Here is a 57671-nt window from a genome sequence, read left to right as displayed (position 1 = left end):
GCGCAAACGCAGGTGACCCTCGTTGCGAGCCCGGCGTTCTTTCCGCGCGGCCTGCCGGATACGCCGGGGAATCTTGAGGGCGTCGACGGCATCCAGCTCGCACGACGGGACGCAGCGAGCGCCTGGCTGCTGCATGCCTCCGACGGGGGCACGGCAACCGTTCCGTTTCACGCTCGAATGCGCTGCAACGACGCGCCGCTCGCGCGCCGTGCCGCGCTTGCCGGCCTGGGCGTGGCAGCCCTGCCTTCCCCCATCTGCCGCGCGGATATCGCAGCGGGCCGGCTCGCGCGCGTGCTTCCCCGGTGGCACATACCGCGCGGCACGTTGAGCCTCGTCTTCGCTTCGCATCGCGGCATGTCGCAAGCGATGCGCGCCACCGTCGACTTTCTCGTCGAATCGCTCCCGGAATATCTGAACGACTGAAGCGTCGTGCGCACCAACGGGTCCGCTCCAAACGCGCGGAGGCGTTCGCACGCCTATTCGTCATCGTTTCCACGCAGAAACAGTTTTCCGCCCGAGGCCTACTTTTTCGTGCGCTCGATGCTGCCTACGCTGTCGCTTCCTGAGAAGCAAGCCGACCCATGTCGAACGCCGGGCGTCGACATGCCAACCCGTGAATTTGGACTTCAACGCATGAAATCTCGCCTTACCTTTTTATTGCTCACTCTGCCGATCGTGGCGGGGCTGGCCGTGCCTTTATACAACCGTGTGACACCCACGCTCGGCGGCTGGCCGTTTTTTTACGGGTGGCAAACCGCGTGCGTCCTCGCGGTCGTGCTTGCGTGGTCGGTGCTTTCCGTTCGATTCCGCGCAGGGGAGGTGCAACGTGACCTTCCGCTCTGAAGCCGATGCCGAAAGGCTCGCAGGACTCGATGCGAGCGCGTTGCTTGCGCAGTTGGGCTGTCCCGCCGGCGAGATCGGCGTTGCGGTCGGCGATCTGATGGAACGCGTCAACGCGGCGCTGATCGGCGCCTCATATAGCAAGCTCGGCCTCGAAGCCGGCGAGCACATCCTGGAAGCGGGGCTGGGCAACGGCGGCCATATTGCGTCGGTGCTGGCACGGGCGTCGCGTCTCACGTTCACCGGCATCGACATCTCGCCGACGATGATCGCCGCCGCGCGCTCGCGCAACTCGGCTTTCGCCGAGCGCGGCCAGGTCACGCTGGAGATCGCGAGCGTCGCTTCATTACCGTTTCCCGATGCCGCATTCGACAAGGCCATCGCAGTCAACGCCGTGTATTTCTGGCCGGAATTGACAGCCGGACTGCGCGAGATGCGGCGCGTGCTGCGTGAAAGCGGGGTGCTCGTCATCGCTGCGATGACGCCCGAAGCGTCGCTCACGATGCCTTTTACCGAGCACGGCTTCAAGGTCTATGGCCCGACGAGCCTTCGCGAAGCGTGCTTTGAAGCCGGATTCGATCGCGTTCAGATCGAGCGATACGCCGACGCCCCGTCCGCTCCGGCAACGCCCCGCCGCGAATTCTTTCTTGTTCGAGCCTCGCGCATGTCGCGGGGTATGTCAGAGGAGTGTCGTTGATGTTTCCGCACGTCGAGTCCTTTTACGATCCTTCGACCGGCACGGTCAGTCACATCGTCTACGCCGGGTACGGCGCGCAGTGCGCCGTCATCGATCCGGTTCTCGATTTCGATGCTGCGTCCGGGCGCACGTCGACGCATTCGCTCGAGCGCCTCATCGCTTTCGTCGAAGAAAGGCGCCTTGAGGTTCAGTGGATACTCGAAACGCACGCGCATGCTGATCATCTTTCGGGAGCGTCGGCGCTGAAGCGGCGCGTCGGCGGCAAAATCGGGATCGGCCGCAGCATTGTCGACGTACGGTCAATGTTTTCGGCCACCTTCGATTTGACAGGCGAGCACGGCTTCGATCATCTCTTCGCCCCGGATGAGGTCTTCGCCATCGGCACGTTGCAGGCCCAGGTGCTTGCGACGCCGGGACATACGCCGGCCGATGTCGCGTTCATGATCGAGGACGCCCTCTTTGTCGGCGATACGCTGTTCATGCCGGATGTGGGCACGGCCCGTTGCGATTTCCCGGGCGGCAACGCTCGCTTGCTCTATGCATCGATCCGCCGGCTGCTTGCGCTGCCGAAGGCGATGCGCGTGTTCGTCTGCCACGACTATCCGCCGCACGGCCGCGAGGCCAGGTTTTGGACCACGGTCGGCGAGCAGCGCAAGTTCAACGTTCACGTGCGCGACGGAATCTGTGAGAGCGATTTCGTCGAGAGGCGTATGGCCCGCGACAGCACGCTCAAGATGCCGGTGCTGCTGTTTCCGGCAATGCAGGTCAATCTGCGCGGCGGCCGGCTGCCGGCCCCGGATGCGAATGGGCTGCGTTATTTGAAGACGCCCATCGACGACATGCGCTTTGCGCAGAAATTGCCGTGATCGTGAAGCCGTGCGGGCTGCGCAACCGATACGGAACGCAGCCTTTTCGATGAATCGAAGCGCGCTTAGCGGGCGTCGGCGGCTTCAAGCGACTCGCAGCGCAAGGATCAGGAGCAGGCTCATCGCGGCAAGCGCGACGATGGACAGCACGACTGCGGCGGTCACGCGCGGCCCAGCTTTCGCGACGGTCCGGATGTCGACGCCGAGACCTAGCGCCGCCATCGAAACGATCGTGAACAGGCTGCCGATCTGATTGGCAGGCGCCAATAACGCGGCCGGAAAGAGACCTGCTGAGCGCACGCCGCTAAGCACCAGAAAACCGATGATGAACCAGGGCACCAGCTTTTTCGATGCGTTGCTTTTGGGGGCTGTCGTGCGATTGCCGCCAGCCGGCGAGCAGGACTCGGCTTTGTGCCGGCGAGTGACGACGGAAAGCAGCAGAATCACCGGTCCGAGCATGAGAACGCGTACGAGTTTGACCAGCGTGCCGATGTGGGCGCTGAGCGCGGAAACGGGAACCGTGGCGGCGAGGACTTGCGGCACCGCATAGACGGTCAGCCCTGCAAGCGCGCCATATTGAACCGAATTCAAATGCAGGGAAAGGGACAAGAGCGGAAGACCCAGCACCACCAACACGCCGAGCACGGCGGTAAACGCGATCGATGCGGCGACGTCGTCGCGGTTCGCGCCTATCACAGGGGCGACGGCGGCGATCGCCGAATTTCCGCAAATGGAGTTGCCGCACGCGACGAGCAGCGCCATGCGCCAGCTCAATTTGAGCACGCGCCCGATGGCATAGCTCACGCCAATTGCGACGATGACGATCGCGACAATGCCTAGCAGCAATCCGATGCCGGTCGCTTCCAATGCAGCGGCGCTAAACGAAGCGCCGAGCAACATGACGGCAACTTCGAGCAATGTTTTCGCGCTATACGAAATGCCGGACAGCCATCGATCGCCGGGTGACCAGAGGCTTCTGACCAATGTGCCGAGCAGGATGGCAAGCACGAGCGATTCGAGCCATGCGCGCCCGAAGAGGTGCGCTTCGGCAATCTGGAGACACCACGCGCCGAACGTCACCGCCAAACAAAGAGCGATGCCGGGAGCCACTCTGATGACAAATCTTAAGGATGACGAGGTTTTGATGCGGGAGAAAGTGTCCTTTGGGGAGAGAGAGATCGACATAGCCAAGCGAGTCCGTAGTAGGGAGCTGCAAGCCTAGGTTGCGATCGACTTCATGAAAAATACAAAATAGGCACCCCAGAACTGCCTTTTGCTTATGTCGTCCTAAGCAGTGCATTGAAGCGGGAAGCGAGCGCGATCGTTTTCCTCAGGAAACGGACTTTCGCCTGTGGGCGGCTTTAATGCATGAGGAATGGCGCCTACGATTGCGGCACGTTCACTATTGCCCGCTGCAGTCGTAAAAGCGGCAGCGCGAAAGCGCGACACCGCTTAAGGAAGTGCTGCCAGGCATCGCCCATGAACTTCACGCATTTGTTAGCCTTTTATGAAGTGGCCCGCGCGGGCAGCCTTAGCGGCGGCGCTCATCGTTTGCGGGTGAGCCAGCCGGCAGTCAGCCGGGAAATCCGCGAACTCGAAGATCGTCTCGGCTTGTTGCTGTTCGACCGGCTCCCGCGCGGCATTTCGCTGACGCTCGCGGGAAAGCTGCTGTTCGGCTATGCGGAGCGGATCTTTACGCTCGCGGATGCGGCGCGGGCGGAGTTGAAAGAGGTGGCGGGCCTTGGCTCCGGGCAGCTGAAAATCGGCGCAAGCGCGACAGTGGGCGTCTATCTGGTGCCGGACATGATCGCGAAATTCAACGCGCTCTTTCCAAAGGTCAGCATCGATCTGACGGTGACGAATACGCAACAGGTCGAAGACGGCTTGTGCAACGGCGAGTTTTCGCTCGGCTTCATCGAAGGGCCTTACGACGAAACGCGTCTTCAGGCGCGGTTCATCGGGTCCGACGAGATCGTCCTCACGGCCGCGGCGGGCTATCGTGAAGCGGCGCATGGACTTTTTGCCCGCGAACTGGCTACGGAGGCGGTCATCCTTCGCGAACCGGGCTCCGGAACGCGCGCGGTAGTCGAGAGTGCCTATGCGCGTGCCGGCCTCAAGATGATCCCGTCGATGTCGGTCAGCGACACCGAGGCGATCAAGCGGATGCTGCTTGCGCGGCGCGCGGTTGCCTACGTCTCGACGCTAAGCGTCGAGGATGAAGTGCGGCGCGGCGAACTCAAGGTGCTGAACGTGGCCGATTTGCGGATCGAACGGGCATTGCACATGGTCTGGCTGAGAGGCCGCTCGCTGTCGCCGAGTTCGCAGGCGTTCTTCGAACTTGCGGTTCAGCACACCGCACAAGCAGGGCGCTCAAGTCTGATTCGGCCGGCTGCCGATGTCGAAACAGAAAACGTCGCATCGGTCGAATGAACGCGCGCCTGTAGACGGTTTACCGCATCGTCAGCACGGCGGCCCCGACGAGCGCGCCGTTGCGCAGATCGTTCAAAGCGCGGTTGGCGTCGGCAAGCGGATAGGCAGACGCTTTGATTTGCAAAGGCGTGTCTTCTGCGAGCGTCATGAACGCTTGACCGTCCGCACGCGTGAGATTGGCGACCGAGACGATGCGGCGTTCCTCCCACAGCAGCGCGTACGGAAACGACGGGATGTCGGTCATGTGAATCCCGCCGCACACGACGATGCCGCCCTTGGCGACCGCCCGCAGCGCGGCAGGTACGAGCGAGCCGGCGGGCGCGAAGATCAGTGCGGCATCGAGCCTGTCGGGCGGGCTTTCGTCGCTGCCGCCGGCCCAGCGCGCGCCTAGCCGCCGCGCAAACTGCTGCGGGGCGGTTGCGCCGGGACGAGTGAACGCGTAGACGTCGCGGCCCTGATGATGCGCGACTTGCGCGACGATGTGCGCGGCGGCGCCGAATCCATAGATGCCGATACGTTGCGCGTCGCCGGCCATCGCGAGCGTGCGATAGCCGATCAATCCCGCGCACAGCAGCGGCGCCGCCTCCACATCGGAATAGCGGGCGGGCAGATGAAAGCAATAGCGGCTGTCGGCCACGGTGCGTTCCGCGTAGCCGCCGTCGAGCGTGTAGCCGGTGAAGGCGGGCGCATCGCACAGGTTTTCGCGGCCGCTTCGACAGTAGCGGCAATGTCCGCAGGTATGGCCGGTCCACGGCACGCCGACCCGGTCGCCGATCGCAAACCCGGTGACGTTCGTCCCCAGCGCGGCCACGGTTCCGACGATTTCGTGACCGGGTATCAACGGGCGCTTTGGATGCGCAAGTTCGCCGTCGATCACATGCAGGTCGGTGCGGCAGACGCCGCAAGCGTGGACGTCGATCAGCAGTTGACCGGCGCCCGGTTGCGGATCGGCTACCTGCATGTCTTGCAAAACTGGCGAGTTTCCGTCGAATACCATGGCCCGCATGGGCTTGCCCTCCCGGCGCTGTCTAGCGAAGCCGCACGGCCCTTTGGAACGCGCGATCAAGCCGGCAACGCAAAACTCGAGATCGCTTCGCGCAATGAACCCACCTGGTCCTTCAACGAATGCGCCGCCGCCGCCGCTTCCTCGACCAGCGCGGCATTCTGCTGCGTGACCTGATCCATCTCGCCGACTGCGCGATTCACTTGCTCGATGCCCGCGCTCTGTTCGCGCGATGCGTGACTGATTTCCTCGAGGATCTCGTTGACGCGCCGCACCGACTGCACGATCTCGCCCATCGTCGAGCCCGCGTTCGCAACGAGCGCCGCGCCTTGATCGACGGTATGGGTCGACGATTCGATCAGCACCTTGATTTCCTTCGCCGCGGTGGCGGAACGTTGCGCGAGGCTGCGCACTTCCGATGCGACGACCGCGAAGCCGCGCCCTTGTTCGCCGGCACGCGCGGCTTCGACGGCCGCGTTCAGCGCGAGGATGTTGGTCTGAAACGCAATGCCGTCGATCACGCCGATGATGTCGCCGATCTTCTGCGAGCTCGACGTGATCTCGCTCATCGTGCGCACTACGTCGTCGACGACGCTGCTGCCGCGCATCGCGACGTCCGCGGCCTGCTCGGCAAGCCGTGCGGCCTGCGTGGCGCTTTCGGCGCTTTGCTTCACATTGGCCGTCATCTGATCCATGCTCGACGCCGTTTGCACGAGCGCGGCGGCTTGCTGCTCGGTGCGCTGCGACAGATCGGTGTTGCCCGCCGCGATTTCGTTGGCGCCGACGTTGATGTTCTCGGTGCCGGTCCGCACGCGCGTGACGGCGTCTACGAGCCCTTCCTGCATCGCTGCGAGCGCATGCATCAGGCTCGAATCGTCGTCGCGGTGCACGGGCACGCGCAGGGTCAAGTCGCCCTGCGCGATGCGCCGCGCGGAATCGACCGCCAGCTCGATCTCGCCACCGAGGCTGCGGCGCACGCTCTTCAGCACGAGCACCATGACAATCGTGGCGGCCGCGCCGAGCACGACGATGATGCCGAACCAGCGCAGCGCGCTCGCCGTCACCGCTTCCTGCACGTCGTCCATGTACACGCCGGTGACGACACACCAGTCCCACGGTGCGAAGCGCTTCGCGAAGCCGGTCTTCGCGACCGGCTGAGCGGCGCCGGGCTTCGGCCACTTGTAGCTGACGAAGCCGCCGCCGTCCTGATTCGCGGCTTTCACGATGTCGTTGAAGAGATTGTTGCCGTCCGGGTCCTTGAAGCCCGACATGTTCTTGCCGACCATCTCCGGCTTGAACGGATGCATCAGCATCACGGACTGCGAATCGTTCACCGAAAAGTAGCCGTCCTTGCCGTAACGCAGCTTGGAGATCGTTTCGAGCGCTTTCTTCTTGGCGTCGTCTTCGCTGATCGTGTGCTGCTGCGACGCTGTGTAGTAGAAGTTGACGATGCTCATCGCTTCGTCGACGAGCGAGGTCAGTTGCTCGCGCCTGTCGGCGATCGTCGACGCGCGGTTTTGCCACGCGCCCATGACGCCGATCAGGACGAGGCCGATCCACAGGACGGCGATCATCGAGCCTAGCTTCTGGTTCAAGGTCAGTTTATGCATTGAGTTGGTCTGGAGTGGTCGGTCAGTCAACGGCCTTTCGCGTTCGCGAGAAAAGCCGAGCCCATCCGAGTTGACGGCAATGCACCTGATGCAGCGCAGATCGGGGAAACCCCTAGGTTTTTAGCGGTTTTGTATGAATGAACGAGGCGGTGAACGGCTGCAGCCTGCCTCTCAGACGGGATCCTTGTCTGGCGGGCCTTCGGGACGTTGAGGTTCGTCGTTGTGATGGCCGGGCGATGGCGGCACGTAGGGATCGCCTTCGGGGTCGCGCGTCGGATCGGCGGGCCGTTCGGGAATCGGTGTGGTGTGCATGCAGTAGCTCATGAACTCACCTGCGAAGAGAAGGGCCGGGCAGAGCGCCCTCGTTATTTGTTATACGCCATTCAGCGTGCGCGTCGCTGCGAAATTTTATTAGTGTTGGCTTGCGATGTGGCCCGCGCGCGTCAGCGCGGCGACGAGCGTCGCGACGATCTCTTCGCGCAGCTTCGCATCGCGCGTGCGCAGCGCATAGGCCGGATGATAGGTCGGCACGATCAGCCAGCCGTCATGCGCGATGGTCTGTCCGAGGTACTCCGACAAACTGAGCGGCTGCCGCGTCAGCGCTCTCAACGCGGTTGCGCCGAGCGCCACGACGGCGCGCGGCTGCACGCGCTTGAGTTCTTCATCGAGCCAATAGCCGCAGGCTTCGACTTCGTTGGGAGCGGGCGTCTTGTGCACGTGCAGCGTGCTCTGTCCCTGCGCGGTCTGGCGCGGCGTTTCCAGCGTTTCCCACTTCGAATGCTTGACCGCGTTCGTCACATAGAGCGACGCACGCTCGAGCCCCGCGCGGCGCAGCACGTCGTCGAGCAGCTCGCCCGCCGCGCCGCGAAACGGCTCGCCGCTCAACGCGTCCTGCTCGCCGGGCTGTTCGCCGACCAGCATGATTGCCGCGGGGACCGGCCCGGTGCCCGCGATCGGCTTCGCCTTGCTGCGCCACAGCCCGCACAGCTTGCAGGCCGCGAGCGAGACAGGCGGCGGGCGCGAAGCCGGTGCATCGCCTGCGGACTTGGGCGCGGGCGGCGGCACGCTGACCGCGGATTCCGCTTGCGCCGTCTGCGGCGCGCCGGCGAGCGGCTTCACGGCGAACGGCGGCGCCGGCTTGCCGTCCGCCGGCGGCTTCCAGTAACGCACGGGCAGATCCGAAGGCAACGCGGCCTCGTAGGGGTAGGACGGATTGAACGTGCTTTCGTAATACGCGAGCCACAGGGCTTCGGCGGCGTCGCCGGTGGCCGCCTCGCCGGTCGAACTGAGCGACGTCAGCGCTTCTTCCGGTTCGGTCGTGCGATCGACGCGCAACAGCGCGCCGTCCCAGAAGGCTGCGCCATAGGGCGTGGCGATGACCCAGCTCGAGCGGCCCATGCGCTTCGCGAAATGAGCGGCGGCGCGTTCGAGCACGTCGTGACGCGGATCGAACCAGCCGACGAATTCGGGCGGACCCAGCGACGGATCGCGACGCCGAAAGCGCAGCAGCGCCTGCATCTGCTTCAGCTCCTTGTCGACCTCCTCGATACGCTTGGCGAGGCGCGCGCCGTCGGTGTCATGGGCGGAGACGACCGAGCGCTGGCCCTGCGTCCAGCGCCACAGCACGCGGTAGAGGAATGCCCAGCGATCGGGCGCGCGAAAGCATGCGGCGGTTTCGAGCTTGGCGAGCAGCGTGCGGGATATGGTGGGCGCGGAGGGGGCCACGGGTGCGGATGCGGGCTCGGCGTTGGTGCTGGCCTCGGCCTCGATCTCGACGTTGGCGTTGGCGCCGAGGCCGGCGTTAGCGGCGGCGGACGCGCCCGCTTCGGCCTCGATCTCGGCGAACGCGGGTGCGCCGTCGGCGGTCAGGAGCGCGGCGCTTTCGCCGGCTTCGATCCATTCGACTTCATGCGGGGCAACCGCCTCTTGAAGCAGCGCCCGCGCGATATGCCGCCACGCAGCGAATGAGGGTTCGATTCGGATACTTTTCATCGGACTTGTCCAGCGCGGCGACACGCGCTGTATGGCTGTCGACAAAGACGTTTTTGCATCGTTGGGGATACGGTGGGGGCGTACACCAAACACTGTATATTTATACAGTGTTTGGTGTACGCAATGCAATATCGCGGATGCGGTGAAGTGGAAAAACGCGGCCGAGAAACGGCAAAGGAGAGGGGAGGACTTACCGCCGCAAATCTTCAGGCGTATCGACGTCGCCCAGAATCCCCGCGTCGTCGACTTCGATTTTCGTGAGTTTGTGCGAGGCCAGGAGGCTGCGCGCCCCGACATCGCCGTCGAGCGCGGCAAGCGCCTCGCCATGCTCGGCGTGGAAACCGACCGGGTGTCCGCGCTGCCCGCGATACATCGGCACCACGATCGATGCGCCGTCGTCGAGCGTGCGCGCAACCGCAGCGATCGTGGCCGTCGCGATCCACGGCATGTCGGCGAGCGCGACGATCCAGCCTTCGGCCTCGCAGCTCGCTCGCACGCCGGCAGCGAGACTCGCGCCCATGCCGCGCTCGGCTTCGCGCGCGAACACGACATCGCAGCCTGCGTCGTTCAGCACGTGGGCGAGCGCCTCGGCGCCGGGGCGCACGACGGCGATCACCTGCGGCACGGTGAGCAGCAGCCGGTGCGCGGCAGCGCGCGCGACTGGCATGCCGTCGGGAAGAGGCGCAAGCAGCTTGTTTTGCAAACCGAGCGGATCGAAGCGCGAGCCGAGGCCGGCGGCGAGCAGCAGTCCGGTAGCGGACGAGGCGTAAGTCATCGTGCGGGGCCGCGGGGAAGATGGCTCCGATTGTGCAACGCGAGGTGCAGCGCAGCAAGCGCAATGATGGCGGGCCAAACCCGCACAGCCCCCGTCACCTTATCCACCGTAATCGGCAAATCCCGCATCCTCACGCCTGCGCCCACCGCCGCAGCAGGTTGTGATAAACCCCCGTCAAGCTGACCACCACCGGATCGTTCGATCCCTTCTCCGCCGCCAACCGCTGCACATCGCCGTCGAGTTGAAAGAGCAGGGCACGCGCGCTGTCGTCGCGCACCATGCTCTGAATCCAGAAGAACGAGGCGACGCGCACGCCGCGCGTGACAGGCGCCACGCGATGCAGGCTCGACGCCGGGTAGAGCACCATGTCGCCCGCTGGCAATTTGGTTCGATGCACGCCGAACGTATCCTCGACGCAAAGCTCGCCGCCGTCGTAGGCCTCGGGCGCTTCGAGAAAGAGCGTCGCCGACAGGTCGCTGCGAATGCGGAAATCGGTGCCGCGCAATTGGCGGATCGCGTTGTCGACGTGCGTGCCGAACGCATCGCCGCCTGCGTAGCGGTTAAAGAGCGGCGGAAACACTTTCAGCGGCAGCGCCGCCGAAAAGAACAAGGGATGGCGTCCGAGCGCGTCTTGAATCGCGTCGCCGGCCGCGCGCGCTGCGGGCGACCCTTCCGGAAGCTGCTGGTTGCGCTTGGCGTGCGCGGACTGCTGGCCCGAGGTGACGTTGCCGTCGATCCATTGCGCCGCATCGAGCACTTGGCGGCATTGCGCGACTTGCGCCTTCGTCAGCACGCCGGAGATGTGAAGCATCATGCAGAAAATTCCTGGTGCGGGGCCGGCCGGCCCTGGGTCATCGCGCGAAACGCCGCGATCGGCGATGCCGACAAATACGCATGCATCTTCGCGAGGAATGCCGGCGTGGCAGTGCGGGGCACGCGCGCGAGCCACCGCAGCGCTTCGTCGATATGCCCGCGTTCGCCGAGCAGCCGCGCGTAGTTGAACTGGCCGCGGAAGTCGCCGCCCAGCGCCGCGCGCCGGTAGCAGCCGAGCGCGACGAGCGAGTCGGCGTGGACTTCCCAGCCGTCCTCGTAGAAGCTGCCGACGAAATTGATCGATTTCGCGTGACCGAGATCGGCCGCGCGCCGGAACCAAGCGAGGGCCTGGGCGCGGTCGCGTTCGATGCCGAAACCGCGCGCGAGCGCGGACGCATAGTTGTACATGCCCCAGTCGAGCCCGGCGCGCGCCGCGAGCCGGTACCAGTAGACGGCGACCGGCGCACAGGCGGCGACGCCTCGGCCGTGCTCGTAGCAGCGTCCGAGCATGTTCATCGCCATCGGGTGGTCGCTCGCCGCGGCATGCTTGAACCACGTGACCGCGGCGGCTTCATCGCGCTCGACGCCATGTCCGTCGAGCAGACATTGGCCGTAGACAGCCTGCGCTTCGACGATCCCGTGCCCGGCCGCCGCCGCGATCCATGGCGCGGCGCGCTCGGGCGGCCCGGCGAGGATCGACGCGATCGCGTCCGGCGACACCTTCGCCAGTTGCTTGAGTGTGATGGACTGCATCGGGTAGGCAACGCGCCGTATTCAATATCGTGCAGTCAGCGTGGCAAACGCCGAACGCCCCGGTGCGATCGACGCGTAGTGCGCCGGATACGCCTGATCGAAATACGTGCGGTTGAACAGGTTCTGCACGTTGAGCTGCACATCGAGCTTCTTGTTGATGCGGTAGAGCGCCATCGCGTCGAAGCGCCAGTACGAGGGCACCGCGCGCAGGTTTGCCGTGTCGCCATACACCTGCGACATGTAGAACGCGCCGCCGCCTACGGTGAACTGCGGCGTCACGTCGTAGTTGCTCCACAGGCTGATGCTGTTCTTCGGCGTATTCGGGAACAGGTGGCCGTTATCCGCGGTGTTCTTGCCGTTGTCGCGCAATTCGCTCTTCATGTACGTGTAGCCGCCGAACACCTGCCACGCGTTCGTGATCTGTCCGGAGAGGCCGAACTCGAAGCCGTCGACGCGCTTGTCGCCGACCATCGCGTACTGGTTGTTGGGCAGCGTGACGCGCGCGTTGGTCGTCTCGATGCGGAAGATCGCGCCGGTCAGCGAGAGCCGGTTGGCGAGCACGTTCCATTTGGTGCCGAGTTCGTACGTCTTGTTCTTCTCCGGCGCGAGCTGGTCGGCGTTCGTGCCGACGCCGCCGCGGCCCGGCGTGAGCGACTGCGTTTCGCTGCCTTCACCGAGCAGCATGCCGGCCGGCGTCGACGACGTCGCGTACGACGCATACACGCTGCCGTTCTCGGCCGGCTTGAAGACCAGGCCGAGCTGCCAGTTCACGAGCGTGTCGTCGCGCGAGTACGGCTTCGAGCCGTTGGCGCGCGTGTCGGTGAAGCGCGTCGAATAGTCGTCGACGCGCACGCCGACGTTCGTCTGCCAGCGCTTCGTCAGTTCGATCGTGTCGAAACCGTAGATCGACTTCGTCGTCGTGCGCGCGTAGGACAGGTTGTTCGCACGACTAACGGATCCGGCCCACGGGTCGTTCGGATTCGGCGACCACAGGCTCGTGCAGTTGTAGCCGGAGGCCGCGCCGATGCCCAATTTGCAGCTCGCGCCGTTGCCCGCGGCGACGTTGTAGGTGTCGCGCTCGCCGTGCTCGTTGGACAACTCGATGCCGGTCGTGAAGCTGTGCTTGAGCGGCCCTGTTTTGAACTCGCCGAACAGCTCGGTCTGGTTCGCGATGCTCCAGATGTCGCTCGCGCGCGTGTTGGCGCGGCGCCAGACCTTGCCGTTCACGACGTTGCCCTGGCTGTCGTCGGGCTGGGTCCAGATGTAGTCCTGGCTCGATTTCGTGTAGCGCGTCGTGTTGCGGAGGGTCAGGTCGCCCGTGATGTCGTGCTCGACGCGCAAGGTACTGATGTCCGACGAGGTCTTGCGGAAGTCGCGGTCGAGCAGGCCATAGAAGTTGTGCCGGTCGACCGGCGCGGGGTAGATCGTGTCGACATTCGAGGGCTTGTTGCCGGCCGTATAGAAGTACGGGATGCCGCCATCGGGCAAGTCGTTCGTCTTCAAGTGGTAGTAGCTCGCCGTCACGCGCGTGGGCGTGCCGAGGCCGAACGATACCGAAGGCGCGACGCCCCAGCGCGAGTTGTTGACGGCGTCGCGGCCGGCGACGTCGTTGTTGTGGCTCATCAGGTTCAGGCGAAACGCGGCGTGGTCTGCGAACTGCCAGTTGCCGTCGGCAGTGAAGCGGCGGTAGCGGCCGGTGCCGAGCCCGGCGCTGCCCTCGGCGCTCGTGCCGGGATGCGGCGCCTTGCTCACGAGATTGATGCTGCCGCCCGCGCCGCCGCGGCCGCCGTAGGCGCCGTCGGAGCCTTTGACGACTTCGATGCGATCGAGATTGAACACTTCGCGGGTTGTCGCGCCGATGTCGCGCAAGCCGTCGACAAAGGTGCTGCCCTGCGCGTCGTAGCCGCGGATGAACGGCCTGTCGCCGAGCGGATTGCCGCCTTCGCCCGCGCCGAACGTGATGCCCGGCACGGTGCGCAGCGCTTCGGTGAGCGTCGCCGCACCGCTCGACTGGATCAGCGCCTGCGGAATGACGGTGACGGACTTCGGCGTGTCGACGAGCGGCGCGGTGAATTTGACCGACGAGGCATGATCGGTCTTGAAGCCGTCCTGGTGCTGGCCCTTGACCTCGATCGGCGCGAGAGGGTATTCCGAGCCGGCGAGCTTGTCCGCTGTCGATTGCGCAAGGGCCGGCCCAGCAGCGAGCATCCCGACGAGGGTGGTGCCGAGTTTGCCGAGCTTCGAGTCTTCGTGCCGCGACGTCATTAGATTAGTAATCCTATTCAAGCTTGTTGCTGGTTCAACGACCGCCGCGTGCGTCTCCGGTTCGCGACGTGGCGTGCGAACCGGAGACGCACGCGGCTCCTTTTGAAATATTACAAAGTTGTTTCGGCCGCCATTCTAATTGATAACAATACAATTGAGAAGTGTTCTCATTTGCAAGGGCGGCATGGCAACCGGGGAAGTCGAGTTGTCTCGGCGGATGGGGCTTACGACAGGATCCCCATTCGGCAGGCCCGCTATGGGAAGCTGCCAGCCGTAGATCACGGCCGCCATGCGCAGCACAAAGCAAGGATCGATTCGGTATGAGCGCGGCAATGGCTGCGTCGCCGAAAGCCTGTCCGGCCCGCTGCCAAGCGCGGCGCCGGCGCCCGGCATCCGCCTGGGCGGTGACAATCTCATGCGGTCCGCTGCCGCCCGCTTCCGATGCCAGCGGCGCTCGCCGCGCCGCTGCCGTTTGGCGCCTAAGAAAATGCTTTGTGGTTCGACCGATTCTACTTCACCGCGTTAGCGCGACAGAACCCGAGGCGCGGGTGATGGCGGGAGGCGTCGTCACCAACGCAGGCAATGCGGCGCGACGGCCGCACCGATGGCGGTGGTAATCGCGATCGCGAGCACGTACCAGATGCCCCAGAACGGCACGGCCATCTCCGCGCAATACAGCGAGTAGACGAGCACTCCCAGCGCGCCGGCCAGCAGCCCCGCGCCCGCGCCGGCCAGCGCGAGGCGGGTCGGCGCAAGCTGCTTCATGGCGTGCATCATGGCGGTGAGCGACGGAAAAGACAGCACCACGACGCTCGCCGTCGTGGTGCGCCATGTCGTGCCGAGCATCAGCTGAAGCCGGTAGCCCGGCGGCGTTGCCATCAGAATACTTCCGGCGGCGAGCAGCATCGTGACGATAGGCAGCGCGACCGCCAACCAGGCGAACTTGAGCGGCGCGCCGGGGCGTCCGAGCCGCTGCGCGAGCTTCATGGCCGCAGCGATAATCGCGAGCGGGAAAACAAGGCGCACCCAGAACATCGTCGTGAGGATCAGCTCCGGCATGTCGCTTCGGACACCGTACAGCGCGACCAGCAGGACCGTGTTGCCGGCGAGGCCCAGCATCAGCGCGCGATTGAGCAGCTTGGGGACGGCGTTGCGCTCGACCGGCGAGATGTCCCTGGTTAGCCGGGCGACCAGATCTCGTGTTTTCATGACCTGTTCGCACGGGCTCCAAGGAGATAGTCGATTGAAATCAGGCCCGGTCCCCAAGCGGCGATGCCAAGCGCCATGGCTGCCCAGGTGATGTGAATCGGCCAGCCGTCCGGCACTGTCAATTCGATGATGCAAGTCATCAGTAGCAGACCCGCGGCGGCGAACCGCGTGCCGAGGCCGAGCACGAGCAGCACCGGAAACGTGACCTCTCCGCAAGCGGAAAGAAAGGCGAAGACGGCGGGAGCCGGAAACGGATACGGGCCGCCCGGCAGATGCAGCCGGAATTCATCGGTGAAGAGGTCGATGGCCGTATCGTTGAGTTGCAGGAAACCGTGCCATTTGAGGATGCCCGATTTCCAGAACGGAACGGCCAGCGCAATGCGCAGCACAAGTTGCACGAACCACGGTTGCGCGAGTCGTTCGACGAGGCGTTGCGCACGCACAATTGCATTCGCGACGATACCCGGGAAGGACAGTCTGGTCTCTTGTCGAGTCGACATCTTGATTACGCTCCCTGTTGGATGCCGGCAAACACGCCGGCTGAAATCATCGCTGCCAGATTGGCCGGCAGGTCGACGGAATCGGTCTCGTCGAAGGCCGCTTCGGCCGCGGCCCCAAGCGACTCGCCCTTGATGAGCGGGATGAGGAAGGCCGCGCCGCCGGCCGGCAGGCGCGAAACGATCACGTCCTGGTCCGGCCGTGTGACGAGCGCGTCTTCGGCATCGCTCGAACACAGCGGGGAAACGGGGCCGTCCGTGCGGTTCATCGCGAAGATCGCGACGGCGGGATAGCGCGACCGAACGATTCGCGCGGCGGGGTGGGGGACGAATCGCACCTGCGGCAACGATGACGGATCGACGCTCGCCAAAGTCTCAGCCTTGAGCGTCGCGGCGTCCGCCGCGTGATACGCGTCCAGCCAGGCGCGTTCGATGCGCGCCGTATCCGCGAGCCAGGGCATGTCGCGCGCATACTCGTACGACTCGATGAACGAGGGGAAATCCCGCCCGTACTCGAACAACAACGGCGAAACCGGGGGCGTGGCGCGGACGTGAGAGCGCGCCATCGCGCGGAAGAACTCGACGCCCGTGATGCGCTGGACGGCGGGATAGATGGCGGCCAGCGCGTCGATGAGGCCGACCGTGACGTTGTTGCGATAAACGTTGTATCGCTTGACCACGCCTTTTCCGCGCGCGGCCACGGCGTCTTCGGGCGCGGCCGTCTCCGGATTCGTCAAACCCGGCGCGAACGCCGTCGCATATTCGAGAGGACCATACTCAGGCTTCATGGCCGGCGTTCCCCACGAGTAGCGTTTCGTGCTCCGAGACGATCCGTCGAGCCATCAGCGCCAGCGCACGCAACTCGGGCCACTCGGGGAGATGGCTGTCCCACTCGATCAGCGTCGGTATTGGCCCGGTGCGCGCCACGACATACCGGTAAAGATCCCAGACCGGATCAGCGATGGCCCGGTCGTGACTGTCGATGAGCAGCAGTGCGTTCTCGTCGTCATGCTGCGCGCTGTGGCCGGCCAGATGAATTTCGCCTACGTATTGAAGCGGAAATTCCGCGAGATACGCGCGGGCCGAATAACCGTGATTGACCGCCGAGACGAAAACGTTGTTGACGTCCAGCAGCAGACCGCAACCCGTCCGTTGCGCGACTGCACGGATGAAATCCGGCTCGCTCATTGTTGACGACGCGAAGGCGACATACGTTGACGGGTTTTCGAGCAGCATCGGACGCCTGATGATTTCCTGAACCTGGTCGATGTGCTCACACACCTTGTCGAGCGCGGCTTTCGTGTACGGCAGGGGCAGGAGGTCGTTGAAGAACATCCCGCCGTGCGAGGACCAGGCGAGATGTTCAGAAACGAGCGCAGGTTCGTAGCGCTCCACCAGTTCGCGAAAGCGCGCGAGGTGACGGACGTCGAGCGTATCCGGGCCGCCGATCGACATGCATACGCCGTGAAGCGAGATTGGGTAGCGCTCGCGGATCGCGGCAAGCGCCCGATGCGGCGGTCCGCCCGCGCCCATGTAGTTCTCGGCATGGACTTCGAAGAATCCGTCTTGCAGGCCGTCTTCGAGAATCGCGGCGAAGTGTTTGTGTTTGAAGCTGGTGCCGGCAAGCCCGGTTGCGCCGGGCGCCGAACGACGGGGACGGCCAAGCGAGTTCGCCGCCGCTGATCTCTTAGAATCGCTCATGGTCGTCCCGTCCCTCTTGTCGTTTGTGCGATCAGGTCGGCGTGAGCGAACCGTGACCGCCGCCCGGCACCTGAATGCTCGTGCACGTGCCACCCTGAACGAACTTCCACGAGTTGCCCTGGAAATCGACCGCCGACGTACCCTGGCAGGTCGTGCCCGGGCCGGCCGCGCAATCGTTTTGCCCCTTCAGCGCGACGCCATAGCACTTTTCCTTGTGAGCCGCGAGAGCGGCAGTTTCTTCTGCCTTGGTGAGCGGCGCGGCATGCGCCGCCGATGCGAGAAGGCTCGCAACTGCGCCGGCGAGCAGGGCAGCACTGACATTGATCTTTGCGGACATGAAAACTCTCCAATAGTAGGAATCGAAGGTATCCGTGGTGGATACGCCAGTAAATTCGCCGGATATCAATGACTGGTTACAGCGAACCCAATTTTTTGATTCGTGAGGTTGCAGTGCAGGTGTCGAGGTGAAGGAGAATTGCTGGCGCCAGGCACTCAACTACTTAAGCCACCCCGCGCAGCCTGGCCGCGAGTGCCTTGAGGCCACGATGCACGCCGACCTTGACGGCTGATTCCGAGAGCCCTGTCAGCTGCGCGGTCTCGGCGACCGACAGACCCTCGAGCTTCACATGCACAATCGGCAAGCGCTGCTTGTCGGGCAACTGATCGAGCAGCTTGCCGATGTCGCGGCGTGCCGCCAATGGTTCGTCGTCCGGCGCGCAGAAGATGTCGAGGTGATCGTCGATGGAATCGTGCAGCGATTCGCGGCGCGCCCGTGCCCTGAAGAAATCCATCAGCTTGTAGCGCGCGATCGCGTGAACCCACGCCGTCAGCGGCTCCTCGGGCCGGTAGGTGTGCCGTCCGTTGTGGACGGCAAGCAGGATGTCCTGGACGAGATCCTCGACGTCGTCCGTGAGCTGAGGAATGCGTTTGCGCAGGTAGCCGCGCAAATGGCGCGTCAGCTCGCTTAGGAAAGTGTGATAAGCGACGGCGTCGCCGCTCATGCTGCTGATGAGCAGGGCTCTCAGTCGCGTCTCTGTCGAGTGCACGGTCGGTCGGCCTTCTACCATCGCAAGCATCGCGGCCCGAGAAGCGCGCCCGCCACGGCGGGAAGCGCCATGCCGATGACGTACCAGACTGCCCAGAACGGCACCCCCATTTCCGGACAATGGAGGCAATAGGCGACGGTCGCGGTAGCGCCTGCGAGCGCGCCGGCTGCGGCGCCCGCGAGCCGCAGCCGCGTCGGCGCGAGCCCGCGCACGGCCCAAAGCGCCGCAGCGAAGCCGGGTACCGAAAGGACGGCGATGTTCAACGGGCAAGTGCGCCACGTATGGCCAAAGAGCAGCTCGGCGCGCTGCGCGGAAGGCGCGAGCCAAATCACGACCAGGCCCGCAAGCCAGACGACGCCGACGGGGACGGCAATCCCTGCCCATGCCGCGCCTACGGCAGCGCCGGGCCGCGAAAGACGCGCGGTGACGAGAAGCGAGCCTGCGGCGACCGCGACCGGGAACGCCAGCTTGGCCCAGAAGAGCGGCGTGACGAGCATCTCGCGCAGATCGGGCCGAGGACCGTAGAAGATCAACATGAGCAGCGTTGCGCCGATCGCGCCGACGAGCAGAGCGCAGCTGAAACGCCGTGCACCCGCATGCGGATCGACGGGCGTGACGTCGGCGGCCAGCAGCGAGACCAGACGGTCGGTTTCCATATCGTTCTACCTGCAATGATTAAAACTAGTTCGGTTGGCAGCCGCGTTCGGTTACAGCTGACCGACAATTTTTGCATGGGCACGCCGCGCAACCGGTGCTCCCGCACCGCTCGCAGGCAGGCAGTCAATTATTCAATCTATTTGCGGGATGTTGTAGTAGTTGACAAGTCGCGCGGTGAACGTCAGCCGTCGGCTGAAGCACAAAAGATTTCAGACGTGCTGTAACCCGTTCTTGAACTTCACCGAATTACCTTCCGGATTGCAAGTGCATCAGACCCGATCCAGGCGCATTCCAGTAGTCACAGATTTTAGGAGGTCGTCATGAAGTCCAAGCTCATTGCCACGCTGTTGCTAGCCGCTACCGCTTCGCTTGCTGCTCCCGCTTTCGCAAGCAACTATGGTCCCGCCCCGTTTTATCGCCCTGAGGTCGGCGCGCCGTCGTCGCAAAGCGGGCCGAGCGTCCGCACGCTCGCCGAGGAGCACGACACGGCTGCCGCGGCGTATAGCGCTGTCGGCGGTGTGGCCGACTCCTCGATTTCGCGCTCGGGCAGCCGGCGTGCGTTCAAGGGACAGGACGAAGGTCCTCGAGGGCTCTACCGTGGTCGTTGATGCGGCTGAGGAGAGCCGTTAGATCGGCTTTCCGATCCCGATCCGGTCATTGCAGTCCAACGGTGCCGCCTCGCATCCCGATGCGACGCAGGCTCACGCCGAAAACCGGCCGTGGGGCCTCGCGCCGTTGATACCTGCACATGGGTGCCCAATCACTAACTGAGTTCTCGGATCACCATGATTCGAGACATTTTCAAACGTGTAGTGGTTTCCTCGACGGATAACCCTTGTAACTTGTCGTGCACGATCGGCAAACGCTGACGGTCTGGTAGCTGGTCGAGCAGCTTGTGCACATCGCGTCGTGCGTCCTCCGGTTCGGTGTCCGATGCGGCGAATCAGCGCGATTTCTGCGTAACTCATGTCTTCAAGACCGGCCATCGGCGGCGCAACCACGGTCGCCCACCAGCGTGCATGCATAGCGGCGAAGACCAGGTACATGCTCCGCAATGTCGTCCTGAATCGCTATCGCCCGTCTCTATTTCGGCCGGTCTCGGCTAAGCCAGCCATCGACGGAGAGCGGCCCGGATCCACCAAACATCAGCGCAGCAAGACACGCGAGATAAAGCAGATCCGTCTCGTAGCCCGGCGGACCGAACTGCGGGCCGGCTGACGTGACGGCCATCAGCTTGATCGACAAGAACCCATACTGAAGATGCACGGTCAGCGTCGCAACCATCAGCACCGCGATCATTGGCAGGCTGACGAGGGGTACGAACGCGCCGGCGATAACCGCGAGACCGCCGACCAGTTCGATGACGATGGTCGCCCACGCCATGAAGTGCGGTGCCGGCACACCGAGCGCGTGCAAAATCCCGGCAAATGCATCCGGATGCTTCACAATTTTTGAGTAGCCGTGCGCCATGAACCCGTAACCGACGATAAGGCGCAATGGCAGAGGTGTCCATCGCGCGAGGCCCAGGCGGTCCGTCAGCCAGGCGAGATCGGTAAGACGAAGCGGGTGACGGACAGTATCCATGCGCAAGGGCCTCCTGATGAACGTTAGCAAAGAACGGCGGGCGATGCAGACGGGGGGCTCACCCTCTCTTTGAAGTTCGTCGGGGATGGATGCGCGGTTACAGCGAGGCTAAATATTTTTTCCTTAGCGTGCGCCTGCGCCCGCTGTTGCCGGCCGCCTGCCGGTAACAGCCGCCTTGGAAAGGGCATACCAGTCCTCGTTGTTGCATCGACCGGTTGAATCCGCCCGTGTTGAGTTGGCCGTCGCAGGAATGGGGATAGTGCAGACCTTGAGTTTTATCGCAGCGCCAGCACTTCAAGACAAGAAGCTTGAGCGGATACTTTCGCGTTGGGAGACATCAGCGCCGGAGGTTTCCATTCTGTATCCGAGAGACCCAGGTAATGTGCGGAGGTATGTGCAAGAAGGCTGAAGGCGTAAAGGCCTGAGGGCTGGGGTGGCCATGGTGTAGGTTGATGAATGTCGAGTCCGTCAACTTGCCCGTGGGAGGCAAACACCATGGCCACAAGCAAGCGTAATACGAGTCTGCCGTCGGCGGAAGCACTGGTCGCCAGCGACCGGGATTTGATGAAGGCGTTAATGAAGGATGCGCTGCAGGAAGTGCTCGAAGCCGAGATGACCGAGCTGCTGGGCGCGGCGCCGAACGAGCGCACTGAGGCGCGCAGCGGCTATCGGGCCGGCTACTACGGGCGTGGGCTGGTGACGCGCATCGGCAAGCTCGAGTTGCGCGTGCCGCGAGCGCCACGGCGAGTTTTCGACGGCGCTGTTCGAGCGCTATGCACGCAGCGAGAAGGCGCTGGTGGCGGCGCTCGCGGAGATGTACGTGCAGGGCGTCTCCACGCGCAAGGTCAAGGCGATTACCGAGGATCTGTGCGGCCACAGCTTTTCGGCCTCGGCGATTTCGGCAATCAACAAGAGCCTGGATGCGACCCTGGCGAAGTTCGCGCATCGGCCGCTGGAAGAGGCGTACCCGTATCTGATCGTCGATGCGCGCTACGAGAAGGTGCGCGAGGCGGGGGTGATCCGCTCGCAGGCGGCGCTGATCGCCATTGGCATCAATTGGGAGGGGCACCGGCAGGTGCTGGCGGTGGAGTTGGCCAACCGCGAGAGCCAGTCGAGCTGGAGGGACTTTCTGCTCGGGTTGAAGAAGCGCGGGCTGTCGGGCGTCGAGTTTGTCGCCTCGGACGACCATGCCGGGCTGAAGAAGGCGATCGGCGAGGTGCTGCCGGAGGCGGCCTGGCAGCGCTGCTACGTGCATTTTCTGCGTAATGCGCTCGATTACCTGCCACGCAAGGCCGACGACGATTGTCTGCAGGAATTGCGCTGGATGTATGACCGTCGTGACCTGCAGGAGGCGCAACGCGACCTGAGCGCATGGATCGGCAAGTGGCAGGGCAAATACCCGAAGCTGGTGGACTGGGTCGAGACCACTATCGGCGAGACGCTGACGTTCTACCGCTTACCGCGGGCGCACCACAAGCATTTGAAGTCGACCAACATGCTCGAGCGGCTGAACGAGGAGATCAAGCGGCGCACGCGGATCGTGCGGATCTTCCCCAATGAGGCTGCCTGCTTGCGGCTCGTGCGCGCCCTGTGCAGCGAAACCCACGAGACCTGGCTGGAGGACAACCGCTATCTGAACATGGCGCTGCTCGCCGAGCAGAAGAAGGAGTTGCTACGTATGGCGGCGTAAGCCGCCGCGTGGTGCTCGCCGCTACGGGCTACGCCCTCCGCGCCGACCACCACGCAAAAGAATCAACCGACACTAAGGTCATCCGTTTTTGCACAGCTTGACGCACACAACTCCTGGCGTGGGGACAGTACGGCAATCGTGTGGGCATTCCGCGTATTTTGGCCTTGCTGGAGAAATACGATGTACCGGCCAGTTTTTATGTGCCTGCGGTCTCGGCGCTGCTATATCCCGACGAGCAGCGCAGGATAGTCGGTGCCGGACACGAGATCGGCATTCATGGCCGGATTCACGAGCTGAATTCGGCTTTGGGACTTGAAGACGAACGCGATCTCATCATGCGTTCAATCGATACGCTTGAGAAGGTCACTGGTACACGTCCTACAGGGTATCGCTCACCTTCGGCGGACTTCACAGAAAACACGCTGCAACTGATCCGCAATCTGGGAATTTCCTACGATTCTTCGTTAGGTGCAGACGACGACTGCTATGAGCTTGAGATGAATGGTGAACCCACGGGGCTGGTCGAGATTCCTTTCGACTGGGTGCGTGACGATGCAGCTTACTTTCTAATGCATCGCTTCCAAGGTCTGCGTCCTTACACCTCACCGACGCAGGTCTTCGACATCTTCAAACGCGAACTTGATGCCGCATACGAGGAAGGCGGACTGTTTGAGCTCACGATGCATCCGCCCATCATCACCAATCGGTCGCGGATCTGGATCGTGGAGGAGCTAATCAGGTATGCAAAGAGTCTGCCGGGCGGCGTATGGTTCGCGCGACACGACGAGGTAGTGGCTTACACTTTATGAGTGAGCGCGAGCAGGGCAAGCAAGCTGCCGCATCGACCCGACGTGTTGTTCTGGTGACAGGATTGTTGGCGCTGTCATTTGCTTTTTCTTTCATGGACAGGCAAGTACTTCCATTATTGATCGAACCGGTCCGGCATACGTTTGCGATGAGTGATACCGAAATCGGCTTGTTACAGGGCTTGGCGTTCAGCACTTTCTACGCGTGCGCGGCGATTCCGCTTGGCTGGGTGGTGGACCGATATAACCGCGTAGGGATCGCCGCTACCTGTGTAGCCGCGTGGGGCGTAGCCACGGCGGCGTGTGGGCTATGCATGAACTTCGGCCAGCTCCTCGTGGCGCGCACTGCAACGGCGGTCGGCGAAGCGGGCTGTTCGCCTGCATCGTGGTCGATATTGTCCGACCTGCTGTCGGGGCGTGCATTGCTGAGAGCGACGGCGGTCTATAACACCGGTCCTTACGTCGGCGGCGGACTTGCGCTTATCTTGGGCAGTATGGCATTGCGGCACTTCACTGTTACCGGCGGCCTGGCGTTGCCGTTGGTCGGGCATCTTGATCCGTGGCAAGCGGTTTTTATCGTGTTAGGTCTACCCGGTTTGATTCTGGGCGCGGTGATTCTGACGCTGCGTGAGCCGAAGCGCCGCGAGTTTGGCGTGCAGGAAAGGGACCTCTCGACACGGACCACGTTGAAAGTGCTGTTCGGGTCCCGGCAACTGATGTTCTTTTTCGCGAGCTTCGTATTCGTCACGTCTAGCCTCTACATCGTTCTAACGTGGTTCCCGAGCGTGATGATTCGCGAGGGCTATGGCACCGCATCGACGATCGGAAGGCCGCTTGGCGTGCTGTTTCTCGCGGTCGGACTGAGCGCCTGTTTTCTGTCGCAGTTTCTTGTCCGCAAACTGGATAACAGCGACATGCTCGGTACGTTGCTCAGGCGCCTGTCGATTGTGTTGTCGATTCAGGTACCACTCGTCGCTGTCTTTGCGCTCATCGAATCGGCAAGCGCAGCTTACTGGTTTTACGCGTGTGAAGTCGCGACCCTTTCAGTCACGACGACGTTCATGGCGAGCCCGATCGAGCTGGGTGTGCCCAATCGCATGCGCGGCCGTGCCACGGGTCTTTTTCTGTTGTGCAATAACGTTCTGGGCGCGAGCCTCGGACCAGCCGCAGTAGGCGCGCTCAGTGATCGGTTGAAAGGGAGTCCGCATAGTCTCGTGACCGCGTTTGTGATCGTGCTTGGCATATCGAGCGTCTGCTCGGTGATTCTGATGTATCTGTCTTCGACGAAGCGAGCGGAGGCAGACATATCCGACTTGCTGCAGGCGAGCGCCGTGCCCAGAAATTCGTAACGCTTCTAGTGCAAAAATGGCGAAACAGGGAAGGACGTGGAGATCTATTCGAACTCGATCGGCTTCACAGGTAAGGAGGGTCTGGGTCTGGGCGGTGGCCAGAAGGCGATCTTCCGGCTCGAAGGCGGTTTCGACTCTGACACCGGATCACCGAAGAGCGGCACACTCCTGAAACTTTTTCCCGCATATCGACACTTGCCGCGGCGGGTGCTGCAAATGTTTGTCCCAGATTGACAAGCTTGTGTCTCACTCTGTCAAATACGAAGAATTTTATAGCTTCAAAGTTAGGAATCCTTTAGTATCGGCAAAAATCTGGATTGCTTTGCGACGCTGAATTAGGAGCACCTGAGAAGAGGGAACGCGTGAATTAGGGTGGACTCGACTGGCGGTTTAGGTGTTCAAAGATGAATCTTTTACCCCAGCGGCCAGTATGCCAGCGAAAATCATCACAAAGCGCCGCGGTTAATAGAAGCAAGGTTCAGATTCTCTGGGAGCGTATGAACAGGTGAGGCTCTGAGCGCAGAACGATTGCAAAGTCGTTTGATTATCTACGAGCGCAACCGTCCGGGGCAACTGATATTCGGCAAAAGCCGAGGCCTTAGCTCGCGCGTACATCTTTATATTTTTGGAGAAAGTTTATGAAAGTACTAATCGCCGGCTACAAGCACGAGACTAATACGTTTGCGCCAGAGAAGGCGGGGTGGCCGGCGTTCGAAAGAGGCGAGAGTTTTCCCCCAGCTGTGCGCGGCGCACGCATGCTGGAAATGATCGAGCAGGTCGCGATGCCGGCCACAGGCTTTTTGCGCTTCGCGCGTTCGCAGGGTTGGGAACCGGTGCCGAGTTTATGGTGCGGCGCTGTGCCGTCGTCATACGTGACGTCGGACGCCTTCGAGCGCATCTGCGGGGAAATTTGCGACGACGTGAAGGCCAACGTGTTCGATGCGGTCTACCTCGATCTGCACGGCGCCGGTGTGGCTGAACACGTGGACGACACCGAAGGTGAGCTATTGAGCCGGATACGGTCGCTGGTTGGCGACAGCATGCCAATCGTGGTGAGTCTGGATCTGCATGCGAATGTTACGCGGCGGATGCTTGAATGTGCGGATGCGATGGTAGCGTTTCGTACCTATCCTCATATTGACTACGTCGAGACCGGAGAGCTGACCGGCGAGTTACTGCGTCGTCGCTTGCTACGCGGGTGTCGCGAACCGGTCAGTTGGGCACGTATTCCGTTCCTGATTCCGGTGAACTCCCAGAGCACGACGGCTGGGCCTGCAAAGAGGATTTATGACAGGCTCGTTCAGATCGACGCCGAGTGCGACACCATGTCGAGCTTCTGCATGGGCTTTCCCGCCGCGGACTTTGCCGAATGCGCACCGATGATCTGGAGTGTCGGCGACGAGGCGGCGCGCGTGGTGGCACAGCTCGAAGCACTAGCACGCGAGCCCGCGCAATGGCGGCTCGATGTTGCTAGTGCTGACGACACAGTAGCACGGGCTATCCACCTCGCCAGCCAGAGTAGCAAGCCGATTGTCATCGCTGATACGCAGGACAACCCCGGCATCGGAGGAACAGCGTCTACCACCGGCATGCTTCATGCGCTGGTGAAAGCGCGAGCGGGTGTGCGATTCGCGAAATGTGTGGCGTTGGGCGTGATGTACGACCCTGAATTTACCGCACAAGCGGTGCGGGCTGGCGTAGGCGCCAAACTGCGCGCGAGCCTGGGACGCTCGGCCGAGGTGTGGGATGGTCCCACTGACCCGCCTGTGCATGGGGAGTTCACGGTCAGGGCCGTGAGCGACGGTCGGGTCACGTACAAGGGACCGAAGATGACGGGATTCGTGGCTAAGCTGGGTCCGAGTGTTTGTGTCGAAATCGATGGCGTGCTGGTGGTCGTGGCGAGCGGCAAAATCGGGGTACAGGATCGCGAACTGTTCCGCTTCGTCGGCATCGAGCCAGAGCGAATGAAGATCATCGTCGTGAAGAGCAGCAATCACTTCAGGGCAGATTTCGCGCCGCTGGTGGAGGACGAATATCGCGACATCCTAATTGCGAAGGCACGTGGCGCGGCCGCTGTAGATCCGGGCGACCTGCCATGGCGGAAGTTGCCCGAGTCGACGCGACGTCGACCTTAAACCTCGGTGCCAGATGCGCTTGTGGTTTGCCAGCCGGCTCTCGCGCTGCAACAGCACGTGAAGGCGGCGACACACCGACGTCCGTGGCAGGCGTCCCTCCCTTTGGGCGTGCAAGGGTTCCGCACGAGGAGTGCGTAACGGATCGCCAAATGTCGCCGAGACAACGGCTATCAAGGTGTAATTAGAGGAAGCCCGCGACGCCAGCTGCTGGGGCAGAGGAACTGATGCGCAACACTAAACGCATTTGCCCTTACATCAATATGGTTCCGTACTGAGTTGAGAAAGTCGTCGTGCTCGTACCGCCCGACGACGCAGGCGAAACGTTATCCGGGCATCAATCCGTATGCGGCGTCAAAGGCTGTGTCCCAGCCTGGATCATGAACGTCTCTCCGGTGTAGATCATCCCAGCAAATCGGCTGCGAATATGTGATGTATCAAAACAAACGATTTAACTTCCACGAGTGGAGGCCCGAACATGGACACCGGAACGACAAGGAGATTTTAAATGGCGATTATTGGAATCAAGAGCCTGCGATACGGTGTGGAGGACGTGGGATCCAGCGCTCGGTTCTTTGCCGATCTAGGGCTCCCGTTGTTGAGCTCCGGCACTGATCGGGCATCGTTCCGTCTGGATGACGGCTCGACTATCGAAGTGCTTCCGCACGGGCACACTTCGTTGCCTTCAGGCAAGATCGAGGGCGCCGGGGTGCATGAGATCGTCTGGGGCATCGACACGACTCATCTGCGCCCACATATAACTCTTGCGTTGTGCAGCACGGCCTGGCTCTTTCAGTACCTGCACTAGCGGCTGCACGGCCGTGCCGACGCGCCCCACGCTGGCTGCCAGCGTGCCACGTGAGAGATCGCCACCGAAACGATGCAGCAGTGCGGCGATACGATACAGCGGCAGCGCATCAGCGAATTTACTCACAACCACCCATGCAAGCGCCGATTCGGTGAGCAGGCCCTTCGGGATAATACGGGCAGGTGCCGGTGTCACCTTGATGCCGAGGTTGCAGCAAGGGCATGCGTATTTGATTCGCTGGTGCTGAATGACGCGAACCTGCTGCGGCACGATATCGAGTTGCTCGCTGATGTCCGCACCGATCTCGACCAGTGCGTGGCCGTCGTGTGCGCAGACGCGTTCTGATTCGGGCAATTCATGACGCACGATCTCGCGAGGCAGCATCGGGTCCAACGGCTTGCGCCCGCGTTTCTTGCGTTCGTGCGCGCCGACCTCGATGCTCGGCTCTACCTCCGTTTCCTGCGCCGGCTCGCATCCCGTTGCAAGCGCCTCTGCTTCGTTCAAGAACAGATCACGCTGCTCGGGGCCACGTACTTCGCTCTTGGCAGCAGATGCTCTTGCGGAAATCGACGGCGTCGCGATGCTAGCCGTCGTCTCCGGCGAAGAACACATCGCGGACTCGCGCTCGAGCTCGACGAGCGCCTGTTCGCTGCTGGCCCTGACGACCGGCACGAATGCCGGCTCTGCTGTCGGCGACTGCCTTGAAGCTACAGCCAGCCGTTGCTGGTGCAGCTTGATCCATTTGTGCAGCAGGTTCGCGTTGACGCCGCGTCTGAGTGCGAGCCCCGCTACTGACGCCCCTGGCTCGAGGCAGGCCTCGACCAGCCGCTGTTTGGTTCGGCGATCAAACCGGCGCTTGCCGTCTTTACCTACGGTGACGACCTTCAGGCATGACGTTTCTGAGTGTTGTTCTGTCATAAGGTGTCCACTGAAAATCAGTGGACATAGCCTGCACGGTCAGATCGCTGAGTGCTAGACGCCCATTTTTGCGCGCTTACTAATGAACAGGAGTTGCGGATTGAGAGGCTTTTTCGAGGATCGTTGCGAACACCTCGAGTGGTGAGTGAAAGGCATGTGTAGCGCGCGGTCGACTGTTGAGGCTGTCGGCGACCCGAAGCCGACCTTGGCATCATGGTGGTGAATTCCGGTGAGCAGCCGCAGACCGGACGCTCGCAGGCAGCGGTTATCTGTTCATTGAGCCAAGCTGCTCTTCAATTATCAACGGCTACGAGCGCGCGCGATTGTCCGCCTTCGCGAGGCCCCAGCGGGCGAGATCGTCCCGCTGCTGACCGTCGCAAGGCAGCGCTCGGATCGTGGGTCAATTCGAAGCGCCGGAACCTGTCCCCGCTACGTCGGCGAGATATGGCGCTCCACGCCCCGCTGCTAACGTACAGCGGCGCGACCCGCACTTAGCACGAGGATGAAGGCCACGCCGACGAACAGGAGGCCGGGAGTGTACGCGTGATTGACCACAGCCGCGCGTGTGAGCACCGCCGTTGCGGCGATCCAGACGAGCACGCTGGCAGCCAACAAGCCATCGTCGACAAATAGCCCCAGAACTTCTTGCCAGACTCGCATGATCCCATGGCGCGGTGGGTGAGTCACCGCGGCTGCCCGCGTGATCCTGGTGTGGGCGGGCACGCGTGCCCGGTACAGGCGGCAGGCGAAGATCAGCGCCTGCGACACGAGCAGGTAACCGCCAGCCAGGACGAGGATAGCCAGATCGCCCGAAGGCCACACGAGGCCGAGGCCTTCGCCTGCCCAGAACGTACCGAATGCGCAGAGCAGGATTCCGACCGCGTACTTCAACGTGTTTTCGGGCACGTTCGCCAATGGTCGGTGCAACACGACGCCCAGCCCGCAAACGAGCGCAAGGGCGGCGGCCGCGCCGGCCGACGCCGGACCCATTTGACGACTGCTGGCGCCGAGCGCGATTACGATGAAGACGACTTCCATGCCCTCGAGCATCACAATCTTGAACGAAGTCGCGAGGGCAACGGGATCCCACCTGGCGCGGCGTGCGCCGTCGAACTTGCGCAGCGCCGCCGTCTCCTTTTCGAAGGCAGTTTGCTCGTCGTGCAGCGGTATCGCCCCTGTTGCCCGCAGCATGGCTTTGCGCAGCCAGCGCGCACCGAACAGCAGCGCAAGCGTGCCGACAAGGAGTCGCACCGCGACTAACGGCGCCTGCAGCAACGACTGGCCGAGCGCAACGACCAGCACCACTAGTACGAGCATGGCGGCCGCCGCACCCGTCAGTGCTGAGCGCCAGCCTCGTATCGACCCAACCGCAAGGATGACAGTCAGCGCTTCCACGAACTCCACCAGGGACGCGAGAAATGACGCGACGATGGATGGACCTGCATGTATCCAGGTGATCATGAAGATACTCCCTGTGACGGGTGAGAGCGATCGGCGAGAGTCGAGAATATACGCGTTGGCGCTTCGTTCAGGCCACAGGTGTCGCGCAGCGAGCCGTCCGTGCCCGATCGCCTGCCTAAGTCGGTGCGCTGGCTACTGGGCACCCTCAAGACTCGAACCTTTATGTATGTGATCCGATAAGCTTGCGCAGCCACTTTCTGGCATGTCTGCTTCAATCTTTCATTGCTTTTAATCTGAAAGAAAAAACTTGGTGCGAACCCGGCGAGGGAAACTCCAGAATTATCGTTGCTTCGCTCATCATCGTTTCGTCGGCCGGTGCGCAATAGCGGCACGGCGGATTGCACCAGACTCCCACGGCGGTCCGGAGAAAGCCGTAATAAATATCCAGTTCAATGGCGCAAGGAGCGTCCACGCTCGATTTCATCGGACAGGACGATGATAGTCATGGATCAGCCCGGTACCAACCTCACTGCGCCCATCCTTTCCGACGACGCGGCTGTATGGTTTTCGGCGTATGGCAGGAGCTGTCGGAGTCGAGAGCATTCCAAGGGCCGTCTCGCATCAGACGTATGCCACTTCGGTGATCATCCCCGCTTCCATGTGATAGAGATTATGACAGTGCATCAACCAGCGACCGGCGTTGTTTGCATCGAACGCCACCGTTACCTTGGCTGCCGGGGGAACCATCACCGTATCGCGCAGCGCCCCGGGAAACGCCTTGCCGTTGAGCGCAACGACCTGAAAGTGATGACCGTGCAGGTGGATCGGATGGGACATCATCGTCATGTTGTGGAACGTCAACGCCACTCGCTGATTGGATCGAATCGCTACGGTGTCCCGCTGGTCCCAGCCCTTTCCATTGAAGCCCCATACGTAGGGCTGCATCGAGCCGGTCAGCATCAGCATGAAATGCGCGTCGACAGGCCGGGAGGCAAGAGGATGAGCCGCCGATAGCCGCAGCTCCTGGTCAAAGGCCACGGCATGGGATTTTTCCGTTGCCAAGGAATCGAACTTGGGGACGTTGATGCCGCGAGTTGCCAGCACGACGCCCGTTTGTTTTCGATCGCCTTCCCGTACGGCGAGAATCGGCCAGACTCCGGCTTCGTTTGGCAGGTCCACGAGAATATCCATTCGCTGAGCCATCGCCAATTCGAAGCGGCTGCCCCCCAGCGGCTGAGTGGGATTGCCGTCGACAGCGGCGACCGTCCCCTGCAACTGACCCAGGTCGATGTGGAAATTGGTCGATGAAGCCCCGTTGATTATGCGCAAGCGGACTTTTCCGCTTCGCTCGACTCGAACAATTTCGGGGTCCGCCAGGGTACGGTCGTTGGCGAGGTAAGCGTCGAAATCGACGTCGTTCAGGTCCATCGTCATCGCAGGCATCTGCTCGGCCATGTCTTGGACGTCGCCGCCGGCCATCCGGTTCATCGCCATAGTGCCCATGCCGGGCATGCCGCTCACCCCGGAGGATTGCCGGACATGCCCAGAACCTGCCATCGCCTTCATCTCGGGACGTCGAAAGTCCGACATGACTTCTGCCGGATCTCGAAACAGGAAGTCCTGCAGAAACAAAGTCACCTCCTGGTTGTCCGCCCGCACGTCGTCGGCCGTTCGCACGATGAGGGGAGCGGCGAGCAGCTGCTGCTCCTGGAGTCCGTGATGCGAGTGCATCCAGTAGCTGCCCGGACGAGCCACAAAATCGTACGCGCGGCGCTCGCCGGGCTGGAGTTCCGGTATGCCGAAATGGCTGACGCCATCCTGATCGGGTGGCGGTGTCTGGCCGTGCCAGTGGACAATCGTTGGCTTGTCCAATTGATTGTGAAGTTCCACGGCAAAGGGCTCACCCGGATCGAGGAACAAGCCGCGGGTCCCGTCCGGCTGCCGAACCCCCAGCATGGTGGCGGCACGACCATTGACTTCGATTGAACGCGTTTCGGTAACAAGACGATGCGGCGCACGCGCGGCGTCTCCGCTCCTGGCCGAATTCGCGCCGGATTTGAATGCATTGACAGGGGATTGTGCACGTGCCGTGAGTGCTGCCGATGAAGCCGCCAGAGACGTCAGCAGGAATTTGCGGCGAGTGAGCAACATCGGTTGTTCTCCGTTGTGAAGTGTCTGAGAGTTCTACGGGGCCTCGAACGCTTCAAACGCAGGGTATTGCCGAGCAAAGCGAATGCGCCATTGATGCATCGTAGACATTCCAACAATGGCAATGTCAACAGAGGTGGCGCCGCAAATTTGGACACGGGGATGAGCGGAGCGGCTCGTGTGTTTCGGGCGGTGTCCATTCCATCTGGGCCGACTGCTGCCCGGTGCGGTCGGCCGAAACCGACCCACAAGCGACAGTCGGATGGCTCGAAAGCGGACACTCCGCGCCATGATCCGATACAGGGAGCGTGTGCCGTTTGCCGCTTGATTTCGAATCGCCTTGTCGCAGATTTAAGACGTCGAAAGCAGCGAATTCTAGATTCAGATGTTTTTAAAGTTCAAAAGGCTGAAGACCCATCGAGCTCCCCAACGCGTACCATATATCCTGCCAACGAACCATCACAAGGTCTGATCCCACAAAGCTGGTCTCATCATTTCCTCTCCGTAACAGTTTCCCGTTGGCGAGGTACTCAAACTTCCAGTCACCCATCTCTTCTTTTGAATAGGTCTCAGGCAATACTGACCTTAGCGGATCTATGTAGATAGGATCATCTGCGACAAGATAGAAGTCGTCGAAGAGATGTGAATAATTTCGCATATGCTCCCCAAGCTCAATTGAATAGTATTTTGAGGATACGTTGTTTATTCTTACTTCTCCTCTTTCATACTCTTGTGCTGAATTATCGAGATGTAGTAACGCGTCACGGTCATCGGGATGATGAAACAGGAAGACGGTAATGAACGATTTTTCTTTTAACCATTCAATCGCATGAGGAATGAATTTGTCAATCGGTGTTCTTAAGAGGTTTTTATGAGGATGTAAATCCCGATAGAACGCGAGAGCCTTGGAATTTTCAAGGCAAAAGAAAGAATAGTCGATGTACATCACCCTATATTTCTTGGGTGATCGCTGAACGCGTTCCTGGTATATCTCGCGAACTTCTGCAACGCACGCGGTCGGGCATCTATTCACCTCTCGACCTGTAAAGCGGACAATACTGTAACCCGCACGGGTCAAATATCGCTGTCGAACAGCGTCTTTCTCCAGCTGCTCTCTTGTAGAGTGGTATGCGTGCCCGTCCAATTCAACGATCAGTCGTGCATCTTTCAAAAGAAAATCGACTCGATAGCGGCTATGTTTTTGTGGGTCCCCAAACCACGTTTCGCTTTCAATCGCGTCCGCTAAATCGCCTAGCTCTTTTTTAAATTTGGCCTCGATAAAAGACGGATTGCGGTGTCTCCACCAAGCTGGTGGTGCTTTTGGTTGCCCCGGATAGTTCATAAATCTTCGCTGCCATATTTGAGGTTTGCGCTTAATCGCCAGAGACTTTACGTCGCTGCCGGCCAAGATGAATGCCAGCAGGGACCGAAGGACCGTAGTAGCCGCGCCCCGCGCTTGATCTAACATGCATCGTTGGCTTCTCCGACTGAGGGATTTTTTCGCCAGCCAGTTCAATCCCGTGTGCTTCGGCTTGCATGCGCACATAGCCTCTAAGCATCTTTTCCCGATAGGTGTAAAGGCCTGGTTTCGTCGGATGCGAAACGAGAATTGCCCCACACGACGGGGCTTTTAACTTACGGATACGAGTGGTGTATTTTTTATAGTCAATGGCTTCTTCTTGCGGACGTTGCCGCATTATGTGCTCGTACGATGAGAACATCTGAGGGAGGTACCGATCAAGATATTCTGAATCAGCTGTCGACCAAAGTATCTCTTCATAGTCCCCGCTTCTTTGGTTAAGGGCCATCATGTACGGTCGCTGAAGCTCTGCAGAAATTCCTGCAATTGCACTATGTAATCCACCGAGATAGTGCCTCTGCTCGATCGCATGTATGACCTGTGAGTCGTTGAATACATCCCACAACATCTTCTCGGTAATCAGATGGGCATAGTATGGATAACCATCGCTCACGGCTGCGATTCGGATATAGATTTCACGGTCGAGCGTTAAGCCGAACGTTTCGGCAACCTTCCGCGGAATGTCCCATCTGGCATCCCAGCTCAGTTTCGGAAGTTCCAGTGTATCCAGTTGTCGAATAGCCGACGGATGTGCACCGAGTAGCTCCTCGATCGAATCACCAACGCCGGTGAAAATGAACTTAAGCGGAACCTTCTTATCGCCAAGTTGTTTCAGAAGATCGCCGAACAAAGCCCGCTCTTCCGCCGACTGGATACGATCAAATTCGTCGAGTACTACTACCGGAAGATCCGAATGGATTGCAGCCACCTCTCGTAGCAACTCGACTGCATCGGCCAACGTCTCTATTTCAGATCGCAAGTCGACAGAACTTGTCTCGACCGTCTTACCAACTTTGAAGAAGCGCCATTCCGCTCCGAGCGACGTCGTTGTTTTCTTCTTCGTAAGTCGGCTGCTTTTCGTAGCTTGGATAGCGATATTGCAGACGATGCTCCGAAGCGTCGCGTCGGGTCCCCCTGAGACGTCAATAAACGCAGCGTCGGCGCTTTGATACAGGTTCGCGGCGGTAGCTGCCAGAGAGGACTTTCCAACCCCTCGATCACCATAAATGAACGAGTGTCGACCAGGGGCAAACAGTGCCTGCCTGATTCGCTCCAATTCGGTCGAACGCCCGAACAAGTGCTCTATCGATTGTATTGGCTGAGCGGGAGAAACCACGCTATTCAGTCTCAAGCCGAACGTGGTTGAATCGTCGTAACCAAATATAGCCATACCCACCCCCGAGGCATTGTTATGTGCTGATTATATAGCCCCGTTTCGACGATCTGACGCCAAGTTAACGGTTCCGTTCAGCCCGAATTGTCCGCAATCTAGCCTGTGGCGCCAAAAGACTGCTCCTGGCCGACTCTTGCCCGACGCGGTTGGCCATCGTGCGGCACGTACCTTGCGCGCCACCAATCGCTCCATATAGCGGTACGCTGGACCATGTACGCATACTTTCGGCAGTCAAACGGGCCCGGCCCATTCGACGGCGAGGACGGAGTGCCGGTCTGCGAATGGCGCATAAAGCGCAACTGTTCCCTCACGCCGTGGCAGTCGCTCGCTGCGACGGCGTTACTGGTGGCGTTCGTCCTCGCCATCGGCGTGGCAGCGGCGTTGGCCTTCGGAGTCTGGCTCGCGTTGCCTTTCTCGATGCTTTGGATCCTGGCCATCGGCATCGCATTTGTCGTCAACGCCGGGCACGCGACGGACGGCGAGGTGGTGACGCTCGCCCCACCGTTCGTGATCATCGAAACGGATGACCGCGGACGGCGCACGATGCATCGGATGAAAGCGGCCCGGTTGGCCCTGCTTCTGGACGATAGCAATGGCGCCGTCTATTTTTGCGACGGCTGGCAGCGCATCCCCGTCGGACGGCAAGTGCCTGCCGCCACGCGCGCGGAGTTCGTCCGCGAATTGCGCCGCTTCATCGTGGCCGGCTGCTGACGCGCTCGGGGGCCGGGCCGTCGATTCGTCGGGTTCGACGATGCAGCGCAAACCTTGCTTCGCGAGGACTACGGTGAACGGTTTGTTCGCAACCGAAGCGCGCGACGCGCGGGTGCAGCTCAGGCCACCGCTGCGCCAACGTAGTTTTCCGCCATCGCGGTCGCCGCCGCGCGCGACATCGTCACGTGCTCGAGCTCCGCGACCTGCAAACGCTGCTCGAACGGCGACGCATCATCGAGGCGATGCATCATCCGCGTCATCCAGTAAGAGAAGTGCTCTGCGCGCCAGATGCGTTTCAACGCCGTCTCGCTGTAAGCATCGAGGAGATCCGTGCGGTCTTCGCGATAGAAAGCCCGCAGCGCAGCCGCGAGGATACGCACGTCGGATACGGCCAGGTTGAGCCCCTTCGCACCGGTCGGCGGAACGATATGCGCGGCATCCCCCGCGAGGAACAGCCGCCCGTGCTGCATCGTCGTCGATACGAAGCTGCGCATGCCCACGATATTCTTCTGGAAGATCCGGCCTTCCATCAGTCGCTGGCCGTCCGCCGAGTCGACGCGCGCATGCATCTCCGCCCAGATCCGGTCGTCCGACCAGTTGTCGACCGAGTCGTGCGGATCGCACTGGAAATACATCCGCTGCACGGTTGGCGAGCGCGTGCTGACCAGCGCGAAGCCGCGTTCGTGGCGGGCGTAGATCAATTCGTCCGACGAGGGCGGCGCCTCGACGAGAATGCCGAACCAGCCGAACGGGAACACGCGCTCATAGTCATTGCGCCGCGCTGCGGGAATCGAAGCGCGCGACACGCCCTGTGAGCCGTCGCAACCGATCACGAAGTCGCTCGTCAGCATCTGTTCGACGCCGTCGTGAACGAAGCGGATCGACGGCGCATCGGTATCGATATCCGCAATCGACAGGTCCGACACGTTGAAATAAAGCGAACCGCCTGCGGCGACGCGGGCGGCAACGAGATCTTTGAGGACTTCGTGCTGCGCGTAGACGGTGATTGACTTGCCGGTCAGCGCGGTGAGATCGATGCGGCGGCGCTTTCCTTCGAATGCCAGCTCGAAGCCGTGGTGCAGCGCGCCTTCCGCTTTCATCCGATCCCCGACGCCCGTATCGGTCAACAGATCCATCGTGCCTTGCTCGAGCACGCCCGCGCGAATCGTCGATTCGATCTGCTCGCGGCTGCGCGCTTCGAGCACGACCGACTCGATGCCTTGAAGATGGAGAAGATGGGAAAGCAGCAGGCCCGCTGGCCCTGCGCCGATGATGCCGACTTGCGTACGCATGAAATGTCTCCTGGAGGGGTTGATTTTGCGCAAGTGTGCCGTCCACAACGTCTATTTCACAACCCGATGTCACGGATAAGGACTATCTCGGACTGAGATAGTGGTCAATTCACGTTGCCGTCGCGCCATCGATCAGCACACCTTCGAAGCGCATCACGCTGTGACGTAGCCCGACTCGGCCATTGAGCACGCGCAGCGAACAGAGCAGTGGCGATCAACCCGTACCGAAGCGCGGCGGATTGAAATTGGTCAATGTGTATTTTCTGGACGCGGAAGGCGGGTGAGGTCCGGATTACTACGATCATCCGGCATCCATCGCAATGCACGTTTTGTCCGGGTTAACGTTGTCTCTGTCCATTGAGGGGAACGCGGCTCAGGCTCTAAATTGGCGTCACTAAACCCACCGGGCGCTTGCGAGAAACAAGGTTACCTCGCGGGCCGCCCCGCCCGAGCATACCGCCAGCGGAGCGGTATGTTCGGGCGGCTCTCGAGGAGACACCGCCATGGCCCATCAGATAGCCCTCCGTTTTGAGGACGGAGTGACCCGCTTCATCGAGTGCGAGGAGGGCGAGCGCGTCACCGATGCCGCGATTCGCGCCAAGATCAATATTCCACTCGATTGCCGTGATGGTGTGTGCGGCACCTGCAAGGCGGTCTGCGAGTCCGGCGAGTACGTTCTGGGCGACTGCGTGGAAGATGCGCTTAGCCTGGAGGAGGCGAGCGCCCGCAAGGTTCTCACCTGCCAGATGAGCCCACGTTCCGACTGCGTGATCCAGATCGCCACGAACTCCGATGTCTCGGGTACCGGCCCGTCCTCCCACAGGGGACGGATCGTCGCCTGCCGACGAGCGTCAGACACCACGATCGCCTTCTCGGTCGAGCTCGAGAACCGCGCAGATCTCAGGTTCCTTCCTGGGCAGTATGTCAACATCCAGGTGCCGGGCACCGATCAGACACGGTCCTACTCCTTCAGCTCGGGGCCGTCCGAGCCGCACTTGTCCTTTCTTGTGCGCAATGTGCGTCAAGGGGCGATGTCGACCTGGCTCTGCGAAACCGCCAAAGTAGGAGACCCAATCGAGTTTCGCGGCCCGATGGGAAGCTTCTACCTGCGCCCCATTGAGCGGCCGGTGCTGTTTCTGGCGGGTGGCACGGGCCTCGCGCCGTTCCTCTCGATGCTGGACAAGATCGTCGAGGACGGCGGCAGCCCGCAGCCGATCCACATGATCCTGGGTGTGAACAGCGATGAGGACCTGGTTGGCATCGACCGGCTCGAAACGTATGCGCAGCGCCTGCCGAACTTCACCTATGTCTGCACCGCCTCCAGCCCCGACAGTGCCCATCCCAACAAGGGCTACGTCACCCACTACATCATCTCCTCCCAGCTCAACGATGGCGACGCGGATGTCTACCTCTGCGGCCCGCCGCCGATGGTGGATGCGGTGCGCAATTTTCTCTCGTCCGAAGGGCTGACGCCGCGCAACTTCTATTACGAGAAGTTCGCCGGCACCGGCCTGGTGGTCCAGACCGGCGAGGAGCGCATCGCTCCTGTTGATGTCGATGAAGCCTTTGACTTGCGCATGGCTCTCGAACTGGGGGCGGCTCAGCTGACCATGGGCCGGCTGTCGAGCGAGCAATTAATCATATTCCGCCAGCTTGCCGAGGCGACGGCGCCGTTCGTGTCCGGGCGGCGCTTTACCGACGTTCCGCGCTACATCGAGGCAAACCACGCCTTCCACATGTTCACGATCGAAGCTTCGGGGAACGCTCAGTTGATCGCGCTCTACCGGCAACTGGCCGTGCAGGACTACATCGCTCGCGCGCTGACCGATCAGATCGAGATCGTCGGCGATATCGTCCAGCAGCATCGGGACATTGTCGCCGCCTTCGAACTGGGCGACCTGAACGCGGCGCGGGACGTGATTGCGCTGCATGCGCTCCATTCCAAGGCCACGATGAGCCGGGCGCTGGAGCGTATGGCGATGGGCAAGACGGCACCCATGGCCGCAGCGCCCCCCTCTCCCCCGTCTGCTGTGCAGGAGAGCGCGCCGCAGGTCTGCCCATTCACGGCCAAGACCCTTCCGGCCTATTCACACGAACTGGACTGGCCCGAGGGGCTGGAGCCTTTCAAGGTGGTCGATGACGGCTCCCAAGGCGACCCTTACGCGCACTACCGCTGGATGCGGGAGCACGCGCCGGTGCTGCGTTGCCAGTCGGCGACTTCGGACGTGTGGTTCCTCTCGCGCTATGACGATGTCTACCAGGCGATCCGCAACCCGAAGCTGTTTTCCTCCGAGGTCGTCAGCCCGCCACCGCTGACGTTCCTGACGCTGTTCGATGCGCCCGACCATTCGCGGTTACGCAAGGTCGTCCAGCCGTCCTTCCTGCCGCTGGCGCTCGATCCCTTTATCGAGCAGATCGCGCAAAGGGCGGAGGACCTGCTCGACGCGATGATTGCCAAAGGCGGCGGTGATGTCGTCAACGATTTCGCTATCCCGCTCAGCATCTCGACCATCTCCACGATGATCGACGTGCCGAACGAGGATGAGGAGAAGATGAAGTTCTGGTCGGACGAGACCTTTAGCTACTTCGGGCGCCTCGCCCGCAATGCGCCGGGGACCGGCACCGACGAGCAGAGCGCGCAGGCTTTCTTCGCTTACCTGAAGGAAGCGATGGAGCGGCTCGTTCTCACCGGCAGCCAGTCGATCGGCGGGCATATCGCGCGCATGTGGAAGGACGGGCTGCTTTCGGAAAAGGAAGCGAAGGAGCTGTGCGCCTTCGTCTTCATCGCCGGGCACGACACAACGACTATTCTTGTCGCCAACGCTTTTCGCATGTTCGCCGAACAGCCGAATCTGCTGGGACGTATCCGCGAAACCCCCGCCGACGCTGACCGTTTCGTCGAGGAGGTGGCGCGCTATCGTGGTACCGTCCAGCGCGTGAGCCGCATCACCACCGAGGCGACCACTGTCGCGGGCGTAGATCTGCCCAAGGGCGCGGTGGTGCGATTGCTGCTGCCGGCTGCGAACCGCGACAGCCGCAAGTTTGCCGAGGGTGAGACGTTCGACATCGACCGCGATTCGAGCGGCCACCTGGGTTTCGGCAACGGCATGCACAAATGCCTTGGCGCGCCGCTCGCCAAGCTGGAGACGCTGATCGCGACGAAGGCTCTGGCCCGCAAGGTTGGCGATATTGCGCTCGATCCGGCAAGGCCGATCCAGTATGTGCGGGGCAACAATCTGACCAACTCCGGGCCGGAGCACCTGTTCGTGAAGCTGGGTGGGCTATCGGCCTAAACCGGATGACGGGGGCGGGGTCGAGTCAGCCCGCTCTCCTCTTTTCAGGCGGCAAGGATCGATCATGGGCCGCAGAGCGGTATTCGGTTGGCCGGAGTCCCGTCTGCTTGCGGAAGAAACGGCCGAAATAGGCCTCGTCCTGAAAGCCCAGTTCACTGGCGATCTGCTTCACGCTGAGCGTCGAATAGCCGAGCAGCCGCTTGGCCTCATGGATCGAGCGTGCATCGATTGCCTCGATTGCCGAGACCCCGAAGGTGGCACGGCAGATGCGGGAGAGCTGGCCGGTGGTCACGCCCATCTCGTCGGCATAGCTGGCGACCGGCCGCCGCTCACGGCAGTGGCGGTCGAGCAGGGCGCGGAACCGCTCGATCCGCGCGGCCATTGTCCGCTGCTCGGAACTGGCTGAAAGCCGGGCGCTCTCGCTGAGGCGCCCGATCTTGACGAACAGGGTGATCGTCAGTGCTGCGCCTGCGGTGAACTGCCAGCGCTCGTGGCTCTCTGCCTCGTGCTCGATCGACTGAAATAGGGTGCCCAGAGGTGTGCCGCGCTCGAGGTCGGGATCGATCGACAGCACCGTCGGCGTGCGAATGAATTCCAGCAGCTCGGGCGCGGCCGTCATCGCCAGCGATTCCAGCGCAGACTGCGCCGCGGTGATGACGTGACCGTCGATGTCGCTCCGGAAGTGAAAGCCGTGCACCGAGCGCGCTGGCACGACGATCAGGCATGGCGCAACGACCGCCCAGGTCTTGCCGTCGATGAAGGTCTCGCCGCCCCCGGCGGTGACGTAGAGCACCTGGATCAGCGCATCGTGGACGTGCGGCTCGATGTCGAAGTCGAAACGGCCGGCACGCAGGGGAATGCGTTCGTAATGCACCATGTCGACCCAGGGTTGGTCGGCTTCCGCGCCATAGAGCGCGAAATGCAGAACGGTCCGGCGGCGCTGTTGGTCATGGGCCATGATGCACGTTATGTCCTGCTATATGTGATCTCTGTCCATTGTTCCATAGGCGCTTGAGGCGTTCAATGGCGATACAAATTTCAGGAAGCGTAATCGCATGGAAAATTTTAGGAGGTTTAACTACATGGGACAGGAACTTCAAAATCGCGCAGGTGCCTCGACCTCATACTGGCCGAACCTGGACGGAAAGGTTTGCGTGATCACGGGTGCGGGCAGTGGCATTGGTGCCGGCATCGCGCGCGCCTTCGCCGATGTCGGAGCGCATGTGGCGCTCGTGGATCGGAATCTTGCCGGCGCTGAAGCTGTCGCCGCCGAACTTCGGAATGCCGGTGCGGTGGCGCAGGCGATCGGCTGCGACGTGTCGGACGAAGCCTCGGTTGCCGCAGCTGCTGGCGAGGTTCGCGCAGCGCTCGGGCCGGCCAGCGTGCTCGTCAACAATGCAGGGCTCCTGCGCGCCGGACCTCTCGAGACGGTCTCGATCGAGGACTGGAACCAGGCCATCGCCGTGAACCTGACCGGCTATCTTCTGTGTGCTCGAGCTTTCGGGCGCGACATGCTGGCGGCGGGCAAGGGCAGTATCGTCCACGTTGCCTCGATTGCGGCGCTCAGTCCGCAGACCAATAGCGGGTCCTATAGCCCGAGCAAGGCGGGCGTGCTGCTGCTCTCGCGGCAGTTGGCGGCGGAGTGGGGCCCACGCGGGGTGCGCAGCAACTGCGTGCTGCCCGGCATGATCCGCACCGCGCTGTCCGCGAAGTTCTACGAGGAGCCCGGCTTCGAGGCTCGCCGCGCCGCCGCCACCGCGAGCCGCCGCATCGGCGAGCCGGAGGACCTCGCCGGCCCGGCCCTGTTCCTCGCCTCTGACCTGGCTGCCTACGTCAACGGCGCGGAAGTGCTTGTCGACGGCGGGCTCGATTGCATGCTGATGGACATGGTCCCGCGCCCCGGTTTCAACGCCACCCCGGCCGCGTGAGCTCCATCACACCATAACGACAAGGAGAGTGGATATGGCCAATGAGATCACTTGCGATCTGGTCGTGGTCGGATCGGGTGCCGCGGGCCTCGCCACCGCGATCACTGCACGCAAGCGCGGCCTCGATGTCATCGTGCTCGAAAAGGAGCCCGTGTTCGGTGGTACCACCGCGCTGTCGGGCGGGGTCTTGTGGATTCCGCTGAGCAAATATGGCCGACAGCAGAACCCGGCTGACACCGTCGGGCGCGTGCGCGAATACATGATGAGCGAGACGGGCAACAACTACGATGCCGCCGCGGTCCAATGCTTTATCGAGAACGGGCCGAGAATGGTCGAGTTCTTCGAGCGAGAGACCGAGATGAAGTTCGTGCCCACGCTCTATCCGGACTATCACCCGGATGCGCCCGGCGGCGTCGACATCGGCCGCTCGATCCTCGCCGCGCCCTACGACATTCGCGGGCTGGGCAAGGACATGCGCCGCCTGAAGCCGCCGCTCGAGACGATCACCTTCATGGGAATGATGTTCAATTCCTCGAACGCGGACCTCAAGCACTTCTTCCGCGCGACCAAGTCCATTGTTTCGTTCCTCTACGTGGCCCGGCGTCTGGCTACGCACATCAAGGAGCTGGCGCTTTACCGGCGGGGGATCAACGTAACGAGCGGCAACGCGCTCGCCGCGAGGCTCGCGAAGTCGGCGCTGGCGATCGACATTCCGATCCTCACTTCGACGCCCGTGAAGGAACTGCTGAGCGAGGACGGCAAGGTGGTCGGTGTGCGTGCGGCCGCAGCGAACGGTGACCTTCGAATCACCGCCCGGCACGGCGTCGTGCTGGCTTGCGGCGGCTTCCCGCACGATCTCAAGCGCATCGCGCAGGTCTATCCGCATGTGAAGCGTGGGGGTGAGCATCTCTCGCCCACGCCCGTCGGCAATACGGGCGACGGGCTGACCATGGCGGAGAAGGTGGGTGGTGCCGTGGAGCTCGGCTTCGCCGATGCGTCGGCCTGGATGCCTGTCTCAAAGGTGCCCTTCGGCAAGGACCGCACAGGCGTATTCCCGCATCTGCTCGACCGCTATAAGCCCGGCGTGATCGGCGTGCTGCGGAGCGGTCAGCGCTTCACCAATGAATCGAACTCCTACCACGATGTTGGCGCGGCGCTGATTCGCGCTTGCGAGGGTGAGCGGGAGACGGCGATGTGGCTGATCTGCGACAAGGTGGCGCTGGGCAAGTATGGACTGGGCTATGCCAAGCCCGCGCCGATGCCGGTGGGGCCGTTGCTACGCAAAGGCTACCTCATCAAGGGCGAGACGATCGGCGACCTGGCGCGCAATTGCGGGATTGTTCCTGATGCGCTTGAGATGAGTGTCTATGCCTACAATCTCGATGCCGAGCGCGGAGAAGACCCAGCGTTCCAGCGCGGCCGCACTTCGTTCAACCGTTATCTCGCCGATCCGGACAACAAGCCCAATCCTTGCGTTGCGCCGATCGCGACCGGCCCCTTCTATGCGGTGAAGGTGGTGATGGGCGATCTGGGCACGTTCGACGGCCTCAGGACTAGCGTCGCCGGCGAGGTGCTGCGCGCCGACGGCAGCCAGATTGAGGGCCTTTACGCGGTCGGCAATGACCGGCGCAGCGTGATGGGCGGCAACTATCCGGGCGCCGGTATCACCCATGGGCCCAATATGACTTTTGGCTATGTCACCGGTAACGCCATCGCCACCAAAGCCATGACCTGCAAAGAGAAGGTGCGCGCATGAGCACCCACCCAATGTTTCTGGCAAAGCCCCTCGTTGATTTCCGGGTCTACACGATCGCGCTGCGCAAGATGCCCGAGTTTCTCGAGGTGTTTGACAGGCTCGCTATGCCAATCCTGCTCGAGACGCTTGGACATCCGCTCGGCTTTTGGACAAGTGTGGTCGGGCCGCAGAATCAGTTCACCCACCTGTGGGGATATGCCGATCTGGCAGACTACGAACGACGGTGCCTTGCACGCGATACGCATCCGGATTTCCCGGCCTATCTCAAGGCATCGGGCCATCTGATCACGGCACAGGACACACGGCTCATTCGTGCCGCCGCGCTGGCTAGTGTCGCAGAGTAAGCCGATGATCGAGAGTTTTGCTGTTAGTCGACAGCCGAGCGTCGGATCGCGCCGGTCTTTGATAGCCGCAGAGATTGGAACGATAGCGCGTCGGATGCGGTGAGCAGGCGAACAAGCATTGCGGGTCCGTGTCGGCGAGGGTACGGTGAGCGATTGAAAATCATCAGCGGGCCTCCCGCCGCTGCCCTGACGGGCGGCGGGGTTAAAGTGAGTTTGCCAAATCCGCTTTAACCGGAAGGAGGCCATGATGAACTATAGCGGCATTGACCTGCATTCGAACAACAGCGTGGTGAGCGTGATCGACGACGCCCGCCGCGACTTTATCAACGGCAACTCACGAGCTTCGGTGCCTTTACCGGGGGCTTACTTTGTTTCCGCGATTTGTGTGGTTGTGATGGCGAAGGTGGTTGGCGTGTCAGCGAGCGATAAGGTGACGAAGGGCGGACAGGCTGTACGTACTTGAAATTCGACTATATGCATAGTGAGGTCGATGTGGCCAGAAGGGTCCATAGACCGCAACTTGGCCTCAACCTTCTATGTAGAACGCCGCGCTTTGCGGCGCTCATATCTTTGTCACACTCTTGTTGGGGGTGCAGTGCTGCCACGTACAACAAGATTCACCGGAATCTCGATGAATTTTGGCAGCACTGCTCCCGATAGGCATTTGAGAATGTATTTTGCGGCTGCCGCCCCAATGTCTTGCGCGGGGACCCTGACGGTGGTCAGAGATGGAGTTAAATAGGCGGCCCAGTCAAAGTCGTTGAACCCCGTGATGGAAACGTCTTGTGGAACAGCTAAGCCCATGGTCTTTGCACCAATCATAGCGCCAAAGGCGATCTGATCGTTCCCGCATATCACGGCTGTTGGGCTGCTCGGGCCAGACATCATCGCCTGGATGGCACTTTTTCCTTCTGAGATCAGATACGGACGTTCAACATGTATTTCCGAGTGCACGCTCAACCCGTGCGCGGCAAGGCATTCTCTAATTCCAGAAGCGCGCTCGGCGGCACGATCGTTATGTTCAGGGCTTCCAGCTATAACGCCGACGTTCCGGTGGCCAAGGTTAACCAGATATTGCGCAACACTATAGGCCGCTTCAGTGTTGTCGAATCCTACGGATGGTTGGTCCTTAGAAATTGTCCAGGTCTCGACGACCGGAACGCCCTGTTGCTCGAGTAGCTGCACCAGTGCGGCATCGTGTGAAGCACCCACGAGAACCATGCCGTCAACCCCACGTGAGAGGAGTAGGCGCGCTTCATGCAACTCGCGCAACGAATCATAGTCCGAGCTGGCTAGCAGGAGGGAGTACCCAGCGTCATTAAGATGTCGCTGCAATGCAGCGATTGCCTTTGCAAAGCCCTCATTTTCAATGCTGGGAACGATCGCGCCAATTGTTTTCGACCTGCGGGTCGAGAGGGCGCGAGCCGCACCGTTAGGCATATACCCCAGTTCGTTGCAAGCTTGTCTTACTCGGGAAAGTATTTCTGGCCGAACTCCGGCTGTGCCGTTGAGTACACGAGACACGGTTGCAGGGGATACGCCAGCTCGTCGTGCCACGTCCGCAAGACTGACCTTGTTTGAACTTGCCGCAACTGCCTGCCGATGATCCACTGAAATTCTCCAACTGGTTGGCTCATTCTCTCATCTCTCGGCAAATTCTGCAAGCGATTTCAAGACGGGCTTTGATTTCTTCAAACGCAGTTTATAATGTGTACGCTATAACTTATCCATATATACGGTGATAAATAAAGCGTTATCGCTTAGAAAATTTGGACGACATGCGGAAACGATAGGTAGAAACACTTATCGACCCGGGCATATTCGCGTGACATTCTGAAAGCGCTTTCAAGAGCTTGCCGACGGAGAACGATTGGATGGCCCCTTTACTTGCACTGCGAAGCGTAAGCAAGCGCTTCGGAAAATTCGTCGCGGTCGACGATGTATCCTTGGATGTGTTTCGAGGCGATTTCTTAACCTTGCTAGGTCCCTCTGGTTCCGGAAAGACTACGTTACTGATGATGATTGCTGGATTCGCGACACCGACGTCCGGCGACATCTTTAGTGGCGGGGAAAATATCACTTCGGTACCGCCTGAGCACCGGAACTTCGGCATGGTCCTGCAGGGCTATGCTTTGTTTCCCCATCTTTCAGTGTTTGATAACGTCGCTTTTCCTCTTAAGGTACGAGGGAGATCGCGTTCGGAAATCCAAGATAAGGTCAAGCGGGTCCTCGACATGGTCCAGCTGACCCAGCTCAGCGCACGCATGCCCCGAGAGTTGTCGGGCGGGCAGCAGCAGCGTGTCGCGATCGCCAGGGCGCTGGCCTTCGAGCCAGACCTGTTGCTTCTCGACGAGCCCTTAAGTGCGCTCGACAAAAAACTCAGGGCAGAAGTGCAGCAGGAGTTAAGGGACCTGCATAAACGCTTGGGGACGACGTTTATTTGCGTGACGCACGACCAGGACGAAGCGCTGTCGCTTTCGGACCGGATCGCAATCATGCGCGATGGTCGCTTACAGCAGGTGGGCTCACCCAAGGAGCTCTACGACGCACCGCGCAGCAGATTTGTGGCGGACTTCTTGGGGCGTAGCAACTTCCTCGACGCCGATGTGGTGGAAACGCTGGACGACGGATTCATCTACCAGTGCCATGGGCGAGCATTTGTGCAGCGGCATACAGGAGCAATGCCTAAGGCAGGCGATAAGGCGCTGATTGCGTTGCGGCCGGAGAATATTGACGTCGCTTGGGGCAAGAACCAAGTTGAGAATCAGAATTTCGTCGAGGGCCAAATCGTCAGTACTTCCTATGGCGGATCGCATGAGACGATGGCCGTCAACACTGAAATTGGTCAAGACCTTTGGGTCAGCGTGCCAAAGCGGCAGCGGTCAGGAAGCGTGGCGATTGGGGAATCCGTCTGGCTGTCATGGGGGGCGGACTCGACGGTCCGTGTGAGCGATGGCTGAGACGATTGCCCGCTCATACAGGGGACCCATGCGCACGCGCTTTCGCATCACCCAAGCGTCGCTGCCCTGGTTGTTGATTGCGCCACCTCTGTTGCTGGTGTCGGTTTTCTATTTGTACCCTCTTGCACAAGTCCTGTTCATCAGTGTAACGGAGCCAGCCCCGGGTCTTCAGAACTTTGCTTTGCTCGGAACCAGCGCGTCGATCCAGCATATGCTCGTCACTACAGTGCGAGTTTGCGCAACCACGACGGCGGTCGCCGTGCTGCTTGGCTACGTGGTGTCCTACGCGATGACCTTCAGTTCGCCGCGAGCGCGCAATCTGACTATGGTACTGGTCGTCATTCCAATGTGGGTCTCAGCGCTCGTACGCGCTTTTGCATGGGTCGCCCTGTTGCAAAGGCAAGGGTTAGTCAACAGTCTGCTAATGGCCAGCGGTGTGACCGAGCGACCTCTGAGCCTTGTCTGGAACGAACTCGGCGTGGTGATCGGCATGGTGCACTACATGTTGCCGTACGCAGTTCTGCCACTCTTCTCAAGCATGCGCGACATCGACGGACGCTGTATCACGGCAGCGCGGGGATTGGGTGCCTCCCGCTGGCAGACTTTTTGGCGAATATTCCTGCCGCTAAGCTTGCCGGGTGTGATCGGTGCGGCCGTTCTGGTGTTTGTCTATTCCTTGGGTTTCTTCGTCGTGCCGGCGATCTTGGGCGGTGGCAAGACGGTGATGGTGGCCGAGTATGTGCGACTTCAGATCGTGGAATTGCTGAACTGGGGGCAGGGAACCATGCTTGCTGTAAGTCTGCTGGTATCTGTTACCGCGACCCTCGGAGTCGCCATCCGTTTGCTTGGGGCCAAGCGCTTCTTCGGTCATGGCGGAGGTGCAGCATGAAATCCGAGCGCATGTTGGAAGCATCCCGGGGTGTACTGATAGCGAGTTGGATCGTGATGGCGTTTTTGATCTTGCCAATCGCAATGGTCTTGCCTTTGTCGTTGACGGACCAGGCGTACCTGTCGCTGCCTCGTCACGGTCTCTCGTTGTCTCACTACTACGAGATGTTCCATAGCTCCGAGTGGCTCAGCAGCTTCGCGCAAAGCGCAGTGATCGGCCTTTGCTCGACACTTATCGCTGTCGCTGCGGGAGTGCTGTGCACGGTAGGCTGCTGGCTCCTGGGATCCCGGTTCGCAACTTGGGTTCGAATCGTGATGCTATTGCCGCTGATTGTTCCGAGCGTTATTTACGCGCTCGGCATCTATCGGTTCTACATCAAACTGGACCTCCTCGACAGCTATGTTGGCGTCGTCATTGCGCATGCGGTTACGTCGATTCCGTACGTCGTCATCTCGATGACCGCTGCACTTGCTGGATTCGATGGCGCACTGCTGAGCGCAGCGCGGGGACTTGGTGCGAATGTCTTTCAGGCCCTGTATATGGTCGTCTTGCCGAATGTGGTTCCTGGAATGGTGTCGGGTGCGATCCTGGCTTTCATGCATTCCTGGGACGAGATCGTCATCGTCCTGTTCATCGCCAGTCGCGAGATCTTCACCCTCCCGCGGCGGATCTGGGACGGCATCAATGATCAGCTTGATCCCACGATTGCATCTGTTGCGACCACAATGATCGTCCTCTCGCTACTGCTGCTGGTCGCTTACCGGATGCTAGGGGGGAATGGCAATCGTGTGACGAGCAATGCGAGTGGAGACTGACGCGGCAGCCCGCAGCAGGGCTGCTGCCGCCTAGATATCGAAGCCATATCTTTAATGGGACGGACAATGAAAACCATACCTGCAGATAGGACAAAAGAGATTGCCAAGCCCCTTGGCTGCGGTGATAACGACGGGATCGGCCGGCGACACTTCCTCGGCGCGTTGGCGGGGCTTGGGCTTGCCGCTGTGGGCATCGGTGAGGCGGGCGCGGCGCCCTCCGAAGAGTTGGTGGTTGCGAACTGGGGCGGACCAGCAGCAGAGGCCTTTATCAAAGTTTGGGGTGAGGCGGTGCGACAACAGACTGGGGTCAAACTTGTCATCGATGGTAGCGGCCCGACCCCCGGGAAGATCCGGGCTATGGTCGAAGCTCGGAAAGTTGCCTGGGACGTCTGTGACGCAACCGTAGGACCCGCGCTCATGTTAGGCAACGCAAATCTGCTCGAACCGATCGACTACGCAATAGTTGGCAACAAGGTAAAGCCTGAATATCAATACCCATGGGCGGTTTGTAACTACATTTTTTCCTACGTACTCGCGTTCAACAAGACGCAGCTCAAGGGGCATCAACCAACGTCCTGGAAGGATTTCTGGAACTTCAAGGACTTCCCGGGCAAGCGAGCTTTGCGCGGCTCGTGCGTCGGCCAGCTCGAATGCGCCTTGCTTGCCGATGGTGTACCTCCCTCGAAGATCTATCCAATCGACCTCCCGCGTGCGCTCGAAAAAATCAAGGAGATACGCGAGCACGCGATTTTCTGGAAAACCGGTGCGCAGAGCGAAGACCTCTTTCGCCAAGGTGAAGTGTCGATGGGGAACATGTGGCACAACCGGACGAATGTTCTGAGACTCGAATCAAACGGGCAGATCGACTGGATTTGGGACGGCGGCGTGGTCGCGCCCGCCGTATGGGTTGTGCCAAAAGGGAATCCGGCGGGCAAGCAAAAAGCGATGGAATTCATCCGCCTTGCGCTTGAGCCGCAAAGTCAGGCCGAGCTGTTCAAGATCATCGGGATGGGACCGAGCAATCCCGCCGCTGCGGCGTTGATCCCCGACAACCTTAAGCCCTTTGATCCAAGCCAAGCAAAGAACCTTGCGCGGCAGATCCCGATCAATGAGGCGTGGTATAGGGACCATCTTGCTGAAGCCGAAGCAAAGTATCTCGATATCATTTCGTCGTGAATCTGGAGCCTGTGCCGTGCTAACCACGTCTAATGTGAGTGGCCCTCCGGAGCGAATCATCATCGACTGCGACCCGGGCCATGACGACGCCATCGCCATATTGATGGCGCTGGCGATGCCTGAGGCACTGGACGTTCTTGGTGTGACCACCGTTGCCGGAAATGCGAGCGCCGGATTCACGAGTGAGAACGCGAGCATCATCTGCGCACTGGGTAGACGTCCGAATGTGCCCGTCCGGCGTGGCTGCTCACGCCCACTCGTGCGTCGTTTTGTGGACGCGACGGCGTTCCATGGCGAAAGTGGGCTCGATGGGCTGCCGGAGCGATCGGCGCTGGCAAGCTCTCTTCCGGCTGAATCCGCGCAACATGCGGTGGACTTTCTCATTCAAACGCTGACGACTGCATCCGAGCCGGTCACGCTCGTCTGCCTCGCGCCGTTGACCAACATTGCCATGGCCTTGATAAAGGCGCCCGAGGTCGCCGGCAAGATCAAGGAAGTCGTCTTTATGGGCGGCGCGCGTCGTGCGGGAGGTAACGTTTCGCCTTGCGCGACCTTCAACGTATTGTGCGATCCCCATGCAGCGCATGTCGTAATCGATAGCGGGCTTTCGCTGACGGTAATCAGCCTCGATGCTACTAGTCAGGTGATTATATCCGAGCAGGTGCTGGAAGAAATGGGCCGCCTAAAGAGCGATGTGGCGCGAATGGGCCATCGCCTTCTGACGTATTTCAACCGGCGGCGGATGGATGTGTACGGCTATTCTGCGGACAAGACGACGCTCAACGATCCATGTGTAATTGCCTATTTGCTTGATCGCACGGTGTTTCGCGGAAAGCCGGCGAACGTTGCTGTGTCTATCGATTCCGAACTGACGCTCGGCATGACGGTTGTTGACTTGGACCGCCGTAGTGGGCGGAACGTGAATGCGCTGTGGATCGACGAGGTCGACGCGCCTGCGGTGCTGCGGTCGATGATTGATGCCTTTGGGCGTTACGAAGTACGCGCGATCGACACTTGAAGCGCGCGACGCTCCATAACACATTTCATTAACATTCGTAACTTAGTTATACTTAGTAGAGAAAAAATTATGTCGAAAATTGAGTCGATCGTCGCTCGTACAGTCAAGGTTCCGCTGGATCGGGCAACTGCATTTGCGAGGCGCGAAGTCCATGCGCGCGAATACACGCTGGTCAAGGTGCGCACCGACGACGGACTGGAGGGTATTGGCCATTGCTACAGTGGTCACAAAGGCGGCGGGTTGGTCACCGAAGCAGTGCGCAATCTTATTGCGCCGCTGATCGTAGGCCGGGATGCGCACGAAACGGAGTTGCTGTGGAAGGAGATGTACCAGGAGGGCTTGCTACACGGTCGCACGGGGTCAGTGATGCGTGCTATCAGTATCGTCGACATTGCATTGTGGGATCGCAATGCACGTCACGCGTCGATTCCGCTCTACAAATACCTGGGCGCTTCATACGATTCCAGGGTGCCGGCGTATGCAAGCGGCGGCTATTACCTTGAGGGCAAGACACCGGAAATGCTCGGGGAGGAACTCGCCGGCTATGTCGCCCTCGGCTTCAAGGCGGTAAAGATGAAGGTCGGTCGCGGGGACCTGCGATTTGAATCGGCACGCATCAAGGCGGCTCGTGAGGCCATCGGGCCCGATGTCCTCCTGCTGCTTGATGCCAACAATGCATGGCAGGACGTTCCGACGGCACTGCGTTACATAGACCGCTATACGGAGCACGACCCATACTGGATCGAAGAACCTTTCAGTCCCGATCAGATCGACAATCATGCAACCCTCGCTTCACGCATTAGTATCCCGGTAGCGACTGGCGAGATCGAGGCGGGACGGTGGCGCTTCAAGGAATTGCTGGACAAGCGCGCAGCCGCAATCCTGCAAACTGATGCTGCGGTGTGCGGCGGCATTACGGAGTTCCGTCGTATCGCGGCGCTGGCGGACTGCTATGGCGTAACGATGTGTCCTCACTGGTTCCATGATCTGCACATTCATCTGGTCGCATCAAGTGCGAATGGACAATTCGTCGAGTTTTTCCCAGACGACAAGGTGTTGAATTTCCGACGCCTGATCGACCGGCAATTGGAGATCGTGGAAGGTCAATTGCGTCTGCCGACGGAGCACGGTCTGGGCTACCGCTTTGAAGACAAGGCGATCGCTGCCTTTGAAGCAGATGTGTGGTGCTAAGCACTGAGTCGTTCTGACAACACCCTTGGGTCGGTGCGTTTCATCGAGGAACGGGCCGATTACGACTATCGGAGGACATCGGAAATGCGATCCTATGGAGGTGTTCTGGTCACAGGTGCGGCGGGCGGTATCGGACGTGAGCTTCGTGCAGGGCTTCGAGGACGCTACCCACGCCTGCGCTGGTCTGACATCCAACAGATGGACGACATCGGGCCAGGAGAGGAAGTGGAGGTTGCCGACCTGTCTGATTTCGCCGCCGTTGAGCTTTTGATGCGGGATATGGAAGCGGTTGTCCATCTCGGGGGGATCCCGATCGAGGACAACTGGGACGCTTTGCTTCCTGCAAACATTGTCGGCACCTTTAACGTGTATGAGGCGGCAAGACGGGCCGGCGTTAAGCGGGTGGTATACGCGAGTTCGAACCATGTCGTCGGTTTCCACCGGCGCACGCGGGTCGTCGGCCCCGACGACCCGATGCGCCCCGACAGTCGCTACGGCGTATCAAAAGTATTTGGTGAGGCAATCGCCCGAATGTACGCTGACAAATACGGGATCGAGACAGTATGTCTGCGCATAGGCCAGTTTCGTCCGCGTCCAACCAATACGCGCATGCTGAGCCTCTGGATCAGCCCCGCAGACATGGTGCAGCTAGTGCTGTGCAGCCTCGAAGCCGACGAAGTTCATTTCGAGGTGGTCTACGGTATTTCGGCTAATAGACGCGCTTGGTATGCGAACCCCGGTGCCGAACGGATTGGCTATGTGCCCCGGGACAACGCCGAAGAATATTTGCAGGAGGTACTTGAGAGCGCGGATGTCGAGGAGGGGATCGGGCAGTGGTTTCAAGGTGGTCCGTTTTGCACCGCAGAATTCGACGGAGCGTTCGACGATATTCCGTGACGCGTAGGTTTTGACCACGCCGCACCAACCCAATGCAATGCCGCCGTCGGTGGATGTCGTCATAACCCGCACGAGACGCTGTGGCGGTCCCATCCGCCAAGGTAAGCCCAACTTTTTTCGACAGATCAACCAATCCATGTTTGCTCCCCCCACTCTCAGGTGTGCCGAGGTATTCGCGCGCTTGCCGAACACCTTCCGCAAGACATCGACATCCAGTCCATGGCTCGCTGTGAACGAACGAGGCGCTTGTCGGCATTCCCTTCTCGAGGGGCCATCATTTGACATCGCGGGTAATCTCTATGTTGTCGATGTGCCGTTCGGACGAATCTTTCGGATATCGCCGGCGGGCGAGTTCACGCTGATAGCCGAATATGACGGTCAGCCAAACGGTTTGAAGATCCACCGAGACGGTCGGATCTTCGTGGCGGATCATCAGCATGGGATTCTGCAACTGGACCCTGACACCGGCGCGGTCGGGCCGCTGTGCGTGAGCGACAACGACGGCCGGCCGTTCAAAGGCGTGAACGATCTTTGCTTCTCGACAGGCGGCGACCTGTACTTCACCGATCAAGGTCAGACGGGCCTGCAGGACCCAAGCGGCTCGGTCTACCGACTGCGTGCCAATGGCAAGCTGGACCGCCTCATGACGGGCATTCCCAGCCCGAACGGGATAGTCCTGAATCATGAGGAGACTGCCGTCTACGTCGCGGTCACACGTGACAACGCGGTATGGCGGATGCCTATGTTGCGCGACGGTCGCGTGTCGAAGGTTGGCGCCTTCATCAGGTTATCGGGTGGTGTCGGTCCAGACGGCATGGCCTTGGACGCCGAGGGCGGCCTGGCGGTCGCGCACATTGGCCTGGGATGCGTCTGGATATTTGACGCATTCGGCGAGCCTACGCTCCGTGTCGTTCCACCGCAAGGTCGCTCGGTAACGAATGTTGCGTACGGCGCAGCGAATGGCCGTCACGACGCGCATGTGGAACACATTAAGCAGACCTTAGGCTCGGTTGACATCCTCATCAACAATACCGGTGGTCCTCCACCTAGCACCGCACACGGGCAGTCTATTGACACGTGGACAGCACATTTCCAATCGATGGTGCTGTCGGTGATTGCAATTTCGGACCGCGTCCTGCCGCTCATGCGAGCGAAGGGCTGGGGGCGGATTATCACAAGCACCTCGTCTGGCGTAGTGGCGCCTATTCCGAGCCTCGGTATCTCAAATACGTTGCGCATGTCGCTGCTCGGTTGGTCGAAGACATTGGCTAGGGAAGTCTCTCGCGACGGAGTCACGGCCAACGTGGTCATCCCGGGCAGAATCGCCACGGACCGTATCAGGCAGTTAGACGAGGCGAAGGCTGCACGCGAAAACCGGACAGTCGAGTCGGTCGAACAAGAGAGTACGCAATCAATTCCGGTCGCCCGCTATGGCCGCCCGACCGAATATGCGGACGTGGTCGCGTTTCTCGCCAGCGAGCGAGCGTCCTATGTTACTGGCAGCGTTATTCGCGTTGACGGTGGATTGATTGCCAGCACATGAGGCGACTACTTACATTTGTGGAAGGCACAACGGGAGATCAACACCATGACACTGCGCATTGACATTATTGAACGGTTGTCGTCCGTCACCACGGCGACCTTGACAACCTTGCTGCTCAAGAAGGGGTTGCGCAACGTTTGGATTCGGGGTGCCCGGCCGTTGCGACCGACAGGTCGACGTGTTGTCGGTAAAGCATTCACACTGCGATTTGTGCCCGCCCGAGAAGATTTGGCGACGCCGGAGTCGTGGTCGTCGCCGACTTCGACGCGGGCGGCCATCGAAGCAATGCCAGAGGGCTGCATCGCAGTTGTTGATGCCATGGGCATTACAGACGCCGGCATCTTCGGCGATATTCTGTGCGCCCGGATGCGAAAGCGCGACGTCACGGCATTGATTACGGACGGTGTGGTGCGTGACGTTGCCGGAGTGCTCGGGACTGGACTGCCTGTTTGGTCACAGGGTACTGCTGCACCTCCGTCGGTCAGCGGCCTGACGTTCGTCAACTGGCAACAGCCGATCGGATGTGGAGGTGTTGCGGTGTTTCCCGGCGACGTGATCGTGGCCGATGACGACGGCGCGATCGTTGTGCCGGCGGCACTTGTCGAGGAAATCGCCGAGGCCGGCGTCGAGCAGGAGCAACTGGAGGGTTGGATCATGGAGGAAGTGGATCGCGGATCGCCGCTGATCGGACTGTATCCTCCAAACGAACAGAGCCGGCAGCGCTATGAAGCATGGCGACGCACTCGCTGAACCTTGGGGCCACGTTGACGGTGAGGTGCGCGCGGGACTGGATATCGTCCTTGTTCAGGCAACGCGGCTTGCCGGGAACGATGTTCACGCCACACCGAGGCGTTCGCGCGTTAGTGCGAACACCTCGGGCGCGTGATGGTCGGAGGAGGCGCCGTCAACTACGGCGCCTCCTCACTATGAATTTAGCATGGCAAAGAAAGGTGTTCAGCGTAGCCTTAGCAGCGTTTCAGCTTGATGACGCGCGAAACCTGCGCGGCCGTGAAGCTGGTATTGCGCGCATAGGGTGCGCAATCCAGAGGCGCAGTGAGCGATTCGATCACGGTGTATTGCCCGACGTAGCGAAACGAGTCGGTCTCGCGCTTGACGAATACGGGTATCGCGTCGGTCTGTCGGGCAAGCGTGCGCCCGGCGGCGCGGGCCGCGGCGCCGCCGTCGCAGATGATGACCTCGGGCGCTTGCGGATTGAGATCCGGACGCAGGCACGCAGCGACGACTTTGCCGCGCTTGACCGGCAGAAAGGCTTGCTTGCTGCCGCCGCAGATCGAATGAATGTACTCGCGAGAATAGTCCTTGCCGATTTCAAACATGATTGACCCCAGGTGGTGCGTCGTTAGACGTTGTGTGTCGGATGAATGGTTGGATCGAGGTGCTGGAGTCATCCCGCTTCCAGCGCTCTGAGTACGGCATTGCCATTGGCCGAAATGACAAACTGCAAGTTGCCGATGTCGGATTCGACGAGCTTTGCAAGGCCGGCCTTGCGAAGCGCCCTGACGTCGGGCGTCGCCTGGTTGGCGTCGATGGGCGCCGCCCGCAACAGCATGAGCGTTGCCATTTCGTGCGCGCTCAGGCGCAGCACGCCTTCGACCGGATCGTGGCGTTCAATCGAATTCATGGTTTGCTTCCCTGGATGGCGTTCGTGCACCTGCAATGGGCACCGTTCGCAACGGTGGTTCGTTATCGGTGTTCAATGAGCGCGTTCATCTGCGCGACGCATGCGCGATGGCGCAAACGGACGCGTTCGAACGCGGCTGCGAGTTCATGCTCGCGGCGACGTGCCGATCGGACGTTCCCAAACGCGGCGTCCGTATGGCGCTAACAAAGGTGCACGGGAAGGAAATGGCGGCGCGCGCCGCTTGCCTGCTGGCAAGACGGCGGCTAAAGAAAGTAGAGCGCGGACGTCCTGCCGGCTAGGCAGTGAATGACCTGGAGGGTCGGCTACATCGGCTGAACATGGCATGCACTCTCTTTATTTGAGACCTTGTCATTGTAAATTGGCGCGATAATCGCCGACAAGTAAAAAGGTGGTAAACGTGTATCGATTCACGCTCGCCAGAATGATTAGGAATGCTTTGTTATAGAGGGCGTGTCAGAGAAGACCTTCGTTCGATTGATGAGCTTCCAAGACTCCTACCAGCCGGTAGCCCACGCCCGTCTCCGTGATGATGTGCTCGGGCTGCGCCGGGTCCCGCTCGAGTTTCTTGCGCAGATGTCCCATGTAGATGCGCAAGTTGTGGAAGTTGCCGGCGCGCGGCCGCCCCCATACCTCCTGAATGAGCTGTTGATGAGTCAGCACGCGTCCCGCCTGACGCACGAGCGCCGAAAGCAGGCGGTATTCGATCGGGCTCAGATGAATGATTTGGCTGTCGCGCATGACCTTGCGCGCATTGGGATCGACCGTGACCGCGCCGAAATGGATCTCGCGCCATCCGCCGCCGCTGCCGCCGGCACCCCGGCGCACGCGTGCGCGAATTCGCGCCACGAGCTCCGAGTGGCCGAACGGCTTGGTCAGATAGTCGTCGGCGCCGGCGTCGAGCGCGGCGACTTTGTCTTCTTCGCCGCTGCGCGCCGACAGCACCATCACCGGCACCATCGACCAATTGCGCACGTCGCGAATGACGTCCATGCCGTCCATGTCGGGCAGGCTGAGATCGACGATGACGAGATCGGGGCGTTTCGCGGCCACGAGGGCCAAGCCTTGCTCGCCGGTCTTCGCCTCGACGACGGCCATGCCGTCCGCGAGCAGCACCGTATGGACGAGACGGCGAATGGATTTGTCGTCGTCGATCAGCACGACGGTGACGGCCGGCTCGCTCATCGCGTGGCCACGCCGAGTGCCGCGACCGGTGCGACCGCCCTCGCGAAGCGGAGCGGGTTCGCTTTGTTCAAGCCCAGCCGCACGCCGTCAGCACCATATCGATCAGTTTGATGAACGGGAACGGCAACAGGATGCCGCCGAGACCGTAGATCAGCAGGTTGCGGCGCAGCAGCGACGCAGCGCCCAGCGGCCGGTACTTCACGCCCTTCAGCGCGAGCGGGATCAACGCGACGATGATCAGCGCGTTGAAGATCACCGCCGACAGGATCG

At 61.2% G+C, this 57671-nt stretch carries 53 protein-coding genes and 3 pseudogenes (1 of these 56 running past the window's edge); 26 read left to right on the top strand and 30 right to left on the bottom strand.

Translation table 11 applies throughout. The annotated features are described in order from the left end of the window. The 4 genes from J3489_RS07075 to J3489_RS07060 all read left to right on the top strand — a co-directional run. Window positions 1-423, top strand: the 3' end of a protein-coding gene (locus tag J3489_RS07075) for a LysR substrate-binding domain-containing protein (RefSeq protein ID WP_206997006.1). It extends 480 nt beyond the left edge of the window; the window shows 423 of its 903 coding nt (coding positions 481-903); the start codon falls outside the window, past its left edge; it ends in the stop codon at window positions 421-423. A gap of 210 nt (window positions 424-633) precedes the next feature. Further along, window positions 634-843: a DUF3311 domain-containing protein gene (locus J3489_RS07070; protein WP_206997005.1), complete on the top strand. Its 210-nt coding sequence runs from the start codon at window positions 634-636 to the stop codon at window positions 841-843. Then, window positions 827-1537 (top strand): class I SAM-dependent methyltransferase, encoded by a 711-nt coding sequence (locus J3489_RS07065; protein WP_309491345.1) that lies wholly within the window; start codon window positions 827-829, stop codon window positions 1535-1537. Before J3489_RS07070 ends, J3489_RS07065 begins: the two co-directional genes overlap by 17 nt. Continuing rightward, the gene (locus J3489_RS07060) at window positions 1537-2403 is read left to right on the top strand and encodes an MBL fold metallo-hydrolase (protein ID WP_206997004.1); all 867 of its coding nucleotides are present in this window, start codon (window positions 1537-1539) and stop codon (window positions 2401-2403) included. The genes J3489_RS07065 and J3489_RS07060 overlap by 1 nt, the downstream gene beginning before the upstream one ends. Window positions 2404-2487: 84 nt before the next feature. Here the strand turns inward: J3489_RS07060 and J3489_RS07055 are convergent, their stop codons facing one another. Beyond that, window positions 2488-3513 carry a YeiH family protein gene (locus J3489_RS07055; RefSeq protein ID WP_309491344.1) on the bottom strand — a complete coding sequence of 342 codons (1026 nt, stop codon included), beginning with the start codon at window positions 3511-3513 and terminating at the stop codon, window positions 2488-2490. A 369-nt stretch (window positions 3514-3882) separates the two neighbouring features. On the opposite strand from J3489_RS07055, the gene J3489_RS07050 reads away from it, so the two are divergent. Continuing rightward, on the top strand, window positions 3883-4833 hold the full coding sequence (locus J3489_RS07050) for a LysR family transcriptional regulator (RefSeq protein WP_206997002.1): 951 nt from the start codon (window positions 3883-3885) through the stop codon (window positions 4831-4833). Window positions 4834-4852: 19 nt separating this feature from the next. On the opposite strand, the gene J3489_RS07045 is transcribed toward J3489_RS07050, so the two are convergent. The 15 genes from J3489_RS07045 to J3489_RS06975 form a co-directional block, all read right to left on the bottom strand. After that, a complete protein-coding gene (locus J3489_RS07045; RefSeq protein WP_206997001.1) occupies window positions 4853-5839 on the bottom strand; it encodes a zinc-dependent alcohol dehydrogenase family protein in 987 nt (328 codons plus the stop codon). Window positions 5840-5895: 56 nt separating this feature from the next. Further along, a complete protein-coding gene (locus tag J3489_RS07040; RefSeq protein WP_242539874.1) occupies window positions 5896-7437 on the bottom strand; it encodes a methyl-accepting chemotaxis protein in 1542 nt (513 codons plus the stop codon). A gap of 180 nt (window positions 7438-7617) precedes the next feature. Then, window positions 7618-7770 (bottom strand): hypothetical protein, encoded by a 153-nt coding sequence (locus tag J3489_RS07035; RefSeq protein ID WP_175425784.1) that lies wholly within the window; start codon window positions 7768-7770, stop codon window positions 7618-7620. An 87-nt stretch (window positions 7771-7857) separates the two neighbouring features. Next, window positions 7858-9438 (bottom strand): TIGR03915 family putative DNA repair protein, encoded by a 1581-nt coding sequence (locus J3489_RS07030; protein ID WP_206997000.1) that lies wholly within the window; start codon window positions 9436-9438, stop codon window positions 7858-7860. A gap of 190 nt (window positions 9439-9628) precedes the next feature. Continuing rightward, window positions 9629-10213, bottom strand: a complete 585-nt coding sequence (locus J3489_RS07025; protein WP_206996999.1) for a nucleotidyltransferase family protein — start codon at window positions 10211-10213, stop codon at window positions 9629-9631. Between the two features lie 130 nt (window positions 10214-10343). Beyond that, window positions 10344-11027, bottom strand: a complete 684-nt coding sequence (locus J3489_RS07020) for a Fe2+-dependent dioxygenase (protein WP_206996998.1) — start codon at window positions 11025-11027, stop codon at window positions 10344-10346. Next, entirely contained in the window at window positions 11024-11779 is a 756-nt protein-coding gene (locus J3489_RS07015) for a tetratricopeptide repeat protein (protein WP_206996997.1), read from the bottom strand. Before J3489_RS07015 ends, J3489_RS07020 begins: the two co-directional genes overlap by 4 nt. Before the next feature lie 21 nt (window positions 11780-11800). Continuing rightward, entirely contained in the window at window positions 11801-14044 is a 2244-nt protein-coding gene (locus J3489_RS07010; RefSeq protein ID WP_206996996.1) for a TonB-dependent receptor, read from the bottom strand. A 567-nt stretch (window positions 14045-14611) separates the two neighbouring features. After that, window positions 14612-15253 carry a DUF1109 domain-containing protein gene (locus J3489_RS07005; RefSeq protein WP_206996995.1) on the bottom strand — a complete coding sequence of 214 codons (642 nt, stop codon included), beginning with the start codon at window positions 15251-15253 and terminating at the stop codon, window positions 14612-14614. Further along, complete coding sequence (locus J3489_RS07000) at window positions 15250-15753, bottom strand: DoxX family protein (protein ID WP_206996994.1); 504 nt, start codon at window positions 15751-15753, stop codon at window positions 15250-15252. Before J3489_RS07000 ends, J3489_RS07005 begins: the two co-directional genes overlap by 4 nt. 5 nt (window positions 15754-15758) lie before the next feature. Next, window positions 15759-16538 (bottom strand): HvfC/BufC N-terminal domain-containing protein, encoded by a 780-nt coding sequence (locus tag J3489_RS06995; RefSeq protein ID WP_206996993.1) that lies wholly within the window; start codon window positions 16536-16538, stop codon window positions 15759-15761. Continuing rightward, window positions 16528-17451, bottom strand: coding sequence for an MNIO family bufferin maturase (bufB, locus tag J3489_RS06990; protein ID WP_206996992.1), 924 nt, complete (start codon window positions 17449-17451; stop codon window positions 16528-16530). The genes J3489_RS06995 and bufB overlap by 11 nt, the downstream gene beginning before the upstream one ends. 31 nt (window positions 17452-17482) lie before the next feature. Further along, the gene (locus J3489_RS06985; RefSeq protein WP_206996991.1) at window positions 17483-17788 is read right to left on the bottom strand and encodes a BufA1 family periplasmic bufferin-type metallophore; all 306 of its coding nucleotides are present in this window, start codon (window positions 17786-17788) and stop codon (window positions 17483-17485) included. Between the two features lie 163 nt (window positions 17789-17951). Continuing rightward, window positions 17952-18518, bottom strand: coding sequence for a sigma-70 family RNA polymerase sigma factor (locus tag J3489_RS06980; RefSeq protein ID WP_242539845.1), 567 nt, complete (start codon window positions 18516-18518; stop codon window positions 17952-17954). Beyond that, window positions 18512-19153, bottom strand: a complete 642-nt coding sequence (locus J3489_RS06975) for a DUF1109 domain-containing protein (RefSeq protein WP_206996990.1) — start codon at window positions 19151-19153, stop codon at window positions 18512-18514. The genes J3489_RS06980 and J3489_RS06975 overlap by 7 nt, the downstream gene beginning before the upstream one ends. Before the next feature lie 321 nt (window positions 19154-19474). Between J3489_RS06975 and J3489_RS06970 the strand changes: the two genes are divergently transcribed. Next, window positions 19475-19762, top strand: a complete 288-nt coding sequence (locus J3489_RS06970; protein ID WP_206996989.1) for a hypothetical protein — start codon at window positions 19475-19477, stop codon at window positions 19760-19762. A 475-nt stretch (window positions 19763-20237) separates the two neighbouring features. On the opposite strand, the gene J3489_RS06960 is transcribed toward J3489_RS06970, so the two are convergent. Then, window positions 20238-20738 carry a DoxX family protein gene (locus tag J3489_RS06960; RefSeq protein ID WP_206996987.1) on the bottom strand — a complete coding sequence of 167 codons (501 nt, stop codon included), beginning with the start codon at window positions 20736-20738 and terminating at the stop codon, window positions 20238-20240. A gap of 456 nt (window positions 20739-21194) precedes the next feature. Here J3489_RS06960 and J3489_RS06955 point away from each other — a divergent pair. The 5 genes and pseudogenes from J3489_RS06955 (at window position 21195) to J3489_RS06935 (ending at window position 26718) form a co-directional block, all read left to right on the top strand. Then, window positions 21195-22428 (top strand): annotated as a pseudogene (locus J3489_RS06955) (IS256 family transposase). A 140-nt stretch (window positions 22429-22568) separates the two neighbouring features. Then, the gene (locus tag J3489_RS06950) at window positions 22569-23237 is read left to right on the top strand and encodes a polysaccharide deacetylase family protein (protein ID WP_309491343.1); all 669 of its coding nucleotides are present in this window, start codon (window positions 22569-22571) and stop codon (window positions 23235-23237) included. Beyond that, entirely contained in the window at window positions 23195-24583 is a 1389-nt protein-coding gene (locus J3489_RS06945) for an MFS transporter (RefSeq protein WP_206996986.1), read from the top strand. Before J3489_RS06950 ends, J3489_RS06945 begins: the two co-directional genes overlap by 43 nt. 36 nt (window positions 24584-24619) lie before the next feature. Next, on the top strand, window positions 24620-24817 hold the full coding sequence (locus J3489_RS06940) for a hypothetical protein (RefSeq protein ID WP_206996985.1): 198 nt from the start codon (window positions 24620-24622) through the stop codon (window positions 24815-24817). Window positions 24818-25221: 404 nt separating this feature from the next. Next, window positions 25222-26718: a M81 family metallopeptidase gene (locus tag J3489_RS06935; RefSeq protein ID WP_206996984.1), complete on the top strand. Its 1497-nt coding sequence runs from the start codon at window positions 25222-25224 to the stop codon at window positions 26716-26718. A 721-nt stretch (window positions 26719-27439) separates the two neighbouring features. On the opposite strand, the pseudogene tnpA reads toward J3489_RS06935, so the two are convergent. The 6 genes and pseudogenes from tnpA to J3489_RS06905 form a co-directional block, all read right to left on the bottom strand. Beyond that, a pseudogene (tnpA, locus tag J3489_RS06930) lies at window positions 27440-28441 on the bottom strand (IS66-like element accessory protein TnpA); the annotation flags it as partial. A 79-nt stretch (window positions 28442-28520) separates the two neighbouring features. Continuing rightward, window positions 28521-28634 (bottom strand): annotated as a pseudogene (locus tag J3489_RS39065) (IS30 family transposase); the annotation flags it as partial. A gap of 272 nt (window positions 28635-28906) precedes the next feature. Further along, window positions 28907-29902 carry a COG4280 domain-containing protein gene (locus J3489_RS06920; RefSeq protein WP_206996983.1) on the bottom strand — a complete coding sequence of 332 codons (996 nt, stop codon included), beginning with the start codon at window positions 29900-29902 and terminating at the stop codon, window positions 28907-28909. A gap of 561 nt (window positions 29903-30463) precedes the next feature. Further along, window positions 30464-31993: a multicopper oxidase family protein gene (locus J3489_RS06915; RefSeq protein WP_206996982.1), complete on the bottom strand. Its 1530-nt coding sequence runs from the start codon at window positions 31991-31993 to the stop codon at window positions 30464-30466. A 388-nt stretch (window positions 31994-32381) separates the two neighbouring features. Further along, window positions 32382-33332, bottom strand: coding sequence for an endonuclease domain-containing protein (locus J3489_RS06910; RefSeq protein ID WP_206996981.1), 951 nt, complete (start codon window positions 33330-33332; stop codon window positions 32382-32384). Window positions 33333-33363: 31 nt separating this feature from the next. Continuing rightward, entirely contained in the window at window positions 33364-34740 is a 1377-nt protein-coding gene (locus tag J3489_RS06905; protein WP_206996980.1) for an ATP-binding protein, read from the bottom strand. 270 nt (window positions 34741-35010) lie between these two features. Here J3489_RS06905 and J3489_RS06900 point away from each other — a divergent pair, with 270 nt between their 5' ends. Beyond that, entirely contained in the window at window positions 35011-35454 is a 444-nt protein-coding gene (locus J3489_RS06900; protein WP_206996979.1) for a DUF2244 domain-containing protein, read from the top strand. A 119-nt stretch (window positions 35455-35573) separates the two neighbouring features. Here J3489_RS06900 and J3489_RS06895 read toward each other — a convergent pair whose 3' ends face one another. After that, entirely contained in the window at window positions 35574-36746 is a 1173-nt protein-coding gene (locus J3489_RS06895; RefSeq protein WP_206996978.1) for a 4-hydroxybenzoate 3-monooxygenase, read from the bottom strand. 503 nt (window positions 36747-37249) lie between these two features. Here J3489_RS06895 and benC point away from each other — a divergent pair. Further along, a complete protein-coding gene (benC, locus tag J3489_RS06890; RefSeq protein WP_206996977.1) occupies window positions 37250-40039 on the top strand; it encodes a benzoate 1,2-dioxygenase electron transfer component BenC in 2790 nt (929 codons plus the stop codon). Window positions 40040-40064: 25 nt separating this feature from the next. On the opposite strand, the gene J3489_RS06885 is transcribed toward benC, so the two are convergent. Then, the gene (locus J3489_RS06885) at window positions 40065-40997 is read right to left on the bottom strand and encodes a helix-turn-helix domain-containing protein (RefSeq protein ID WP_206996976.1); all 933 of its coding nucleotides are present in this window, start codon (window positions 40995-40997) and stop codon (window positions 40065-40067) included. Window positions 40998-41121: 124 nt separating this feature from the next. Here J3489_RS06885 and J3489_RS06880 point away from each other — a divergent pair, with 124 nt between their 5' ends. The 4 genes from J3489_RS06880 to J3489_RS06865 all read left to right on the top strand — a co-directional run bounded on the left by J3489_RS06880 (window position 41122) and on the right by J3489_RS06865 (window position 44530). After that, window positions 41122-41967, top strand: coding sequence for an SDR family NAD(P)-dependent oxidoreductase (locus J3489_RS06880; protein WP_206996975.1), 846 nt, complete (start codon window positions 41122-41124; stop codon window positions 41965-41967). 34 nt (window positions 41968-42001) lie between these two features. After that, the gene (locus J3489_RS06875; RefSeq protein ID WP_206996974.1) at window positions 42002-43723 is read left to right on the top strand and encodes an FAD-dependent oxidoreductase; all 1722 of its coding nucleotides are present in this window, start codon (window positions 42002-42004) and stop codon (window positions 43721-43723) included. Continuing rightward, the gene (locus J3489_RS06870; RefSeq protein ID WP_206996973.1) at window positions 43720-44067 is read left to right on the top strand and encodes an NIPSNAP family protein; all 348 of its coding nucleotides are present in this window, start codon (window positions 43720-43722) and stop codon (window positions 44065-44067) included. Before J3489_RS06875 ends, J3489_RS06870 begins: the two co-directional genes overlap by 4 nt. Window positions 44068-44311: 244 nt before the next feature. Continuing rightward, a complete protein-coding gene (locus J3489_RS06865) occupies window positions 44312-44530 on the top strand; it encodes a hypothetical protein (RefSeq protein WP_206996972.1) in 219 nt (72 codons plus the stop codon). A 110-nt stretch (window positions 44531-44640) separates the two neighbouring features. Here the strand turns inward: J3489_RS06865 and J3489_RS06860 are convergent, their stop codons facing one another. Beyond that, entirely contained in the window at window positions 44641-45678 is a 1038-nt protein-coding gene (locus tag J3489_RS06860) for a LacI family DNA-binding transcriptional regulator (protein ID WP_206996971.1), read from the bottom strand. A 263-nt stretch (window positions 45679-45941) separates the two neighbouring features. On the opposite strand from J3489_RS06860, the gene J3489_RS06855 reads away from it, so the two are divergent. The 9 genes from J3489_RS06855 (at window position 45942) to J3489_RS06815 (ending at window position 55306) form a co-directional block, all read left to right on the top strand. Then, window positions 45942-47027: an ABC transporter ATP-binding protein gene (locus J3489_RS06855; protein ID WP_206996970.1), complete on the top strand. Its 1086-nt coding sequence runs from the start codon at window positions 45942-45944 to the stop codon at window positions 47025-47027. A gap of 28 nt (window positions 47028-47055) precedes the next feature. Further along, entirely contained in the window at window positions 47056-47916 is an 861-nt protein-coding gene (locus J3489_RS06850; protein ID WP_206996969.1) for an ABC transporter permease, read from the top strand. Beyond that, complete coding sequence (locus J3489_RS06845) at window positions 47913-48731, top strand: ABC transporter permease (protein ID WP_206996968.1); 819 nt, start codon at window positions 47913-47915, stop codon at window positions 48729-48731. Before J3489_RS06850 ends, J3489_RS06845 begins: the two co-directional genes overlap by 4 nt. A 66-nt stretch (window positions 48732-48797) precedes the next feature. Continuing rightward, a complete protein-coding gene (locus tag J3489_RS06840; protein ID WP_206996967.1) occupies window positions 48798-49907 on the top strand; it encodes an ABC transporter substrate-binding protein in 1110 nt (369 codons plus the stop codon). Window positions 49908-49923: 16 nt separating this feature from the next. Next, window positions 49924-50925, top strand: coding sequence for a nucleoside hydrolase (locus tag J3489_RS06835; RefSeq protein WP_206996966.1), 1002 nt, complete (start codon window positions 49924-49926; stop codon window positions 50923-50925). A gap of 69 nt (window positions 50926-50994) precedes the next feature. Then, complete coding sequence (locus J3489_RS06830) at window positions 50995-52116, top strand: mandelate racemase/muconate lactonizing enzyme family protein (RefSeq protein WP_206996965.1); 1122 nt, start codon at window positions 50995-50997, stop codon at window positions 52114-52116. 84 nt (window positions 52117-52200) lie between these two features. Continuing rightward, window positions 52201-53013, top strand: a complete 813-nt coding sequence (locus tag J3489_RS06825) for an NAD-dependent epimerase/dehydratase family protein (protein WP_206996964.1) — start codon at window positions 52201-52203, stop codon at window positions 53011-53013. 10 nt (window positions 53014-53023) lie between these two features. Further along, window positions 53024-54556: an SDR family oxidoreductase gene (locus tag J3489_RS06820; RefSeq protein ID WP_309491342.1), complete on the top strand. Its 1533-nt coding sequence runs from the start codon at window positions 53024-53026 to the stop codon at window positions 54554-54556. Between the two features lie 45 nt (window positions 54557-54601). Then, window positions 54602-55306: a ribonuclease activity regulator RraA gene (locus tag J3489_RS06815; protein ID WP_206996963.1), complete on the top strand. Its 705-nt coding sequence runs from the start codon at window positions 54602-54604 to the stop codon at window positions 55304-55306. A gap of 215 nt (window positions 55307-55521) precedes the next feature. On the opposite strand, the gene J3489_RS06810 is transcribed toward J3489_RS06815, so the two are convergent. The 4 genes from J3489_RS06810 to J3489_RS06795 all read right to left on the bottom strand — a co-directional run. Further along, the gene (locus J3489_RS06810; protein WP_206996962.1) at window positions 55522-55893 is read right to left on the bottom strand and encodes a DUF6697 family protein; all 372 of its coding nucleotides are present in this window, start codon (window positions 55891-55893) and stop codon (window positions 55522-55524) included. 68 nt (window positions 55894-55961) lie between these two features. Further along, the gene (locus tag J3489_RS06805) at window positions 55962-56228 is read right to left on the bottom strand and encodes a hypothetical protein (protein WP_374193439.1); all 267 of its coding nucleotides are present in this window, start codon (window positions 56226-56228) and stop codon (window positions 55962-55964) included. A gap of 444 nt (window positions 56229-56672) precedes the next feature. After that, the gene (locus J3489_RS06800; RefSeq protein WP_206996961.1) at window positions 56673-57401 is read right to left on the bottom strand and encodes a response regulator; all 729 of its coding nucleotides are present in this window, start codon (window positions 57399-57401) and stop codon (window positions 56673-56675) included. Window positions 57402-57468: 67 nt separating this feature from the next. After that, window positions 57469-57671, bottom strand: a 203-nt coding sequence (locus J3489_RS06795) for a hypothetical protein (protein ID WP_206996960.1), incomplete at its 5' end; no start/stop codon positions are given.

It is taken from the genome of Trinickia mobilis, assembly GCF_017315705.1.
Lineage (GTDB): Bacteria > Pseudomonadota > Gammaproteobacteria > Burkholderiales > Burkholderiaceae > Trinickia_A > Trinickia_A mobilis.
Note: the sequence above shows the minus strand (reverse complement) of the source record. Positions and strands in the feature narration are given on the sequence as shown.

Excerpts from the sequence above, each read along its gene's own strand:
- J3489_RS07070 (WP_206997005.1), top strand. The coding sequence starts at position 634 with ATGAAATCTCGCCTTACCTTTTTATTGCTCACTCTGCCGATCGTGGCG.
- J3489_RS07060 (WP_206997004.1), top strand. The coding sequence starts at position 1,537 with ATGTTTCCGCACGTCGAGTCCTTTTACGATCCTTCGACCGGCACGGTC.
- J3489_RS07050 (WP_206997002.1), top strand. The coding sequence starts at position 3,883 with ATGAACTTCACGCATTTGTTAGCCTTTTATGAAGTGGCCCGCGCGGGC.
- J3489_RS07045 (WP_206997001.1), bottom strand. The coding sequence starts at position 5,839 with ATGCGGGCCATGGTATTCGACGGAAACTCGCCAGTTTTGCAAGACATG.
- J3489_RS07035 (WP_175425784.1), bottom strand. The coding sequence starts at position 7,770 with ATGAGCTACTGCATGCACACCACACCGATTCCCGAACGGCCCGCCGAT.
- J3489_RS07030 (WP_206997000.1), bottom strand. The coding sequence starts at position 9,438 with ATGAAAAGTATCCGAATCGAACCCTCATTCGCTGCGTGGCGGCATATC.
- J3489_RS07025 (WP_206996999.1), bottom strand. The coding sequence starts at position 10,213 with ATGACTTACGCCTCGTCCGCTACCGGACTGCTGCTCGCCGCCGGCCTC.
- J3489_RS07020 (WP_206996998.1), bottom strand. The coding sequence starts at position 11,027 with ATGATGCTTCACATCTCCGGCGTGCTGACGAAGGCGCAAGTCGCGCAA.
- J3489_RS07015 (WP_206996997.1), bottom strand. The coding sequence starts at position 11,779 with ATGCAGTCCATCACACTCAAGCAACTGGCGAAGGTGTCGCCGGACGCG.
- J3489_RS07010 (WP_206996996.1), bottom strand. The coding sequence starts at position 14,044 with ATGACGTCGCGGCACGAAGACTCGAAGCTCGGCAAACTCGGCACCACC.
- J3489_RS07005 (WP_206996995.1), bottom strand. The coding sequence starts at position 15,253 with ATGAAAACACGAGATCTGGTCGCCCGGCTAACCAGGGACATCTCGCCG.
- J3489_RS07000 (WP_206996994.1), bottom strand. The coding sequence starts at position 15,753 with ATGTCGACTCGACAAGAGACCAGACTGTCCTTCCCGGGTATCGTCGCG.
- J3489_RS06995 (WP_206996993.1), bottom strand. The coding sequence starts at position 16,538 with ATGAAGCCTGAGTATGGTCCTCTCGAATATGCGACGGCGTTCGCGCCG.
- bufB (WP_206996992.1), bottom strand. The coding sequence starts at position 17,451 with ATGAGCGATTCTAAGAGATCAGCGGCGGCGAACTCGCTTGGCCGTCCC.
- J3489_RS06985 (WP_206996991.1), bottom strand. The coding sequence starts at position 17,788 with ATGTCCGCAAAGATCAATGTCAGTGCTGCCCTGCTCGCCGGCGCAGTT.
- J3489_RS06980 (WP_242539845.1), bottom strand. The coding sequence starts at position 18,518 with ATGGTAGAAGGCCGACCGACCGTGCACTCGACAGAGACGCGACTGAGA.
- J3489_RS06975 (WP_206996990.1), bottom strand. The coding sequence starts at position 19,153 with ATGGAAACCGACCGTCTGGTCTCGCTGCTGGCCGCCGACGTCACGCCC.
- J3489_RS06970 (WP_206996989.1), top strand. The coding sequence starts at position 19,475 with ATGAAGTCCAAGCTCATTGCCACGCTGTTGCTAGCCGCTACCGCTTCG.
- J3489_RS06960 (WP_206996987.1), bottom strand. The coding sequence starts at position 20,738 with ATGGATACTGTCCGTCACCCGCTTCGTCTTACCGATCTCGCCTGGCTG.
- J3489_RS06945 (WP_206996986.1), top strand. The coding sequence starts at position 23,195 with ATGGTTCGCGCGACACGACGAGGTAGTGGCTTACACTTTATGAGTGAG.
- J3489_RS06935 (WP_206996984.1), top strand. The coding sequence starts at position 25,222 with ATGAAAGTACTAATCGCCGGCTACAAGCACGAGACTAATACGTTTGCG.
- J3489_RS06920 (WP_206996983.1), bottom strand. The coding sequence starts at position 29,902 with ATGATCACCTGGATACATGCAGGTCCATCCATCGTCGCGTCATTTCTC.
- J3489_RS06915 (WP_206996982.1), bottom strand. The coding sequence starts at position 31,993 with ATGTTGCTCACTCGCCGCAAATTCCTGCTGACGTCTCTGGCGGCTTCA.
- J3489_RS06910 (WP_206996981.1), bottom strand. The coding sequence starts at position 33,332 with ATGAACTATCCGGGGCAACCAAAAGCACCACCAGCTTGGTGGAGACAC.
- J3489_RS06905 (WP_206996980.1), bottom strand. The coding sequence starts at position 34,740 with ATGGCTATATTTGGTTACGACGATTCAACCACGTTCGGCTTGAGACTG.
- J3489_RS06895 (WP_206996978.1), bottom strand. The coding sequence starts at position 36,746 with ATGCGTACGCAAGTCGGCATCATCGGCGCAGGGCCAGCGGGCCTGCTG.
- benC (WP_206996977.1), top strand. The coding sequence starts at position 37,250 with ATGGCCCATCAGATAGCCCTCCGTTTTGAGGACGGAGTGACCCGCTTC.
- J3489_RS06885 (WP_206996976.1), bottom strand. The coding sequence starts at position 40,997 with ATGGCCCATGACCAACAGCGCCGCCGGACCGTTCTGCATTTCGCGCTC.
- J3489_RS06880 (WP_206996975.1), top strand. The coding sequence starts at position 41,122 with ATGGGACAGGAACTTCAAAATCGCGCAGGTGCCTCGACCTCATACTGG.
- J3489_RS06875 (WP_206996974.1), top strand. The coding sequence starts at position 42,002 with ATGGCCAATGAGATCACTTGCGATCTGGTCGTGGTCGGATCGGGTGCC.
- J3489_RS06870 (WP_206996973.1), top strand. The coding sequence starts at position 43,720 with ATGAGCACCCACCCAATGTTTCTGGCAAAGCCCCTCGTTGATTTCCGG.
- J3489_RS06865 (WP_206996972.1), top strand. The coding sequence starts at position 44,312 with ATGATGAACTATAGCGGCATTGACCTGCATTCGAACAACAGCGTGGTG.
- J3489_RS06855 (WP_206996970.1), top strand. The coding sequence starts at position 45,942 with ATGGCCCCTTTACTTGCACTGCGAAGCGTAAGCAAGCGCTTCGGAAAA.
- J3489_RS06850 (WP_206996969.1), top strand. The coding sequence starts at position 47,056 with ATGCGCACGCGCTTTCGCATCACCCAAGCGTCGCTGCCCTGGTTGTTG.
- J3489_RS06845 (WP_206996968.1), top strand. The coding sequence starts at position 47,913 with ATGAAATCCGAGCGCATGTTGGAAGCATCCCGGGGTGTACTGATAGCG.
- J3489_RS06840 (WP_206996967.1), top strand. The coding sequence starts at position 48,798 with ATGAAAACCATACCTGCAGATAGGACAAAAGAGATTGCCAAGCCCCTT.
- J3489_RS06830 (WP_206996965.1), top strand. The coding sequence starts at position 50,995 with ATGTCGAAAATTGAGTCGATCGTCGCTCGTACAGTCAAGGTTCCGCTG.
- J3489_RS06825 (WP_206996964.1), top strand. The coding sequence starts at position 52,201 with ATGCGATCCTATGGAGGTGTTCTGGTCACAGGTGCGGCGGGCGGTATC.
- J3489_RS06815 (WP_206996963.1), top strand. The coding sequence starts at position 54,602 with ATGACACTGCGCATTGACATTATTGAACGGTTGTCGTCCGTCACCACG.
- J3489_RS06810 (WP_206996962.1), bottom strand. The coding sequence starts at position 55,893 with ATGTTTGAAATCGGCAAGGACTATTCTCGCGAGTACATTCATTCGATC.
- J3489_RS06800 (WP_206996961.1), bottom strand. The coding sequence starts at position 57,401 with ATGAGCGAGCCGGCCGTCACCGTCGTGCTGATCGACGACGACAAATCC.